Genomic DNA, 57,671 nt, shown 5'->3' with positions numbered 1-57,671 from the left:
GCGAGCCTGCCTACATGGCCGGCTGCGCGTCCGCCGCAATTTTTCGCACCACGTATCCCATCGGCACCCAGCGGTTCTTGTTCGCCACCATCGATACGGTCTCGGTCGCGGGCATGTTGCGGAACTGGGTGGTGAAAATGACGTTCACGTATTGCCCTTGCGGCAGATCCACCGGGTCTGTCACGCGCACCACCTGCACCCATTCGCGCCCGGCGTAGCGGCCGACTTCGGTGCGCAACTGGCTCAGATAATCAGACCAGCCCTGTTTGTCCACGCGCTGCTTCATGATGTCGCTACTGGCGCCCCACATCTTGTCCGTGGAACCGGCGTCCGACATCGACACCCATTGCTTGGCGGCCGACACCGCGCTGTCCAGCGACGGGTCCGCGGCCAGCGCCGGCGCGGCCAAGGCCATGGCGCTGCACAACACGCTGGCGCGCACGCCACGAGAGATCAGGTTCGTCTGTTGCATAAGTCCTCGCTATGAAAAGAAAAGCACCGCACTGACAGGTTCACCCCGGCTGGCAAAGGCAATGCCTTGCCAGCCGGCGCACCTTCACCACTGAAAACCTGCGCCTACCACTGCGCCAAACGTGCCGCGCGTGTTCGTGGAACCCGACATCTTGTAGACCCACTTGCCGTTGCCCGACACCGTTGACAAGCCCATCGCAAAGCCTTGCTGGCCGTCATACGTGCTGCCCGCGACAGAGAACATGCCCCGGCCCGGCAGATAAGCCTGCGCCAACCCCGCCACCGCCATCGCCGTGGCGGTGCCGCCCGACGCGTCGCGCCGGTAGCGGTCCATATCGTTGCGCAGGTTCTGGAACTTGCCGTCGGTGTAAGCGTTGGACTGCTGCACCGCGCCGCCCAAGCCCGCGTTCAGTTGCTGCACGTTGACGGCGTCGTTGTCCTGCACCCCGTCGGCCACATTGCTCAACGTGACCGGGCCGCCCCCATTGCCCAGCGTGATCCGGGAATAATCCACCGCCTTCGTGCCCGGTGTGGTGGCGTACTGCACCGTGCCCTGCTTGGAGGCATTCAACTGCTGCACGTTGACGGCATCCGTCTCTGCCGTGCCCGCGGCGACGTTGGTCACCTGCCGTTCCTGGCCCGCCGCGCCGACCGACACCACGTTCTCGCGGCCCCCGTCCGAGCTGCCCGCGCCCAGCGCCACGGAATTGGCGCCTCGGGACTGCGCGCCATTGCCCAGCGCCGTGCTGCCTGCCGCCGATGCCACCGCCCCCGCGCCGCCTGCGGTAGACTCTGCGCCCGTTGCCGTGGGCGCCGGCGTGGGGCTGGTCTGATTGACCTGGAACATGCCGCTGCCGCCTTGCGTCAATCCGCTATTGACCGTGGCAATCTGCTGGTCGGTATAGAGATTGGCCTGCGTCAGCGCGCCGTCCAATTGGCGCAGGTTCACGGCGTCCGTCGCGTTCTGCGCATCGGCAACGTGGCTGACGGTGCGTTCGGCCCCCGTGGCGCCCACCGACACCGTGCCCGCAATCGTGTTGGACACGCCTGAGTATTTGCCGGTATAGATCGGTGCTGCCCCCATGTTGGCCACCGCCCCGGCGCCCAACGCCACATCGCCCGCCTGCTGGGCCTGTGCGCCTGCACCCAGCGCCAGGCTCTTGTCGCCGGTGGCGGCAGCGGTGGAACCCAGCGCGACGCTGTTGTCGCCACTGGCCCCCGCACTTGCCCCCAGCGCCATCGACTGCGCCCCATTGGCCAACGCCGACGTGCCCAAGGCAATGGCGGACCCCTGGGCCGAGCGGGCGGACGAGCCGATCGCGATGCCGTTGGGCGCCGTGCTGTCCACTTCCGCGGCCAGCCCCATCCCGATGCCGGCGTCACCATTGACGATGGCCTCCGGCCCCACCGCGATGGCATCCGCCCCCACCGCCAACGCATCGGCCTTGGTGCTGTCAACGTGGAAGTACTTGATAGGCGTCACGGTGACCGCCGCGATTGCGCCCTGCAACTGGCGCACCGTCACAGCGTCTTGCGCCTGCGTGCCGTCCGCCACGTTGATGACCTGGCGCAGCATGCCCGGCGCACCCACCGAGAATGCCCCCGGCGTAACGGCCCGGGTAAGGGTCCGCGTAACGGACGCCCGGTCAGAGATAGACCCTTGCCCGATGGCGATGCCGCCATCCACGGTGGCTTGCGTATTCGCACCCAGGGCCAGACTGCCCGCGCCGCTTGCCTGTGCGTTATAGCCAATGGCGGTCGCACCTTGTCCCGTTGCGTACGCATCCATCTGCATCAGGCCAGTGTCGTTGGTGCGCTCGTATCGAACCCCTTGCCCATTGACGGCCGGGTCAGTCTTGCCGGCAAAGCTGTTCACCGTTGACACAAGCTGGGTCACGGTCTGGTTGGTGGCGTACAACTGCGATCCGTTCACGGCGTCCCAGCTGCTGGCGGCCAGCACGCCCGGCGCAACCCGCGTGATGATGCTGGGGCCGCCAATGCTTCCGTGTGCGGCGGAGTACGCGCCGACGCCGCTGTTGGCCGTGGGGTCCCACATCAAGGCATCCGTGCCGACCTGTCCGATTCGCGTGCTCACCTGCGTCAGTTGCCGCACGTTGACCGCATCCGTCAGATCGCTGCCCGGCGCCACGTTCGTTACTTTGCGCAGATTGCCCGCGGACCCTACCGACACTTCGCCAGCCGAGCTGATGGTGCCGGCCAAACCGAAGGCCACGTAGCCAGTCTGCGCCCCCACCGCGACGACGGACCCTTGGCCCAACGCCACGTTGGCGCCCGTCAGCCCGGCCGTGATCTTGGCGCCCTGACCCAGCGTCGTGGAATTCGCCACGCCGTTGTCGCTGGCTTGGTTACCCAGCGAGAGCGAGCCCGCCCCCGTCGCCAACGCGCCAAAGCCGCCGGCCGCACTGTTCGCGCCCGATGCCAGGGGTTGTGCGGACGTCACTGCGGCGTCGGCCACGAAGGGCCCCGCCCGGCCGCTGCTGATATTGGAAACCAGCGTATCCAGCCCGCCAATCGCCGTGCCCAGACTGCTGTAGGTGTTGCCCTGCACGGTATAGCTGGGCGCCGACACGGTACCCGTGGCCGGGCTATACACCGCGCCGCCTCCCAGACTGGACGCAACGCTAGCACCCAAAAGCGCCGCCGAGCCCTTCAGTTGGCCGACGTTGACCGCATCGGTTGAGCCACTGCCCGCCGCCACATTGGTGAGCTTGCGTTCCGCGCCCGCCACGCCCAGCGACACCTCGCCTTCCGAGCTTTGCACGGCGCTCAGGCCGAAGGCGGCGTAATTGCTCTCTGCGCCAATGGCCGACACCGCGCCTTGCCCCAACGCCACGTTCGCCCCGGCCAGGCCGGCAGTTATGCTTGCGCCTTGGCCAAGCACCGTCGAGTTGGCGACGCTGTTGTCCGTGGCTTGATTGCCCACGACGGTGGACGCCGCCCCGGTTGCCGACGCCCCAAAACCCCCCGCCGCGCTATCCGCGCCAGCGGCCAGCGCCTGTATCGTGTTGACGCTGTCGTCCGACACAAACGGGCCGCCCTTGCCGCTGCTGATGGTGGTCACGGCGCTGCTGATGCTGGTCACGGCATTGTTGACGCTGGTGACCGCATTGTTGACGCTCGTCACTGCCGTGTCCAAACCGCCGATGGCGCTACCCAAGTTCGAGTAGGTGTTGCCTTGCACGCCATAGCTGGGTGCGGTGATGGAACCGGTTGTCGGATCGAAGGTCGATCCCCCGCCCAAGTTGGATGCCACGCTTGAACCCAAGGTGCTCAGGCCGGTCGTTGCGGCGTTGGCGACGCCCGTCAGTTGGCTGACGTTGACTGCGTCCGTTCCTGCGCTGCCCGCTGCCAGATTCGTGAGCTTGCGTTCGGAACCTGCCGACCCGATCGATACTTCCCCGCTGGAGCTTTGCGCTGCGGACAAGCCGATCGCGGTGTAGCCCGTCTCTGATCCGACAGCTGCGGTCGACGCTTGACCCAACGCGACGTTCGAACCGCTCAAGCCGGCAGTGATCGTTGCGCCTTGACCCAGCACCGTCGAGTTCGCAACGCTGTTATCGGTGGATTGGTTACCGACGACGGTAGACGCCGCACCTGTCGCCGACGCGCCGAAGCCGCCTGCGGACGCATCTGCACCCGACGCAATGGCTTGCGCCGTCGTCACGCTGTTGTCGGAGACGAACGGCCCGGTCTTGCCACTGCTGATGTTCGCCACTGCATTGTTGACGCTGGTCACGGCGTTGTTGACGCTAGTCACCGCCGTGTCCAAGCCGCCGATGGCGCCACCCAAGTTCGAGTAGGTATTGCCTTGCACGCCATAGCTGGGTGCGGTGATGGAACCGGTTGTCGGATCGAAGGTCGATCCCCCGCCCAAGTTGGATGCCATGCTTGAACCCAAGGTGCTCAGCCCGGTCGTCGCGGTATTAGCGACGCCCGTCAGTTGGCTGACGTTGACGGCGTCCGTTCCTGCGCTGCCCGCCGCCAGGTTCGTGAGCTTGCGTTCCAAACCTGCGGACCCGATGGAGACTTCGCCGCTGGAGCTTTGCGCTGCGGACAAGCCGATCGCGGTGTAGCCGGTCTCTGATCCAACTGCTGCGGTCGAAGCTTGACCCAACGCTACGTTCGAACCCGTCAAACCAGCCGTGATCGTCGCACCTTGACCCAGCACCGTCGAATTCGCAACGCTGTTGTCGGTGGCTTGGTTACCGACAACCGTCGACGCCGCGCCCGTCGCCGACGCGCCGAAGCCGCCTGCGGACGCATCTGCACCCGACGCAATGGCTTGCGCCGTCGTCACGCTGTTGTCGGAGACGAACGGCCCGGTCTTGCCACTGCTGATGTTCGCCACTGCATTGTTGACGCTGGTCACGGCGTTGTTGACGCTAGTCACCGCCGTATCCAAACCGCCGATGGCGCCGCCAACATTCGAGTATGTCGACCCTTGCACGCCATACGTCGGCGCAGTGACTGTCTGGCCGACCGGGTCGTAGGTCGACCCCCCGCCCAAGTTCGATGCCACGCTTGAACCCAAGGTGCTCAAGCCCGTCGTTGCAGCGTTGGCGACGCCCGTCAGTTGGCCCACGTTCACGGCATCCGTAGACGCGCTGCCCGCTGCCAGGTTCGTAAGCTTGCGTTCCGAACCTGCCGACCCGATCGATACTTCCCCGCTGGAGTTTTGCGCTGCGGACAAGCCGATCGCGGTGTAGCCGGTCTCTGATCCAACTGCTGCGGTTGACGCTTGACCCAACCCGACGTTCGAACCGGTCAGGCCGGCAGTGATCGTCGCACCTTGACCCAGCACCGTCGAATTCGCAACGCTGTTATCGGTGGCTTGGTTACCGACAACGGTAGACGCCGCGCCCGTCGCCGACGCGCCGAAGCCACCCGCCGACGCATCAGCACCCGACGCAATGGCTTGCGCCGTCGTCACGCTGTTGTCGGAGACGAACGGCCCGGTCTTGCCACTGCTGATGTTCGCCACTGCATTGTTGACGCTGGTCACGGCGTTGTTGACGCTAGTCACCGCCGTGTCCAAGCCGCCAATGGCGCTACCCAAGTTCGAATAGGTGCTGCCTTGGACACCATAGCTGGGTGCGGTGACTGCGCCGGTTGCCGGGTCGAAGGTCGATCCCCCGCCCAAGTTGGATGCCACGCTTGAACCCAAGGTGCTCAGGCCGGTCGTTGCGGCGTCAGCGACGCCCGTCAGTTGGCTGACGTTTACACCGTCTGTCCCTACACTTCCCGCTGCCAGGTTCGTGAGTTTGCGTTCCGAACCTACCGACCCGATGGATACTTCGCCGCTGGAATTTTGCGCTGCGGACAAGCCGATCGCGGTGTAACCGGTCTCTGATCCGACTGCTACTGTGGAGCCTTGACCCAACGCTACGTTCGAACCCGTCAAACCAGCCGTGATCGTCGCACCTTGACCCAGCACCGTCGAATTCGCAACGCTGTTGTCGGTGGCTTGGTTACCGACAACCGTCGACGCCGCGCCCGTCGCCGACGCGCCGAAGCCACCTGCGGACGCATCTGCACCCGACGCAATGGCTTGCGCCGTCGTCACGCTGTTGTCAGAGACGAACGGCCCGGTCTTGCCACTGGTGATGTTCGTCACTGCGTTGTTGACGCTAGTCACTGCATTGTTGACGTTGGTCACGGCGTTGTTGACGCTGGTCACGGCGTTGCTGACGCTAGTCACCGCCGTGTCCAAGCTGCCGATGGCGCTACCCAAGTTCGAACAGGTATTGCCTTGCACGCCATAGCTGGGTGCGGTGACCGCGCCAGTTGCTGGGTCGAAGGTCGATCCCCCGCCCAGGTTCGACGCCACGCTTGCACCCAAGGTGCTCAAGCCCGTCCTCGCCGCGTTAGCGACGCCCGTCAGTTGCCCCACGTTCACCGCATCCGTCGACGCACTGCCCGCCGCCAAATTCGTGACCTTGCGTTCGACGCCTGCGGAGCCCAGCGACACCTCACCGCTGGAGCTTTGCGCCGCCGCCAATCCGATGGCCGTGTAGCCGGTCTCTGCGCCCACGGTCGCCGCTGAGCCTTGACCCAATGCCACGTTCTCGCCCGTCAGGCCCGCCGCGATCATTGCGCCTTCGCCCAGCACGACCGAGTTCAGCACGCCGTTGTCGGACGCCAGGTTGCCCACGACGGTTGAACCATCACCCGTTGCCGACGCGCCAAAACCGCCTGCCGCCGTGTTGATGCCCGACGCAACCGGCTGCGTGGCCGTGACATTGCTGTCCGCCACAAAGGGGCCTGCCTTGCCGGTGCTGATGCCTGCCACGGCGGAATCCAGCTGGCTCAGCGCGCTGCCGACGCTGCTGTAGGCGCCGCCTTGAATGCTGTAGCTGGGGGCTCCGACTTGGCCGGTGCCCGCGTTGTAGCTTGCGCCACCGCCCAGACTGTTGGCCAGACTGGTGCCCAGGTTGGACGCCGCGCCGCGCAATTGTGCGACGTTGACCGCATCCGACAACGCGCTGCCGGCCGCCACGTTGGTGATCTTGCGGCGGCTGGCCGCCGTGCCGACCGACACTTCGCCGCCAGAGGTTTGCGCGGCCGACAAGCCAAAGCCGCTGTAGCCCGTCTCGGCTCCCACCAGGGCGGCTGAGTCTTGTCCCAACACGACGTTGGAACCCGACAATCCTGCCGCGACCGATGCGCCGCGCCCCAAAATCGACGAGCCCGCCACGCCGTTGTCGGTAGCCAGGTTGCCTATCACCGTCGCGTCCGCGCCAGTGGCCGACGCGCCAAAGCCGCCCGCGCTCGCGTTCGCACCGGATGCCACCGCCTGCGTCGCGGTGACGCTGTTATCCGACACAAATGGCCCGGCATCACCCGACATCAAATTGGTCAGAGCGGTGTTCGCGCCGCCCAACGCCGCGCCGACATTGGCGTACGCAGTGCCTTGGATCGTGTAGCTGGGCGCGCTGACCGTGCCAGCCGCCGCACTGTAGGCCGCGCCGCCGCCCAGGTTCGTAGCGATGCTCGAACCCAGGTTCGACGCCGCGCCGCTCAACTGCGCAACGTTGACCGCATCGGTCAACGCGCTGCCGGCCGCCACGTTGGTGATTTTGCGGCGGCTGGCCGCGGTGCCAACGGACACCTCGCCCGCCGAGTTCTGCGCCACGCCCAGTCCGAAAGCGGTGTAGCCGGTCTGAGACCCCGAGGCCGCCAACGCCCCTTGGCCCAGCGCCACGTTGGCGCCCGACAAGCCTGCGGCAATCGATGCGCCCTGGCCCAACACCGTCGAATTCGCGACCCCGTTGTCCGTGGCTTGATTGCCGACTACGGTCGATGCCGCGCCGGTGGCCGACGCGCCAAAGCCGCCCGCACTTGCGTTTGCGCCGGATGCCACCGCCTGCGTTGCGGTGACGCTGTTGTCCGACACAAAGGGCCCAGCATCGCCCGACATCAAATTAGTGATGGCGGTGTTCGCGCCGCCCAAGGCCGCGCCGACGTTGGCGTACGCCGTGCCTTGGATCGTGTAGCTGGGCGCGCTGACCGTGCCAGCCGCCGCACTGTAGGCGGCCCCGCCGCCCAGATTGGTGGCGATGCTCGCACCCAGGTTCGACGCCGCGCCACTCAACTGCGCGACGTTGACCGCATCAGTCAACGCGCTGCCGGCCGCCACGTTGGTGATCTTGCGCAGTCGCACGCCCGAACCCACTGACACTTCGCCTCCGGACGTCTGCGCGGCCGACAGGCCAAACGCGGTATAGCCCGTTTGCGAACCTATTGCGGCCGACGACCCTTGGCCCAACGCCACGTTCGCGCCTGCCACCCCCGCGGCAACGGAGGCTCCCTGCCCCAACACCGTCGAATTGGCGATGCCGTTGTCCGTGGCCAGGTTGCCCACCACCGTCGACGCCACGCCAGTGGCCGACGCGCCAAAACCGCCCGCGCTGGCGTTTGCGCCAGACGCGACCGCCTGCGCCGCGGTGACGCTGTTGTCTGACACAAAGGGGCCGGCGTCACCCGACACCAAATTGGTGATGGCCGTGTTCGCGCCGCCCAGGGCCGCCCCCACGTTGGAATACGCCGTGCCTTGAATCGTGTAGGCGGGTGCGCCGACCGTGCCGGCTAAGGCGCTATACGTCGCGCCGCCGCCCAGGTTGGTGGCGATGCTGGTTCCCAGGTTGGACGCCGCGCCCGTCAACTGCGCGACGTTCACCGCGTCCGTCAACGCACTGCCGGCCGCCACGTTGGTGATCTTGCGGCGGCTGGCCGCCGTACCCACCGACACCTCGCCCGCTGAGTTTTGCGCTGCCGCCAAACCGAATCCCGTATAGCCAGCCTGCGACCCCACCGTTGCCGCGGAAGCACGTCCCAAGACGACGTTGGACCCGGTTAGCCCGACCGTCACCGACGCGCCTTGGCCCAGAATCGTGGAGTTGGCGACCGCGTTATCCGTGGACTGGTTGCCCACGACCGTGGACGCCACCCCCGTGGCCGACGCGCCAAAGCCTCCCGCCGCTGCGTTTGCCCCCGACGACACGGCTTGCACCGTTGTCACGCTGTTGTCCGACACAAAGGGGCCGATCTTGCCCGTCACCAGATTGGTCAGCGCCGTGTTGGCGCCGGTCAATGCCGTGCCGACGTTGGTGTAGGTCGTGCCTTGAATGGTGTAGCTGGGCGCGCTGACCGAGCCCGTGGCGCTGCTGTAGGCCGCCCCGCTGCCCAGGTTGCTGGCCATGCTGGTACCCAGATTGTTGATGCCCGAGTTCGCGGCGCTGGCCACGGCCGTCATCTGCTGCACCGTCACCACGTCGTTCGAATCCGAGCCGTCGGCAACGTTCTTGATCTGGCGCTTGGCCGCGGGCGTTCCTACCGAGACGGCCCCCGCGGCCATGTTCGCAGTGTTGTTGAAGGCGATACCGGTGACGGGGCCTGCCGTGCTGGGCGAGACCACGCCGCTTGTCACCACGTTGGCCAAGCCCGTTGCGCCCGCCCCCAAGGCGATGGCGCCCGCCACACCCGATGTCGCGCCGTTGCCCAACGCGATGGCGTTGGCGGCCGAGGCTTGCGTGGCCGCGCCCAAAGCGATGCCGCCGCCACCCGTGGCCGCCGCCGTTCTGCCGATGGCGGTGTCGTTGATACCCGTGGCGCTGGCGCTACCGCCGATGGCGATGGCGTCGGTGCCTGTTGAACCCGAGTTGGCCCGGGTGTTGCTGCCCACGCCCGTGACGGTGGAGTTGGCGTTGAAGTAGTTGGTCGGCGTGGACGCCGACGCCGACACTTGCTGCGCCACTGCGAACAGCTGAGACCCGTTGACGGCGTCCGTGCTGGTGGAACTGAGCAGGCCGGTCGCCACGCCCTGTATCCGGCGAGCCGTGCCCAGGCTCCCCACACTGACCACGCCCGTCGGCGTCACCTGCCCGCCCAGGAAATTGTAGGTATTGCCGTTGATGGTGCTGCTGCTGTAGGCGGTTGTACCGGCGGTAATGGCAGACGGGCTGGCTGTCGTGATGGCGTTGCTACCCAGTGCCACCGAGTTCGCGATGCTTGCTGTAGCCAAATATCCGAATGCAACCGTGCCGTCCACCGTCACGTTGTTGCCGGCCAGATAGCCGCCCGCGACGTTGAAGTTGCCGCTGACGTTCTGGCCCGAGCTTCGGCCAATGGCCGTGTTGAAAGACCCCGAGGCTGCCATGCCTGATTGCGCGCCGATTGCGGTATTGCTGCCGATGCTCGCGTTGAGGCCGCCACCCGCCAGATACCCGATGAACGTGTCCTGCGCCGCCATCGCCACCGACTGATCGCCGATCGCGATCGTCGAGGCCCCCACGGTTTTGGCTTGCGGCCCCACCGCCACCGAGCTCGCCCCCCCGGCATTGCCCAGATAACCCAGCATGACCGAATTGGCGCCGCTGGCAGCGCCTTGGTAGCCAATGGCGATGGCTTGTCCTGCGGTCGCGCTGGCTTGATAACCCAACGCGATGGTGCTGCCTGCCGTTGCGGAAGAACCGGAACCCATCGCAATCGACGCTAAGCCCGTCGCCGTGTTCAAGTCGCCGATGGCGACGGCGCCTTGCCCGGTTGCCGGGTTGGTATTGCCAATCGCCACCGCGCCGCGCCCTGCCGCCGTCGACGACAAGCCTGCGCCAAACGCGCCGCTGCCCCCGTTCGCCTGTGACGATGATCCCAGCGCAATCGCCCCGGTGGTCGATGCCGAGTTGCCGCTGCCGACCGCCAGTGCGCCCGTCGCCGTCGCGCTGTTGTTTGCGCCCACGGCGACCGCGCCCGTACCCGTCGCCGTGTTGGGGTCGCCGATGGCGACCGCGCCATCCCCCGACGCGATTTGTTGGCGGCCAATCGCAACCGCTGCGCCCAGCGCCGTCGCGCTGTTGGCCGATGTGTTTGACGAGCCTATTGCCACGTTCTGGCCGGTTCCGTTTGACGAGACCCCATCGCCCACAGCAATGCCAAACACGCCCGTTGCCTGCGCGCCCCGCCCGATAGCGATACCGGACGTCGCTGCGATGCTTACCGACGACTGTCCGCCGATGGCAATGGCATTGGTGGCCGCCGCGTTGGCGCCGCTGCTCGTGTTGCCGCCCAGCGCGACCGCGCCCAGCGCCGTGGCGCGCGCGTTATTGCCCACCGCCAGCGAGCTGCTTCCGGTGGCCTGCGCGCTATTGCCCAAGGCCGTGTCATTGATCGGCGAACCTATTGACGCCCCCGCGATGGCGTTGGCGCCCAACGCCAAGGCGTTCTGGTTGTAGGCCTGCGCGTTGACGCCGCCCGCAAAGGCGGACGCGCCCAGCGCATCCGCAGAGGTCCCCAACGCCACGGCACCCGTTGCGGTAGCCGTGCTGGAAACCCCGATGGAAATCGTCGTGTTGGCCGATGCGACTGCGCTCTGACCCAGCGCCACGGCACTGGTACCCGCCGATGACGCGCCCGTGCCAAGCGCCACCGAACCGCTACCGCCCGCCGTCGCTCCTTGCCCCAGCGCCGTGGCGCTGGTGTTGGACGCGATGGCCCCCGCGCCGACCGCCACCGAGTTGTTGCCGGTGCCGCTGGCCCCCGCCCCGAAGGCCGTGGCGCTGGTGCCGCTGGCCACGACCAGCGCCCCCACGCCCGTCGCCGTGCTGCCCGTGACGTTGGCCAGACGCCCCACCGCAACCGAGTTCGAGCCTGTCGCGATGGACGCATCGCCCACCGCGACACTGACGTTCATGGCCGTAGCGCCGAACCCGCCGCCGATCGCGATGGAGTTGGCATCCACCGTGGCCGGTGTCAGCCCGCCAGTCGTAATGGGGCTGATCACCATGCCTTGAATGGCCGTACCCGCCCAGACGGGCCCGGCTATTGCCGCCACCACCATCCATGGCGCCGCCCTCTTTCCTGCACGGCGGATGGCTGCCAGACGCGCGCCGCGGTTAGCTTTCCCCCGGGTCTTCGTCAATTCGGAGACGGCAACCCAAGCACCAGCAATCTCGCTCCACACAAGGCTATAGATCTTGTTCACGGCCACTCTCCATTGACGAATTGCGCCATCCGCAGGCAGTCATTCAAAGCCGATTCAATTAGTAAGAATCAGAGTTTTTTCTCAAACAAATTTCCAGATTGATGGGCGGAATCCTAGTGAGCGCACCGATGCCGACTTGTGTTGTCTAGCAATCACCTGAAACCCGATATAAATATCGTTTGATTAATCAGATAACTGAATTGAATCCATAGGGATGTAGTGCAGTGGCCAGCGCGCAGGCGAACGCAGCCGCCACGCCAAGCATCAGCACAGTGAACACGGTGGAAAGGGTGATGGGGACGGGGTTTGACGCGTCAACGCCCATCAATCAGAACGCGTTTATTGATGGGCGTGAGGTAGATGCCTAAAAGGCGTTGATGCTTACAGGCGATAAAACAAGGAATATCAGAAATGACAGAATTCAGACGACCATTATTGAATGTTCGATCGTAATAATCGCAATATTTGTCTTAGTCGATATCTGTCGGAACGGTCATCATCTGATGCGCCGCAGCGCTATTCCTCAGAATGCAAGCCGTGCTCCACGGCATACACCGCCACCTGCACGCGGCTGGTCAGATTGAGCTTTTTCAGCACGTTCTGCACGTGAATCTTTACCGTGCTTTCGCTGACGTCGAGTTCTCGCGCAATGACCTTATTGCTGGCGCCGCGCGCCAGGCATTGAACGATCTGCGTTTCGCGTGCGGTCAGCCGGTGGCGTTCGGCATGCCCCGGCGCCTGCGCCGCCAGCGTGGCCTGGCCTCGGAATTGCTCCACCAGTTTGGCCGTCATGCTTTCGGCGATGACGGATTCCCCGGCCGCGGCGCGGCGGATGGCGGACGTCAGCACGTCGGCATCAATGTTCTTGACCAGGTAGCCGCGCGCGCCATCACGCAGGGCCTGGCCCAGCTCGTCGGCCTCTTCCGAGACCGTCAGGATGATGACGGCGCACGACGGCAAGTCCTGCGTCAGCAATTGCAGCGACTCCAGTCCCGACAAGCCGGGCAGGTTCAAGTCCAGCAGCACAACATCAGGCTTGAGTTCCTTGGCGCGCTTGATGCCTTCCACGCCATCCCCCGCTTCGGCCACCACCTCGAAATCGGGCTGGCGTTGCAGCAGGAGCCGCACGCCGGAGCGAAACAGCGTGTGGTCGTCGATAAGCAGAATACGGATGGGCATGGTCGTTCGGGTCAGGCGGCCTGGCGTTCACTGCCGGGCAAGGTCAGCGCGACGCGGGTGCCCGCGCCGGGTTGTGATTCGATTTTTATCACGGCGCGCATGCGGGCGGCACGTTCGTGCATGATGTGCAGGCCGACGTGCGCTTCGCCCCGGGCGGCGACGTCGGCGGGGTCGTAACCCTGGCCGTTGTCGGTGATCAGCAAGGTGAAGTCGCGGTCATTGCCAACCGCTACCTGTACGCGGCTGGCTTCGGAGTGCTTGCGCACGTTGGACAGCGCCTCTTGCAGGATGAACAGCACTTGCAGTTGCTGCTCGGGCGGCAATGGCGCGCCTTGGCCGTGGCCGAAATGCAATTCGGTATCGATGCCGGTCTGCCGGCGGAAGCGGTCAACGGTGCTTTCAATGGCGGCTTGCAGATCCCCCTGGCCCAGCTTGCTGCGGAAGTTCGTCAGCAGTTCGCGCACGTCTTGATAGCTTTCGTCGACACCCGTGCGCAGCAGCGGCAGAATCTCGGTGACCTCGGCGTCGTCGCCACGCTTGACGGCCGCGTCCAGCATTTGCAATTGCAGGTTCAGGAAGTTCAGGCCCTGCGCCAGGCTATCGTGCAGCCCTTGCGCCACCAGCCCGCGTTCCTGCACCACGGCCAGTTGGCGGGCCTGGGCGCTCAGGCGCCGGTTGTCCAGCGCCACGCCCAGATGCTGGCCCAGTGTTTCCAGCAACTGCGAATCAGACGGGGCCAAGCGGCGTTGCTGGCGGAAATGCAGCGAGTACGACCCCAGCACTTCGTCGCGCGTCACGATACGGAACACGGCCACGCTGGCGAACCCGTCGCGCACGCAGTTCAAGTCCATGTCCGGCGGCGTATGCCGGAAGTCCTGAATGACGATGACGCCCGCCTGGCGCGTGGCGACGCCGCAATAGCAGTCGTCCACCTTCATGCAGTGCTCGGATTCAACCAGTTCGTCTGACAAGCCCACCGACACCACCAGATTGAGCTTTTCATTGTCCGGGTCCAGCGCGCGGATGCTGCCGCCTTCGGCGTCGAATTGCAGCATGACGCGGCGCAGGAAGCCATCGCACAGCGCTTCAATATCGTTAGGCTGATTCAGAAACGCCGCCATGTCGTACAGCGCGCCGATGTCGCGGTTCTGCGCGGCCAGTTGCGCCGTCTTCTGCTCTACCCGCTGCTCCAGGCTGGTGTACAGGTCTTGCAGTTCGTCGGCCATGCGGTTGTAGCCACGCGCCAGCACGCCGAATTCATCCTGGCTATCAACCGGCAGCCGCGTGCTGAAGTCGCGGTCGCCCATCCGTTGCAGGCCATCGCGCAGGCGCAGCACGGGCGCGATGATCCACAGGTACAGCAGATAGATCATCGCCAGCGTGCCCGCGCTGGCAATCGCGGCCAGCACGCCTTGCGACAGGCGCAGCATGGTGGTCTTGCCGGCATTGTCTTGTTCGATCATCCGCACCAGCGTGTCCGCCCGCGACACGAATTCAGGCAGGGTCTGAAGATACGTGGCGGCGTCCGGCTGCGCCAGCGCGGCTTGCGCCGCCGGCTTCATGATGTCGTGCCAGTAAGTGGCCACGTCGCGCCATTGCGCGCGGATCGTGTCGTCGTTGGGTATGAACAGCGGACGGGCGGGATTGCCGCGCGCCAGACGGGAGATGGTCTCGTCCATGACGGCGACCTGTTCGTTCGTGCGCACCGCGCGGCCCGCTTGCGGACGCATCAGTTCAACGGCCACCCGGTTGGCGCGCATGCGCAGGCTGCCGGTGTCGTTGATGGCGGCGCCCGCGCCTTCCAATTGCCACGACAGCCAAAGCGTCCAACTGATCATCGACAGCACGACAACCAGCGCCGCCAGAGAGCTGGCGATGATGCGCGTGGACAGGCGGTGCCAGGGAGATGGCAGGCCGTCGTCGGCGGGGCGGGTTGATGAGGACGTCATGACGATCAATGCTTACGGTGCGATGCGATGCGATGCGATGCGGCTGCTAGTGTATTCGGCTTCAGTGCGCGGGCTGGCCGGACCCGGCCGCCCCACCTTTCCCCAATCCCTGGCCCAACCCCTGCCCCAACCCCAGCGTGCGGCACACGAAGTCCGCGACTTGTGCGGGGTCGTTCAGCGGCAGGCAGGGTAAAGCGGTGTCCAGCGCCGCGTCGGTCACCACCGCCAGGAAACTGCCGTCTTCCGTATGCAGAGGGGGTTTGCCCAGCGCCGGGCGGTAAACCTCGATGCGCGGGATGGCGGCCTGCTTGAAGCCTTCCACCAGCACCAGATCGGCCGGCGACAACCGCGCCACCTGTTCGGCGAGCGTGGGTTCTGGCGCATTGCGCAATTCATGCACAATCGCATACCGGTACGGCGACGCCACCATCACTTCCTGCGCGCCTGCCAGCCGAAAGCGCGCGCTGTCCTTGCCGGGCGGCTCCATCTGGAAATCGTGGTGGCTGTGCTTGATGATGCTTACGCGCAGGCCGCGCGCGGCCAGCAGAGGCAGCATGGCCTCGATCAAGGTGGTTTTGCCGCTGCCGGACCGGCCGGCGATACCGAACACTGCGCTCATGCATGCTCCGAAAACAAGGGACAGACGATGGGCAAGAACGCGTCCGCCCGCGGTGAGTATGCCAGCAATGCGCCTGCCACCAAGTCGAAATACCAACCGTGCAAGGTCAGGCTGCCCGCCTGCACCGCACGGCGCACGAAAGGCAGCTCGTCCAGATTGCGCAGCGATATCAGGATGGATGCCTGCTCGCAGGCCCGGCGGCGTTCGGCATCGGTGGCGTCGGGCATTTGACTCAGCACGCGCTGACGGGCGGGTTCGGCGATGTCCATCCAGCGTTCCAGGTAATCGGTTTCGCCGTCGCTGCGGGTGCGGTGCTCCATCAGCGCGCGAATACCGCCGCAGTGCGCATGGCCCAGCACGATGATGCGGCTGACCTGCAATTGCTCCACGGCGAATTGAATGGCCGCCAACACGCCTTGCAGGCCCCGGTCGGCACGAGCCGGCGGCACCAGGTTGGCCACGTTGCGCACGGCGAAGATGTCGCCGGGGTCGCAGCCCAGCAGCATCGCCGGGTCCACGCGGGAATCGCAGCAGCCGATCAGCAAGGTGCTGGGGTGCTGGCCGTCGCGCAGGTTGCGGTACAGCGCGGGCGCGGATTCGTAGTACTGCTGCTGAAAGCGCTGGAAGCCGTCGACGAAGCGTTCGATGTCTCGCATCTCAGCCTCCCGTTTGCGCCATGAAACGCACAATGCGCTCGGGTTGGCTGACGAAATCGTGCCGTTCGGGTTTGGCGGCGATGCCAGTCTGGATGGCTCGGGTCAGCGCCGCGTCGCTCGCGCCGGCGCGCAGCATGCGGCCCAGCGGCACCTGGTCTTCCTGGCCCAGGCACAGGTACAAGGTGCCATCCACGCCCAGCCGCACCCGATTGCAAGCGGCGCAGAAATGGCGCGACATGGGCGTGATGACGCCCAGCACCGGTGCGCCGTGCCCAGTGGTCCAGTAGCGGGCGGGGCCGGAGCCGGGGGTTGATCGGGCCATGGAACCCGCCCCAGCGCCCGCGCCCAATGCCGCCCCCGATCCCACCGCCGAGCCCACAGCCGATCCCGCCCCCGGCATCGCCGGCACCAATCCCGCTTCGGCCGCCAGCACCGCGCCCAGCGCGTTCAAGTCCGTATGCCGCATGCCCTGGCCACAGCTGCCCATGGGCATGGGTTCGATCAGGCGCAGCACGAAGCCCTGCGCGATCGCGTAGTCCAGCAGGCGGCGCACCTGTGCGCGCGGCGACGCGGCGTGCACCACGCTGTTGAGCTTGATGGGCGCAAAGCCAGCGTCCCGCGCGGCCGCCAGCCCAGCCAGCACATCGGCCAGGCAATCGCGCCCGGTGATCTCGCTGAAGGCGTCGGCGTCCAGCGTGTCCAGGCTGATGTTCAAGCGCGTCACGCCCGCCGCCCGCAGCGCGCCCGCATGGCGCGCCAGCTGCGTGCCGTTGGTGGATACCGACAGGTCCGTTACCCCCGGCATCGTGGCAATGGCCCCTGCCAGCTCGGGCAGGCCCCGGCGCAGCAAGGGTTCACCGCCGGTCAGTCGCACCTTGCTGACGCCCAAACCGACGAACAGGCCGATCACGCGCGCCATCTCGGCGTGCGAGAGCCAGTTGGCGGGCGTTTCGAAGCCCTTGAAGTCCTTCGGCATGCAGTAGGTGCAGCGCAGGTCGCAGCGGTCGGTGACCGACACGCGCAGGTAGTCGATGCGGCGGCCGAACCCGTCTGTCAGCGATCTTGGCGCAGGCCCGTCCATCACGCTGCCCTCCCGCCCACGACGCGATCCGCTTCGCTGCTTTCCAGGTCGATGCCCTGCACGTCAGCCTGTTCGACCAGCAGCTTGGTGTACTGGCGCCACGCGGTGTCGCGGCTCATGTTGGACAGCGCCGCCGCGATCTGTTGGGCCACGTGTTCGTAAGGCAGCATGCGCCCCTCGATGCGGCGCGTCACCCGCACAATGTGCAGGCCGTGCCGCGTTTGCAGCAACTGCGGCAGCAGGCCCCCCGAGGGCAGCGCGAACACCGCGCGTTCGAATTCGGGCACGGTATCGCCCCGGCCCAATTGGCCCAGGCTGCCGCCCACCGCCGCCGACGGGCAGTTGGATTGTTCGCGCGCCACCTGGGCGAAGCGCGACGGATCGGCCAGCAGGTCTTGCAGCACGGTGTTGGCATGCGCGCGCAACCTATCCAGGTTGACGTCGGGCGTCACCTGGAAAAGGATGTGATCGGCTTCAACCAGTTCACCCACCAAGAAGCGCTGCGGGTTGGCGTGATAGAAGCGGCGGCAGGCGGCGTCATCCGCCACGGGCGCGGCGGCCTGGCGCGCCAGCAAGGCGGTGATGATCGCGTCTTCGTTGTCCCCGACCTCGTTCGCGTCCTGCGCGCCCTGCTCGTCGTTCGGTGACGCCGGCTGCACCTGAAGCCGGCGCGCTTCGTCCAGCAGCACCCGGCGCAGCACCAGCGCGGTGATGGCGTGGCGCATTGGGTTGCTGGCGTCCGCGTGCAGCGGCAGTTCACGTTCCAGATCGGCGTCGTTCAGTTCGATGCCATTGACAATGACAGGCATGTTCGTCTCCCGGTGTACAGGTTTCAGCGCGGACGCACGAGTTGCCAGGCACGGCCCAGATACGCCACCGAGGCGAATCCGCTCCACACGTGCACCAGCCGCGTAAACGGGAAGATCACGAAGAGCGTCAGCCCCATGAACAGGTGCGCCTTGAACAGCAGCGGCACGTCGGCGATGTGGCTGGCCGCGTCGCCCTGGAACGTCACGATGTGCTGCGCCCACGTCATCAGGCGCACCATCATTTCGCCATCCATGTGGCCGGCCGACAGCACGATGGTGGACAGGCCCAGCAGCAAGGTGATCAAGATCCACAACAGCAGCAGCTTGTCGCCCGGGCGCGTGCTGCGGGCAATGCGGGGGTCGGACAAACGGCGGTGGATCAGGATCAGCAGGCCCACCAGGCAGATGCCGCCCATGACGCCGCCCGCCACCATGGCGACCGTTTGCTTGAGCGTGTGCGAGACGCCCAGCGTGTCCCACACCACCACGGGCGTCAGCAGCCCGGCCAGGTGGCCGAAGAACAAACCCAGGATGCCGATGTGGAACAGGATATTGCCCAGCCGCAACTGGCCGCGATGCAGCAGCTGCGAGCTGTCGGTCTTCCAGGTGTATTGCTCGCGCTCAAAGCGCGCCAGGCTGCCCAGCAGGAAAACCGTCAACGCAATATAGGGATAGATGCCGAAAAGGAACTGATTCAGGGAGTTCATGATGCGTCGTCCTGAGCACTAAAGGTTAGCGGCGTTGGGATTGGCGGGCGCCCGAGGGTAGAAGCGCACCGCCTGCGCGCCATCGCCCGCGAACGGGCGCAGCAGCGGTTCCACGCCGTCGGCGCTGACGCCGAAGGTGTCCATGGCCTCGTCCATGTCGCGCACGGGGGCTTCGGTTTGTTCGCGCGGCGTCACCCGCGACTGCGCGCGCAACACCGCGAAGATGGCGGCGTAAGGGCTGTCGCCCCGCGCCAGGCGCGAGCCAATCGCGGCCAGCACATGGATGGCCTCGTCCAGCAGGTCCTGCGCCTGGGCGGGTTCAATCACGCCCAGGAACTCCAGGAACAGCGGCACGTGGTCGGGCAGCTCTGACACAACCGGTTCGAAGCCGTGCTGCCGGTAGGTGTCCAGCAGGTCGACCATGGCCTGGCCGCGGTCGCGGCTTTCGCCATGCACGTGTTCAAACAGGTGCAGCGAATGCGAGCGGTTGCGGTCAAAGGTGGCGACGTAGTTTTCCTGCACGGTAATCAGGTCGTTCGTGGCCAGGTAGGCAACGAGCGGTTGCAGGGTTTCCTCGGCGTCCGGGTGGGCGGCCAAGGCGGCCTCGACGTCGCTCAGCGCGTCCAGCAATTCTGGCTCGGGGTAGCTCAACAAGGCGGAAAGCAAGCGGTACAGCATCATGGAGTTCTCCTCTTCTAGCGGGCCAGCTCGGCCTTTTTGCGGGACTTCGGCATCTCGATGAAGATCTCGCTGCCCTGAGGCTTGCGGCCGAACAAGGTGCCTTCGGACACGCCGCCCGAGCAGCCGTTGCCAAAGGTGAAGCCGCAGCTGCCCTTCTCGTTGAAGCTGTCTTCCACGATTTCCTTGTGGCTGCTGGGCACCACAAAGCGGTCTTCGTAGTTGGCGATGGCCATGATCTTGTACATGTCCTGCACCGTCTCTTCAGACAGCCCCACTTGCTTGAGCAGTTCGGTGTCGCGTTCGCCGTGCACGGTTTCCGACCGCTTGTAAGCGCGCATGGCCAGCATGCGTTCCAGCGCTTGCAGCACGGGCGCTTCCTTGCCCGCCGTGAGCAGGTTGGCCAAGTAGCGCACGGGAATGCGCAGGCTGGACACGTCTGGAATCATGGCGCTTTTGCCCACGGTGCGTTGCGGCATCTGGCCGGCCTCGGCGGCGGTTTGAATGGGCGACAGCGGCGGGATGTACCAGACCATCGGCAAGGTGCGGTATTCCGGGTGCAGCGGGAACGCCACGCGCCATTGCACGGCCATCTTGTAAACGGGCGACTGGCGCGCCGCTTCCAGCCACGACTCGGGAATGCCCTGTTCGCGCGCAGCGGCGATCACCTCGGGCGAATGCGGGTCCAGGAACAGGTCCAGCTGCGATTCGTACAGGTCCTGCTCGCTGGCGACGGCGGCGGCGCGTTCAATCTGGTCGGCGTCGTACAGCATGACGCCCAGATAGCGGATGCGGCCCACGCAGGTTTCCGAGCACACGGTAGGCTGGCCGGCTTCAATGCGCGGATAGCAGAAGGTGCACTTCTCGGCTTTGCCGCTGCTCCAGTTGTAGTAGATCTTCTTGTACGGGCAACCCGAAATGCACATGCGCCAGCCGCGGCATTTGTCCTGGTCGACCAGCACAATGCCATCGTCTTCGCGCTTGTAGATGGAGCCCGACGGGCAGCTGGCGACACAGGCCGGGTTCAGGCAGTGTTCGCACAGGCGCGGCAGGTACATCATGAAGGTGTTCTCGAACGTCGAGTACATCTCTTTCTGTACGCCCTCAAACAGCGCGTCGCGGCTGCGGGCGCTGAATTCCCCGCCCAGGTCGTCTTCCCAGTTCGGGCCCCAATGGATCTTGTCCATCTTCTTGCCGGTCAGCACCGACACCGGGCGCGCGGTGGGCGGCGTTTGCGACAACGGCGCGTTCTGCAGGTGCTCGTAGTCGAAGGTGAAGGGTTCGTAGTAGTCGTCGATGGCCGGCAGGTTCGGGTTGGCGAACAGGTTGGCCAGGATGCGCAGCTTGCCGCCCTGGCGCGGTTCCAGCTTGCCGGCGGCGGTGCGCTTCCAGCCGCCCTTCCACTTGTCCTGGTTCTCCCATTCCTTGGGGTAACCGATGCCGGGCTTGGTTTCCACATTGTTGAACCAGGCGTATTCAACGCCATCGCGGCTGGTCCAGACGTTCTTGCAGGTAACCGAACATGTGTGGCAGCCGATGCACTTGTCCAGGTTCAGCACCATGCCGATTTGGGCGCGTATCCTCATGATTGCTTCTCTTCTTGTTGCGTTGCGTCTTCAGCCGGGTCTTCGACCAGCGGGCCTTCCAGCCAGTCCACCTTGTTCATCTTGCGCAGCACCACGAATTCGTCGCGGTTGGCGCCGACGGTGCCGTAGTAGTTAAAGCCGTAAGCCTGCTGCGCATAGCCGCCGATCATGTGCGTGGGTTTGAGCACGGTGCGCGTGACCGAGTTATGGATGCCGCCGCGCTTGCCGCTGGTTTCGGCGCCCGGCACGTTCACGATCTTTTCCTGCGCGTGGTACATCAGGCACATGCCGACTGGCACGCGCTGGCTGACGACCACCCGCGCGGTCAGCGTGCCGTTCACGTTGAAGACTTCGACCCAGTCGTTGTCGACCAGCCCCGCTTGCTTGGCCTCGGTTTCCGACACCCACACGTGGGGGCCGCCCCGGCTTAACGTCAGCATGCGCAGGTTGTCCGAGTAGGTGCTGTGGATGCCCCACTTCTGATGCGGCGTCAGCCAGTTCAGCACCAGTTCCTTCTCGCCATTGGGATACTTGCCCAGCATGGGCGCCACCGTCTTGGTGTCGATGGCGGGCTTGTACACGCAGGAGCCTTCACCAAAATCCAGCATCCAGCGGTGGTCCTGGTAGAACTGCTGGCGGCCGGTCAGCGTGCGCCATGGGATCAGTTCGTGCACGTTGGTATAGCCGGCGCTGTAGCTGACCTCTTCGCTTTCCAGGCCCGACCACGTGGGCGCTGAAATGATCTTGCGCGGCTGCGCCTGGATGTCGCGAAAGCGGATCTTGTCGTGCTCGCGGCCCACGGCCAGATGGGTGTGGTCGCGCCCGGTGATCTTGCCCAGCGCTTCCCACGCCTTGACCGACACATGGCCGTTGGTCTCGGGCGCAAAGGTCAGGATCATCTCGGCCGCGTCGATGGCGGTGTCCAGGCGCGGGCGGCCTTGGCTGACGCCCGCTTCCCCGACGCTTTCGTTGATGCCGGCCAGCTCATGCACTTCGTGCTCGGTGTTCCAGTTGATGCCCTTGCCGCCGTTGCCCAGCTTGTCCAGCAAGGGGCCAACAGAGGTGAACTTGCGGTAGATGTCGTTGTAGTCGCGCTCAACCACCGTCATCGACGGCGCGGTCTTGCCCGGCACCAGATCGCATTCGCCCAGCTTCCAGTCGCGCGGCTCGAACGCCTGGCCCAGTTCCCCGGGGGTGTCGTGCATCAGCGGCGTCAGCACCAGATCCCGGCGCTTGCCCAGATAGGGGCCGCCGATCTCGCTGAACTTCTTGGCCAGCAGCTTGTAGATTTCCCAGTCGGTCTTGCTTTCCCACAACGGTTGCACGGCTTCGCTCAGCGGGTGAATGAAGGGGTGCATGTCGGACGTGTTCAGGTCGTCTTTTTCGTACCAGGTGGCGGTCGGCAGCACGATGTCGCCGTACAGGCACGTGGTGCTCATGCGGAAGTCCAGCACGGTCAGCAAGTCGAGTTTTCCTTCGGCGGCGTCTTCCTGATACGTCACTTCCGTGGGCTTGATGGCCGCCGCTTCGTCGCCGAACACGGCGTTCTGCGTGCCCAGCAGGTACTTCAGGAAGTATTCGTGGCCCTTGCCGCTGGAACCCAGGATGTTCGAGCGCCACACAAACATGTTGCGCGGGAAGTTGGCGGGGTCGTCCGGGTCTTCGCAAGACATCTTCAGCGCGCCGGACTTGAGCTGTTCAACCGCATGCGCGATGGGGTCCTTGCCCGCGGCATCGGCCTGGGCAACGAGATCCAGCGGATTGGTGCGCAGTTGCGGGGCAGACGGCAGCCAGCCCATGCGTTCGGCGCGCGCGTTCAGGTCGATCATGCTCAAGTCGCCGTACTTGGCGCGATCGGCCGTGGGCCCAAGCACCTCCTGCACGTTCAGCTTTTCGTGACGCCACTGGCTCGTGTGCGCGTAGAAGAAAGATGTGCCGTTCATCTGGCGCGGCGGGCGCACCCAGTCTGACGCAAACGCCAGCGGCGCCCAGCCGAACTGCGGACGCAGCTTTTCCTGGCCCACGTAATGCGCCCAGCCGCCGCCGCTTTTGCCCACGCAGCCGCACATCATCAGCATGTTGATGATGCCGCGGTAGATCATGTCCATGTGATACCAGTGATTCAGGCCCGCGCCCACGATCACCATCGACTTGCCTTCGGTGTCGTGCGCGTTCTGCGCGAACTCGCGCGCCACCTGGATCACCTGCGCGCGCGGCACGCCGGTGTGCTTTTCCTGCCAGGCCGGCGTGTAAGGCACGTCGTCGTCAAACGACGTCGCGACGTTGCCGCCGCCCAGGCCCCGATCCAGCCCGTAGTTGGCCATTTGCAGGTCATACACGGTGGCGACCAGCGCCTCCGAACCGTCAGCCAGGCGGATGCGGCGGGCCGGCACGTTGCGCACCAGCAGCTCGTCGTGTTCGCTGCCGAAGTACGGAAAGCCGACGGCGACCGTTTCACTGTTCTGGCCGAGCAGGCTGAGCGTGGGCCCGATCTCGCGGCCATCACCGCCGTTCTTGGATTCCAGGTTCCAGCGGCCGACCTTCTCGCCGCCATTGACCGCGCCCTCGCCCCAGCGAAAGCCGATGCTGCCGTTGGGCGCCACAAAGTCGCCGGTATGGGCGTCCATCACCAGCGTCTTCCAGTCGGGGTTGTTCTGCTCGCCTAAAGCGCCGTCCAGGTGCGAGGCGCGCAGGAAGTGGTCTGGCGCATGGAAGCCGTCGCGCGCTTTCAGCAAGACCAGCATCGGCATGTCGGTGTAGCGCCGCACGTAGTCCTGGAAGTACGGCGACGGGTTGGCCGACAGGTGGAATTCTTTCAGGATCACATGGCCCATTGCCATGGCCAGCGCGGCGTCCGTGCCCTGCTTGGGCGCCAGCCAGATGTCGCCGAACTTGACCATTTCGCCGAAGTCGCTGGAAACGGCGACGGTTTTCGTGCCCTTGTAGCGGACCTCGGTATAGAAGTGCGCGTCGGGCGTGCGGGTCTGCGGCACGTTCGAGCCCCACACCATCAGATAGGTCGAGTTGTACCAGTCGGCCGATTCCGGCACGTCGGTTTGCTCGCCCCAGATTTGCGGGCTGGCCGGCGGCAGGTCGCAATACCAGTCATAGAAACTCAGGCAGGCACCGCCCAGCAAGCTCAGGTAGCGCGCGCCGGCGGCGTAGCTGACCATGGACATGGCCGGAATCGGCGAGAAGCCGATCACGCGGTCGGGGCCGAATTTCTTGATGGTCAGCGCGTTGGCGGCGGCGATGATTTCGGTAGCCGTGTCCCAGTCGGCGCGGACGAAGCCGCCCAGGCCGCGCACGGACTTGTAGCGCTTGGCGCGCGCGGGGTTCTGGCTGATCCATTCCCAGGCGGCGATGGGGTCCATGGTTTTGCGGGCGTCGCGCCACATTTCCATCAGACGGCCGCGGATCATCGGGTACTTCACGCGTTGCGCCGAATACACGTACCAGCTGTATGACGCGCCACGCGGACAGCCGCGCGGCTCGTGGTTGGGCAGATCGGGCCGCGTGCGCGGGTAGTCGGTCTGCTGCGTTTCCCACGTGATCAAGCCGTTCTTGACGTAAACCTTCCACGAGCACGACCCGGTGCAGTTCACGCCGTGGGTCGACCGCACCACCTTGTCGTGCTGCCAGCGCGAGCGATAGGCGTTTTCCCACTTGCGGTCTTCGTTGACCGTTTCGCCATGGCCATCGGCAAAGGTGGATTTCACCCGCGACATGAACTTCAGCCGGTCCAGAAAATGACTCATTGTGTTTCTCCAAGAACGCCGGTTTGAACGGCGCGTACTGCGATCAATGCGTTGAAACCACTGTAGGCGTTGGTCCGTCCCCCGGCCATTCGCCGGTGGGACAGCCCGAGCTCGGCAGAGTGACTAGTCACTGCAAGCGTGATGGGTTGCGCGCGCGCCATCAGCACGGCACCGGTGCGTTGCGGCGCGCGTAGTACCACCACGTAATCAGCATGCAGCTCGCGTAAAACCCGATGAAGCAATACAGCGCGGCTTGCACGCCGCCCGTCATCTCCAGCGACGTGCCGAAGCTGCGCGGAATGAAGAAGCCGCCATACGCGCCAATCGCGCCCGAAAAGCCCAGCACCGCCGCCGATTCCTTGGCCGCTTCGCTCATGGCCTGCTTCTGGCCCGCCGCGCCCTTGCCTTGCGCGGCCTGCGTGCGTTCGCGCAGGAAGATCACGGGGATCATGCGGAACGTGGAGCCGTTGCCCAGGCCGGTCAACGCGAACAGCACGATGAACATCGCCAGAAAGCCGTTGAAGTCACCGCCCTGGCCCGCCACGGGCAGGAACGTCACCACGCCCAGCACCGCGGCGATCATGCCGGCGAAGGTGAACAGCGTGACGCGCGCGCCGCCCAGCTTGTCGGACACCCAGCCGCCTAGCGGACGGGTCAGCGAGCCCACCAGCGGCCCCAGAAACGCGTACGTCATCGGGTCCACCTGCGGAAACAGCGTCTTCGTCAACATGGCGAAACCCGCCGAAAAGCCGATGAACGACCCGAACGTGCCCACATACAGCCAGCACATCAACCAGTTGTGCTTGCGCTTGAAGATCACCGCCTGGTCCGCGAACGATGCGCGCGCATCGGCGATATCGTTCATGCCGAACCACGCGGCGATGGCCGCGATGGCGATGGGAATCACCCAGATGAAGCCCGCGTTCTGCAGCCACAGGTTCTGCTGCGCGCCGTTGACGGTGATTGCCTGCGGCGCGCCACCGGCCACGCCGAACACCCCGACCGAGATCACGACCGGCACCACGAACTGCGCCAGCGACACCCCCAGATTGCCGATGCCCGCATTCAGCCCCGTCGCCAAGCCCTTCTTTTCCTTAGGAAAAAAGAAGCTGATGTTGGCCATGCTGGAACTGAAGTTGCCGCCGCCCAAGCCGCACAGCAAGGCCAGGATCAGCAGGGTCGGAAACGACGTAGTGGGGTCACGCAAGGCAAAACCCATGCCAAGCGCCGGGATCAGCAGCGAGGCCGTGGAAATGGCCGTCCACTTGCGCCCGCCAAACACCGGCACCAGAAAAGAATAGAAGATGCGCAAGGTCGCGCCCGACAGCGCGGGCAACGCCGTCAGCCAGAACAGCTGATTCTTCGACAGCATGAAACCGGCGCGGTCCAGGTTCACGACGACCACGCTCCACAGCATCCAGATGCTGAACGCCAGCATCAAGGCGGGTATCGAAATCCAGAGATTGCGGTTGGCGATGCGCGCGCCGGTCTGCTTCCAGAAGCCGGGGTTTTCCGGCTCCCAACGGGATAGAACTTGAGTGGACATGAGAGGCTCTTTGCGGAAAATGAGAGATCAGGCGGCCTGCTTGCGGGCGTTGGCGGCGATGGCGGCGGCCGCACTGGCCTGGCCACGCGCCGTGCTTTCCGGCCGGAAACTGAAGTGCATGAAGATCAGCGACACGCAGACCGTGCCGTACAGCAACATGAAGGCGCTGGAGCGCACGCCGGTCAGGTCCAGCAGCACGCCGAACAGAATGGGCAGCACGAATCCGCCCAACCCACCCGCCAACCCCACGATGCCGGACACGGCGCCGATGTTGTCGCTGAACTCGTCCGAGATGAACTTGAAGACGGAGGCCTTGCCGATGGCCATCGCGATGCCGACCACAAACAGCAGCACGGTGAACGTGACCGGGCCCAGCGCGATGCCAAAGCTTTTTGCGCCATTGGCCGTCATGACGGTGAATTCCGTTTGCGGGTAGCTCAACAGGAAGAACGCCACCCAGCACACCCACATCACCCACCACGTGGTCTTGTAGGCGCCATAGCGGTCCGAGATCCAGCCGCCCAGGGCGCGCAACACGCCGCCCGGCAACGAGAAGCAGGCGGCCAGCAGTGCGGCCAGCTTCATGTCGAAACCGTATTCGCCGATGTAGTACTTGGTCATCCACAGCGCCAGCGCCACGTAGCCGCCGAACACCACCGAGTAGTACTGGCAGTAGCGCCAGACGCGCGGGTCTTTCAGCATGGCGAACTGCGCCGACAAGGTTGCGCGTTGCGTGACGCGGTGCGCGGGGTCGGACGCCGAGAACATCCAGAACAGCACGGCGGTGACGAGCAGCGCTACGGCATACACCTGCGGCACGATGACCCACGCGCCGCCGGCAGCCGCCATCAAGGCCGGCGCCACGAACTTGGTGATGGCTGACCCCGAGTTGCCGGCGCCGAACACGCCCATGGCCAAGCCCTGCTTGTTGCGCGGGAACCAGCGCGCCACGTAGGGCGTGCCGACCGAGAACGAGCCGCCCGTCAGCCCAACGAACAGCGCCAACACCAGAAACTGCCAGTACTCGGTGGCATAAGACAGCAGCCAGATCGGCACCACCGCCAACAGCATCAGAATGAAGAACACCGGGCGGCCGCCGTAGCGGTCGGTCCAGATGCCCAGCGGCACCCGCACCAGCGAACCCGTCAGCACCGGCATGGCGGCCAACAGGCCGAACTGCGTTTCGGACAAGCCAAGCTGCGCTTTGATGGGGATGCCCAGCACCGCGAAGATCATCCACACGGCGAAACAGATGGTGAAGGCGAACGTGCTGGAAATCAGAACCCGCATCGGCCTGCCGGACGGGGATGTTGCTGCTGTCATGGTTACTCTCGCTTTGCTCACGAAGACATGTGGCTAGCCTAGGCACGCCGCCCCGCCGCGGCCATTCGCCAGCTGACCATCCGGCCCCTGCCAATGTGTCTAGTCACCCCGGCATCCCGCCTGCGTTTGCGCGGGATCAAGCTTTTTCACTGGCCGCGCGCCGCTGAGCGCATTAATATGCATTTCAAATACACCTTTAAAGGCGAGACACCGCCATGCCCCCGCTACTCACTCTGGAAGAACCCGGATCGCCCGCCGGCCGCCCCCGTCCGCAATGGGCGGCCTTTACCGAAATGGGGTTTCGCCCCCTGTATCTCGCCGGCTGCTTCTGGGCGCTGGTATCCGTCTGGCTATGGGTGCATGCGCCCGGCCGTATCACCGGCCTGCTGGGCGGCGTGTTCTGGCATGCGCACGAAATGTTGTGGGGCTTTGTCGCCACCATCGCCGTGGGCTTTTTGCTGACGGCGGGCGCCAACTGGACGGGCAAGAACCCCTTGCGCGGCAATGCGCTGGCCGGGCTGTGCGGATTGTGGGTCGTGGCGCGTGCCGGGTATCTGGTGCCGGGGCGCACGGCTTTTCTGATTGCGGTGGTGGCGGACCTGGCGTTCTTCGTCTGGGGCGCGGCTGCGCTGGGCCGCGCGGTGTGGGTCACGCGCAACCGCCGCAACGCGGGCGTGCCGGTGCTGCTGCTGGGGCTGGCGGCGACCAACGCGCTATATCTTTGGGCCGCCGTCCAGGGCGATTACCTGGCCTTGATGCGCTACTTCAATGCCGGCTTGCTGTGCATGGCGGTGCTGACCTTGCTGATCGCCCGCCGCGTCATTCCGTTTTTCGCCAAGCGCGCGGTGGCCGGGCTGGAAATTCCCCCGCACACGCGTAGCGGCCACTGGCAATTGGGTACGGGCATCGCCGCCATCGTTTGCCTGCTGGCGGGCCAGCCCCGCATTGCCGCGCTGGCGCTGGCCGCCACGGGAGTCATTGCGATGGTGCAATGGCTGTCGTGGAAGCCCTGGGCCGTGCGCGGCGTGCCGCTGCTGTGGATTCTGTATGCCGGTTACGGCGGGCTGGCCATCGGCCTGCTGGTCGGCGCGGCGCACCTGGGCGGCTATGTCAGCCGCGCCGCCTGGCCTGCGCATGCCATCGGCGTCGCAGGCTTTTCGGTATTGATTCTGGGCATGGTGACGCGCACCGCGCTCGGCCATCTGGGCCGGCCCTTGCGCACCGACCGCAGCATGGTCGCCAGCTACGTCCTGATGCTGCTGGCCGCCGCACTGCGTTTGGCCGCCCTGCTGCCTACCGTGGCAAGCATCGGCTTGCTGCACGCGTCAACCGCCGCCTGGGTGCTGGCGCTGGGCCTGTACCTGTGGCGCTTCTTTCCGCTGATGATCCGCCCACGTGCAGACGCCGCCCCTGCGGCGGCGTCTGGGTTGCGGGTCGTGCCGGTTGCCAGGCAGACCTGAGCGGCGCGCACCCAGTCGCGCGGGGCGAGGCGCGGGAATTACCCTTCGCGGCCTTCGCGGCGTTCAATCGCCGCGATTTCGCGCTTCATCGCCTTCAGCCAGCCCTTGAGCAGCGCCTGGTCTGAAAACTGCATCACCTCGTGTTCCAGTTCGCGGATGTATTCCTGGATGTCTTCGATATCGGCGTCCAGGTCTTCCAGCACCGTGTCCGGGTCGAACGACGCGAACGGGTCCAGGTCGTAACGCAGTTTGAAGCCCTCTTCCGCGTAGCTGGCTTGATGCAGCACTTCGTCCAGCTGGGCTTGCAGCGTGGCGTTGGCCTTGGCCAGACCGTCGTCGGCCACCTCGCCCACCGGCGTCAGATCCGCTGTGCCCTGCTGGCGGCGCGCCGCTTCTTCGTCTTGCATCGCTTGCCACACCACCGCGTTGGGCGTCGTGCTGCGCGTGGCGGCGCGCGCCACGGCCAAGAGTTCCTCGGCGTCCTCGTCGTCCTCGGCTTGATCCTGGATGATGCGCAGCAATTGCGCGGGCGTGAACGTGGACAGGTCGGTGTCCCGGTCCAGCTCCAGCGCTTCGATCAGTTCGGCCTTCGCGACTTCGGTTTCTTCGACGGCGGCCACATCGTAGTCAGCGCCGCTGTGCTTCTTGTACAGCGTCTTCAGACGCTCGGCGTCGCAGCCAGCTGGCAACTCGCCCTTCTCGGCCAGCAACAGCAATTCTTCCGAGAACTCGGTGACGAGCTCCGACACGAATTCGCGTTCGGCCTTGGACAAGCCCATGTTCTTGTGCGCGTGATCAAAGCACAGCACGAGCTTCATGCGCAGTTCCTGCAACTGGGTTTCCAGCGGCACCAGGCCTTCGGTGTACTTGCGCTGGTACTCGGCTTCCACCGCGCCCCACTGCTGCAACCGGGCGTTTTCCGTCTCAAGCCGGGCCTGAAGACGTTCGAAATATTGACGCGGACTTTCTAGGGAATGTTCGCCCATGGACCTGCTCCTTGCTGACCGGGTATAGAAATTAGCCGCCACTCTAAACGATTCGTGCAAACCCCTCTTGAAAATCTTCATCAATAACGCTAATCATTATTATTAATATAGAATCACGGCTGTCCGCAACACCCTGGAATGGCAGCCTAGATGTCTCTGCCCCCGTTTCACCCCACCTTTGCGGGCCACACTCCTAGACGCAAGCGCTTGTTCCTGATCACCGCCGCTCTGTTGCTGGCTGTGCTGATCGGGGCCGCGTACTGGCTGACAAGAGAAAAAGGCCCGGCAGCTCCCCGCCCCCCCGAATACGGGCAAATTCCCGTGGCGGTCAGCGTGGCGACGGCGCGCGTCGGCCCGCTGCAACGCGATCTGCATGCGCTAGGCACCATCACGCCGCTGTCGCACGTCGTGTTGCGCAGCCAGGTGGATGGCGAATTGATGCGGCTGCACTTCACAGAAGGCCAGGCAGTCACGCGCGGCCAGTTGCTGGCCGAGATCGACGCCCGCCCCTATCAAACCGCGCTGGCCGCCGCCGAAGGCGAGCTGGCGCGCACGCAAGCACTGCTGGACAACGCCCAAGCCGACCTTCAACGCTACCGCAAGCTGGCGCGCCAGGAAGCCGTGGCCGGGCAGCAACTGGACACCGCCGAAGCCCAAGTGCGCGCCTACCTCGCGCAACGCCAATTGAACCGCGCCCAAGTGGCCGACGCGCAGCGCCTGCTTGACCACACCCGTATCGTGGCGCCGCAGGACGGCCGCATCGGGCTGCGCCGCGTCGACGCCGGTAACCATGTACGGGCGAGCGACACCGACGGGCTGACGACGGTGGTGCAGACGATGCCCATTTCCGCGATCTTCAGCATTTCGGAAACGCGGCTCGACATTCTGCGCCGGGCGCAAGCCAAGACCGCCGTGTTGCGCGTAGAAGCCTGGGACGCCGACGACCGCCGCGTGCTGGCCGAAGGCACGCTGGAAGCGCTGGACAATCGCATTCAAACCACCAGCGGCACCGTGCGCCTGCGCGCCCGCTTCGACAACGCCGACGAATCGCTGTTTCCGAATCAGTTCGTGAACATCCGGCTGGCGGTGGTGCAGCAAGACAACGCCGTCACCATTCCGTCGGCCGCCGTGCAGTACGGCTCGGAAGGCGCGTTCGTATTCGTCATTGGCGAGGACACCCGCGCCACCCGCCGCGTGCTGCAACTTGGCCCCGCCAACGCCGGCCGCGTCGTCGTGGAAGCGGGGCTCGCCCCCACCGAACGCGTCGTGGTCGAAGGCGTGGACCGTCTGCATGACGGCCGCGGCGTCCAGATCGTTGAATCCCTAACCTGATTGTTGACCCTGACCCGCGCATGAGCCTGTCACGCCCCTTCATCCTGCGCCCCGTGGCGACGTCCTTCCTGATGATCGCCCTGCTGCTGTCGGGCATTCTGGCCTGGCGCATGCTGCCGGTGGCCGCGCTGCCGCAGGTCGATTACCCCATCATCCAGGTCACGACCCCGTATCCGGGCGCGAGTCCCAACGTGACGGCGCGCGCGGTGACGGCGCCGCTGGAACGGCGCTTCGGGCAGATACCGGGCTTGAAGCAGATGTCGTCCACCAGCGGCAGCGGCATCTCGGTCATCACGCTGCAATTTTCATTGGACGTATCGCTGGGCGTGGCCGAACAGGAAGTGCAGGCCGCCATCAGCGCCAGCGGCTCGCTGCTGCCCAACGACTTGCCAACGCCGCCCGTCTACCGCAAGGTCAACCCCGCCGACGTGCCGATCCTGACGCTGGCGGTAACGTCCGATTCCCTGCCGCTGCCCAAAGTCTATGACCTGGTCGACACGCGCATGACGCAACGCCTGTCGCAGCTGTCTGGCGTGGGCATGGTGAGCCTGGCTGGCGGCCAGCGGCCCGCCGTGCGCGTGCAGGTCAACCCGATGGCGTTGGCCGCGCGCGGGCTGCAACTGTCTGACGTGCAGGAAGCCATCAGCAAGGCCAATTCCAATCAGCCCAAGGGCAGCTTCGACGGCCCGGTGCGCTCGGTCATCATGGACGCGAACGACCAGCTGCAAAGCGCCGACGAATACCGCGAACTGATCGTGGCCTGGAAGAACGGCGCGCCGGTGCGGCTGGGCCAGGTCGCCACCGTCGAGGACGGCGCTGAAGACCGCTACCTGGCGGCCTGGGTCGACAAACAACCCGCCGTGCTCGTCAACATCCAGCGCCAGCCGGGCGCAAACGTCATCGCCGTGGCCGACCAGGTCAAGGCGCTGCTGCCGCAACTGACCGCCAGCCTGCCGGCCGCCGCCCAGGTCCGCATTCTGACCGACCGTACCGAGAGCATTCGCGCATCAGTACGCGGCGTGCAATGGGAACTGGTCTTCGCCGTGGGCTTGGTTGTGCTGGTGACGTTTCTGTTCCTGCGCAACCTGCCCGCCACGCTGATCCCCAGCCTGGCCGTGCCGCTGTCCTTGATCGGCACGTTCGGCTTCATGCACCTGGCTGGCTTTTCCACCAATAACCTGACGCTGATGGCGCTGACCATCGGCGCGGGTTTCGTCGTGGACGACGCCATCGTCATGCTGGAGAACATTGCCCGTTACCGCGAACAAGGCCATAGCCCGATGTCGGCAGCGTTAAAGGGCGCGGGGCAGATCGGCTTCACGCTGGTGTCGCTGACGCTGTCGCTCATCGCCGTGCTGATTCCGCTGCTGTTCATGGAAGACGTGGTCGGCCGGCTGTTCCGGGAATTTGCTATCACGCTGGCCGTGGCCATCCTGATTTCTCTGGCGGTGTCGCTGACGCTCACGCCGATGATGTGCGCGCGCCTGTTGCCCGCGCATGTGGAATCCCGCCCCGGTCTGCTGGACCGCATCCAGGCGCGCTATGCCGGCTGGCTGGACGTCACGCTGCGCCATCAGCGCCTGACGCTGCTGGTAATGGTGGGTACGGTGGTGCTGACCGGCCTGCTCTATCTGGCCGTACCTAAAGGGTTTTTCCCGGTGCAGGACGGCGGCGTGCTGCAAGGCGTGACGCAGTCGTCCCAGAGCACGTCGTTTGACGCAATGTCGCGCCGCCAGCAAGCGGTGGCCGCCAGCCTCTTGGCCGACCCCGACGTGGAAAGCCTGTCGTCCTTCATTGGCATCGACGGCATGAACACGACGCTGAACACCGGCCGCCTGCTGATCAACCTGAAGCCCTGGGGCGAACGCAGCGCGCCGCTGGCGGACGTGATGGCGCGGCTGGATGCGCGTGCCCGCGAGGTTCACGGCATTTCGCTCTTTCTGCAACCCGTGCAGGAACTGAACATCGAAGACCGCGTCAGCCGTGGCCAGTTCCAGTTCACCCTGACGTCGCCCGACAGCGCCTTGTTGACGCAATGGAGCCACGCGCTGACGCAGCGCCTGGCCGAGTCGCCCGCGCTGGCCGATGTGTCGTCCGACCTGCAAGGCGACGGCCGCCAAGCCTATTTGCAAGTGTCCCGCGACACCGCCGCCCGCCTGGGCGTGACGATGGACGACGTGGTGCAGACGCTATACAACGCCTTCGGCCAACGCCAGGTGGCGACGCTGTTCACGCAGTCGAACCAATATCGTGTGGTGTTGGAAGTGGACCGTTCCATGGCCGTAAGCCCCGACGCGCTGGAACGCATCCACCTGCAAACCGAAGACGGCCAGGCGATTCCGCTGTCGGCGCTGGCCACCGTCAGCGAACGCGCCGTGCCGCTGGCGGTGAACCACCTGTCGCAATTTCCGGCGGTGAACCTGTCGTTCAACCTGCCGCCGGGCGGTTCGCTGGGCGAAGCCATCGCCGCCATTGAAGCCGCCAAGCAAGACATCGCCATGCCGCCCAGCGTGGAACTGCGCCTGCAAGGCGCGGCGTCGGCGTTCCAGGCGTCGTTGTCGAACACGCTGTGGCTGATGCTGGCCGCTGTCGTCACCATGTATCTGGTGCTGGGCATGCTGTATGAAAGCGCCATCCACCCCATCACCATTCTGTCGACGCTGCCGTCAGCCACCGTGGGTGCGTTGCTGGCGTTGCTGATCACGGGCCGGCCGCTGGATCTGATTGCCGTGATCGGCATCATTTTGCTGATCGGCCTGGTGAAAAAGAACGGCATCATGATGGTGGACTTCGCGCTGGAAGCCGAACGCACGCGCGGGCTGGCGCCGCACGCCGCCATCCGCGAAGCGGCGCTGCTGCGCCTGCGCCCCATTCTGATGACCACGCTGGCCGCCTTGTTCGGCGCGTTGCCGCTGATGCTGGCCACCGGCTCCGGCGCGGAACTGCGCCAGCCGCTGGGCTGGGTCATGGTGGGCGGGCTGCTGGTCAGCCAGGTGCTGACGCTGTTCACGACGCCGGCCGTGTATCTGTTCTTTCACCGGCTGGGGCAACGGCGCGGTGTTCCCAACAACCCCACCACCCCCGCCACGCCAACCGCCCGCGCTGACGGGTCCGACGCATGATCCGGGCCTTGCTGCACCGCCCGGTCGCCTGCATCTTCCTGGCGATCGCATTGACGTTGCTGGGCGCCGTCGCGTGGCGGCTGCTGCCCGTGTCGCCGCTGCCCCAAGTCGACTTCCCCACCATTGAAGTGCGCGCCGAGTTACCCGGCGCCAGCCCCGAAAGCATGGCCAGCACCGTGGCCGCGCCGCTGGAACGGGCGCTGGGCAGCATCGCGGGCGTCAGCGCCATGACCTCGTCCAGCAACCAGGGCGCCACCCGCGTGCAGTTGCAGTTCGACCTGGACCGCGACATCAACGAAGCCGCCCGCGACGTGCAAGCCGCCATCAACGCGGCGCGCGCCGAGCTTCCGGCCGGCATGCCGGGCAACCCCACGTACCGCAAGGTCAACCCGTCGCAAGCGCCCATCATGGCGCTGGCGCTCAGTTCCGCCACCCGCCCCGCCGGCCAGCTGTATGACCTGGGTTCGACGGTGTTGGCGCAAAAGCTGTCGCAAATCAATGGCGTAGGCGAAGTGACCATGGGCGGCAGCTCGCTGCCCGCCGTGCGTGTGCAGGTCAACCCCAACGCGCTGGCCCATTACGGCGTGGCGCTGGACGACGTGCGCCAAGCCATCTCAAACGCCGCGCCGATGCGCCCACTGGGCCAGCTGGATTCGGCCGGCCAGCGCTGGGAAGTCGGCACGCCCGAGCAGCCCCGCACCGCGCATGACTACAACAGCCTGATCGTGCGCCACGAAGACGGCGCGGTGATCCGGCTATCGCAAGTGGCCAAGGTCAGTGATTCCGTCGAAAACCGCTATAGCAGCGGCTTTCACAACCACAACCCGGCCGTGGTGCTGACGATCAGCCGCCAGACCGGCGCCAACATCATTGAAACCATCGGCGCCATCAACGACGCCTTGCCCGGCTTGCGCGCGCTGATGCCCGCCGACGTGGACCTGACCGTGGCGCTGGACCGCTCACCCGGCATCAACGCCACGCTGCGCGAAGCCCACATCACGCTGGCGCTGGCGACGGCGCTGGTCATCCTGGTGGTGTGGCTGTTCCTGGGCAATGCGCGCGCGGCAGCGATTCCCAGCGTAGCGATTCCGGTGTGCCTGATCGCCACCTTCGCCGTCATGTACCTGTTTGGCTTTTCGCTGAACAACCTGTCGCTGATGGCGCTGATCGTGGCCGCCGGCCTGGTGGTGGATGACGCCATCGTGGTGCTGGAAAATATCTCGCGCCACATCGAACGTGGCCTGTCTCCCCGCCAGGCCGCCCTGCGCGGCGTGCGCGAAGTGGGCTTCACGCTGGTCGCCATGACGCTGGCGCTAAGCGTCGTGTTCGTGTCCATCCTGTTCATGGGCGGCCTGGTCGAACGGCTGTTCCGCGAATTTTCGATCACGCTGGTGGCCGCCACGGTGATTTCGCTGGTGGTCTCGGTGGCGATCATTCCCGCGCTCTGCGCCCGCTGGCTCAAACCGGGGGAGCATCCGGCCACGCCTGCGACGGGCGCCGGCCACGTGCCCCGCCCTCTCCACCCGCCCCGCCCGTCCCGCATGCAAGCCGCCTTCGGCCGCGCACACGCCTGGTACGGCAAGTCCCTCACGCGCGTGCTGGGCCATGCGCGCCTGACCTTGTTGCTGCTGGCTGGCGTCGTTGGCTTGAACGTCTACCTCTATATAGAAGCGCCCAAGGGCTTCCTGCCGGTGCAAGACACCGGGCAGCTGATGGGTTTCGTACGCGGCGATGACGGTTTCTCTTTCCAGGTCATGCAGCCCAAGATTGATCAATACCGCCAACTGGTGCTGAAGCACCCGGCCGTGCAAGACGTCATCGGCTACAACGGCGGCGGCCTGGGCATCAGCAATTCACTGTTCCTGATCCGGCTCAAGCCCGTGGCCGAACGCGGTGAACCATCCACCGCCGTCATCAACTGGCTGCGCACGAATGCGCCCGCCGTGCCGGGCGGCATGTTCTTTTTGAACGTAGACCAGGACTTGCGGATGCCCGGCGGGTTCGGCAATTCCGGCGACCACGAACTGGCCATCATGGCCAGCGACGTGCCGGCGCTGCGGCAATGGTCGCGCAAGATTTCCAAGGCCATGCAAGACATCCCCGAACTGCGCGATGTGGACGCCGAAGGCGACGGCGCCACGCAGCAGGTCGTGATCAACATCGACCGCAGCGCAGCGCAACGGCTGGGCGTGGACATGAACACGATCAGCAGCGTGCTCAGCAACTCATTCAGCCAGCGCCAGGTCGCCACGTTGTACGACGCCATGAACCAGTACCGCGTGGTGCTGGAGCTGGACCCCCGCTACACGGAAGACCCCGAGGTGCTGGAACAGGTGTACGTCGTGGCTGCCGACGGCACACGCGTGCCGCTGACCGCATTCGCCACGTATGACAACGGGCTGGTCAATGACCGCGTCTTCCACGACGGGCTGTTCGCCGCCGTGGGGGTGGGTTTCTCGCTGGCGCCGGGCGTGTCGCTGGAGCAAGGGTTGGCCGCCATCGACGCCACCCTGGCCAAGCTGATGGTGCCCTCCACAATCCAGACGCGGCTGGGCGGCGACGCCCGCAACTTCCAGCAAAGCCTGCAAGACCAGCCCTGGCTGATCCTGGCGGTGCTGGTCGCCATCTATCTGGTGCTGGGCATCTTGTATGAAAGCCCGCTGCATCCGCTGACGATTTTGTCGACATTGCCCTCGGCGGGCGTCGGCGCGCTGCTGGCGTTGCGCCTTGCCAACATCGAGTTCACCCTGATTGCGCTGCTAGGCCTGTTCCTGCTTGTCGGCATCGTCATGAAGAACGCCATTTTGATGATTGACTTTGCGCTCAGCCTGGAACGGCGTGAAGGGCTGACGCCCGAACAGGCGATTCACCGCGCCGCCATGCTGCGCCTGCGCCCCATAGTGATGACCAATTTGGCGGGACTTCTAGGCGCTTTGCCTCTGGTATTGGGCATGGGCGAAGGGTCCGAGCTGCGACGCCCGCTGGGCATCGCCATCGTCGGCGGATTAATGATCAGCCAGTTCCTGACGCTCTATACGACACCCATTGTTTATTTGGGGCTGGAGCGATTACGGCTGAAATGGCGCGGCGCACGCAACGGTGCAACCGCATAAACCGCGGCCTATTCCGATAGGCTGATCGTACTAGGTCAGCCGCACGCAACCTGCGCCCCAATTTACGGAGCAGCCATGGTAATGTCGCTGCGTGTATTCCGACATTGAACGCAATAAAAAGGAATATGCACGCGCCGCGCTGTCAGCCCTTTCTTTGAGACCATTGAACAGCGCGTTGTTTCACCGACCCAGATTCACCGATGCCTAATACGCTGTTTGCCTGGTCCACAAGGCCAAAGAGACCATGATTCTCCAGACGGAATTTCCCATTGTGGGTATTGGCGCATCCGCCGGCGGTATCGAAGCGCTTGAAGGGTTCTTCCGCGGCGTGCCTCCCGAGCCCGGGCTGGCTTTTGTGGTGCTGACCCACCTGAGTCCCACGCGCGAAAGCCATCTGCCGGAAGTCATTCAGCGATACACGGCAATGACCGTGCAAACCGCCGAGCAAGACATGCCGGTGATGGTCAATAACGTGTACGTGCTGCCCGCCGATGCCGTCATGTCGATTCATGAAGGCCGCCTGCGGCTGCGCAAACGCATGCCCGAGCAACGTGGCCCCCGCCCGATCGACCTGTTTTTTTCATCGCTGGCGCTGGACATCGGCGACTTCGCCGCAGGCGTCGTCCTCTCGGGCGGCGATTCGGACGGCACCCTTGGCATCAAGACGATCAAGGAACACGGCGGCCTGACGCTCGCGCAAGCGCCCGACGGCTTCGGCCCCAGCAGCCCGGAAATGCCTGGCAGCGCCATTGCATCGGGCATGGTGGACTTCATCGTTCCCGCCGATCAAATGGGCGCCAAGCTGATCACCTTCGCGGCAGGCTTGAGTCATCTGGACGACCTGAACGGCGATGACGCCCAAGGCCAGGAGCGCGTGCAGCTCGAAGCCGCCAAGAACGAAATCTATGGCTTGTTGCGCACGCGCATCGGCCACGATTTCAGCGGCTACAAGAGCAAGACGTTCATGCGCCGGGTGCAACGACGCATGAACGTCAATCAGGTGCCGACGATCAGCGCGTATATCGATTTCCTGAAGCAAGAACCGCAAGAATCGGGCGCCCTGTTTCGCGACTTGCTGATCAGCGTGACCAACTTCTTTCGCGATGCCGACGCCTTCAATGCGTTGCAGAATCTGGTCATTCCTCAGTTGCTAGAGGGCCGGGGCGCTACGGAAACGGTGCGCGTCTGGGTGCCGGGTTGCGCGACGGGCGAAGAGGTCTATTCCCTGGCCATCTTGTTGCGCGAGCACATGGACACCCTGGCCGTCGTGCCGCGCGTGCAGCTCTTTGCCACGGATATTGACGACCGGGCGCTGGCCGTTGCCCGCGCCGCGCGCTACCCCGGGGCGCTGCTTGAAGACGTATCGCCTGAACGGCGCCGCCGCTTTTTCATCGCCGACGGCGACTCATTCGTCGTCAGCAAGCAAATACGCGATCTCTGCATTTTTTCGCCGCATAACGTGCTGCGCGATCCGCCCTTTTCCCGCATCGACCTGGTGTCGTGCCGCAACCTGCTGATCTATTTCGGCGCGGGCATTCAAAAGCAGGTCATTCCGACATTCCATTATTCCCTGCGTCCGGGCGGTTATTTATTCCTGGGCATGTCGGAAAATGTCACGCAATTCAGCGACCTGTTCTCACCCGCAGACAAGAAGCACCGGATTTTTCAGCGCCGACCCGATATCGGCGCTCCGCCCCGACCTTTTATGGCGCTGCCCTCCATGCATAAATCGGACCCGCCTCCAGCTGGCCACCGCCGCACGTCGACGGCAGCATCCGCGTTGCGCCACTCGGTGGACAGCCAGGTGCTGGCGCGGCATGCCCCGCCGCATGTTCTGGTGGATAGCAGCGGTGACATCGTTTATTACTCAGGGCGCACCGGCAAATACCTTGAGGCGGCGGCCGGCGTGCCCACGCGCCAGGTGCTGACTTTGGCGCGCAAGGGGCTGCGTCTGGACCTGCGCACACTATTGACTGAAGCCGCCGACTCCGGCTTGACGGCGATTCGTGAAAACGTTTCCGTCGAGGGCGAAGACGGCCGCGTCCAGCAGGTGACGTTGACCGTGGAGCCGCTGGCCGACCACAAGGAAGGCGAATCGCTCTTCCTGATTCTGTTTACCGATCAGGGGCCGTCGCTGCCCCCCGACGCCGCCGCTGCGCAGACCCAATTCACGCAGGAAGGCGCGGCCAAGCAGATTGAGCTGGAACTGCGCGACACCCGCGAACGGTTGCAGTCCATGATCGAAGAGTACGAAACCGCGCTTGAGGAATTGAAGTCGTCCAACGAAGAGCTGGTGTCCGTGAACGAGGAATTCCAGTCCACCAATGAAGAACTGGAAGCCTCCAAGGAAGAACTGGTATCGCTCAATGAAGAGTTGCACACGGTCAACGCCGAGCTGCACGGCAAGGTCGACGAACTGGACCGCAGCAACAGCGACCTGCACAACCTGTTTGAAAGCACCGCCATCGCCACCCTGTTCCTGGACCGCGACCTGATCATCCGTAGTTTCACGCCGGCCATGGGCGATGTCTTCAACATCCTGCCCACCGACTGCGGCCGCCCGATCACCGACCTGGCCAGCCGCTTTGACCTGCCTTCGTTCGCCAACGATATCGCCCAGGTTTACACCCACTACAAGCCCATCGAACGCCGCATCGCCGGCACCCTGGACGGCAAACACTATCTGCTGCGCCTGGTGCCGTACCGCAGCAGCGACAGCCAGGTCGACGGCGTGGTCGTGACCTTTATCGACATCACCCTCATCACCCGGGCCGAACGACGCCACCGCGTACTGATCTCGGAACTTCAACACCGCACGCGCAATCTGCTGGCGCTGGTGCAAAGCGTGGCGCGGCGCACGCTGGGCGAAGGCGAACCCTTCCAGCGATTCGACACCCGGCTGGCGGCGCTTGGCCGCGTGCAGGGCCTGCTCAGCGAATCCAATGGCGAAAAGATCGAGTTCGGCGGTGTGTTGCGCCGCGAACTTGATGCGCTGGGCAACGAACGTCAGATCACGACGAGCGGGCCCGCGGTGCATATCAGCCCTGAACGTATCCAGACCCTGGCGCTGGCCGTGCACGAGCTGGCCACCAACGCCATCAAATACGGCGCGCTGCGCTATGAGTCGGGCAAGCTGGACGTCAAATGGCGCACCGAGCACGGCGACAAGGATAAAGATCACCTGATTCTTGTGTGGACGGAATCCGGTTTGCCCGAGCCCCCCGACGCCACCCGCCGCGGATATGGCCGCGAGCTCATCGAACAGGCACTGGCGTTTACGCTGCGCGCCAAAACCTCAATGGAATTCCGGCAGGATGGCATCACTTGCCAGATCGACATGCCGCTGGAAGCCTGTGATGATGCCGCTGATCACGCCCAGCCCTGAGCGTCGGCCACCTCGGGCGAGCGGGGCGCCGCCGTCAGGCGCTCCGCCATGAAGGCCATGAACTCCCGCGCCAGCGTGGGCAATGTTCTGCCCTGCAAGGTCAGCATCTGAATGCTACGCTGCCGCATCTCTGGGTTTGTGAACGGCACGCCTGCGAGCTTTTCTCCGCCGCCGTGACCCAGCAGCGTCAGGTAGCCCGATAGCGCCACGATCCGGCTGCCCGGCAGCATCGGCAGAAACGCGGCCGAATGGTTCGACACATACGCGGGTTCGATATGCAGGCCCGCGTTCGCACAGGCCGAATCGAAAAGCTGGCGCACCGTCGTGCCGTGGTCGCCCACCGACAAAGGGTATTCCGACAGCTCGCGCATGTTGATGCTGCGCCGGCCCGCCAAGGGATGGTTGCGGCACATGACCGCGTAGACGGGTGCGCGCGTCAGCAGCTCGGTTTTCAGGCGGTCGTCTTGCGCCGTGGTGTAGCGCAACGCGATCTGCGACAGGCCTTCCAGGATGTGCCGCGTCACCTCTTCCGGGCGGTCCACATGTAAATGAAAGCGCGCCTCGGGCCGCACGCGCTTGAATTCCGCCATGCTCAGCGGCAGAAAGCGGTGGGCGAACCCTTCCGTGCAGGCCAGCCGGATGGTGACGTCGCCCAGATGTCCGCGCTGCCGGATCTGCGTGGTGACGCGGTCGGCCTCCAGCGCCGCCGCGTTCGCGTAGGCAGCCAATTGCCTGCCGGCTTCGCTGAGTTCCATGCCGCGCGCCTGGCGTTCAAACAGCACGATGCCCAGGCTGTCTTCCAGCTTGGCGATCTGCCGGCTGACGGCGGACGCCGCCACGTGCTGCGCGCTGGCCGCGCCCGCGATGGAGCCGCTGCGCGCTACCTCCAGGAAGTACCTCAAGGCCAAAGAAATCATCACGCCTCCTAAAGACATGCCTAAAAGGCAATGCAAAGATGCTAATTATCTAATTGTGGCATGTCGTGAAGCGTAATAACTTTGTGCATCTTTTGTTATCCAGAGAGCCGCAGTGAATCGCGAACAAGCCGTCCTTCAAGCCGTACAAGCCTATGACAACGGCGCGTTGCTCGCCGCGCTGACGCGACGGGTGGCTTACGCCACGGAAAGCGAAGTGCCCGAACAGGCCCCGGCGCAGCATGCCTATCTGAATGAAGACCTGATCCCGCTTCTGACCGAACTGGGCTTTTCCTGTGAGGTGCATGCCAACCCTGCGGGCGTTGACTTGCCCATCCTGGTGGCGCGCCGCGTTGAGGCCGCCGGCCTGCCGACCATGCTGATGTACGGCCACGGCGACGTCGTGCGCGGCAACGCCGCCAAATGGGAAGCGGGGCGCGACCCGTGGCGCTTGCAAGTCGAAGGCGACCGCTGGTACGGCCGCGGTACGGCCGACAACAAGGGCCAGCACACGATCAACCTGGAAGCCATGCGCCAAGTGATTGCGGCGCGCGACGGCAAGCTGGGCTTTAACACCACGTGGCTGATTGAAACCGGAGAAGAAGCCGGCTCGCCGGGCCTTGCCGCCTTTTGCGAGGCGCAGCGCGACGCCCTGGCCGCCGATGTGTTCATTGCCAGCGACGGCCCGCGCCTGAACGCCGAACGCCCCACCCTGTTCATGGGGTCACGCGGTGCGGTGAATTTTGAATTGAAGCTGCGTGCGCGAGAACGCGGCTATCACTCCGGCAACTGGGGCGGCCTGCTGGCCAACCCGGCCATCATCCTGATGCACGCCATCGGCACCTTGGTGGACGCGAATGGCCGGATCACCGTTCCCGGCTTGCGCCCGCCCCCCATTCCCGGCGCCGTTGCCGGCGCGCTGGCCGACCTGGAAGTGGGCGGCGGCGCGGACGACCCCGAGATCAATGCGTGGTGGGGCGAGCCGGGCCTGTCCGCACCCGAAAAAGTTTTCGGCTGGAACAGCCTGGACGTGCTGACTTTCGGCGCGGGCGACCCCGCCAAACCCGTCAACGCCATTCCGCCCGAAGCCGTGGCCTGGTGCCAACTGCGCTTTGTGGTCGGCACCGACTGGCGCGCGCTGGAAACCCATGTGCGCGAACACCTGCGCCAAGGCGGCTTTGAAGACGTGCAAGTGCGCATCGGCATGCAGGCGGGCGCGACCCGCCTGTCGCCCGACAACGCCTGGGTGCGCTGGGCGGCAACGTCGCTGGAACGCACAACCGGCAAACGGCCCGCGCTGCTGCCGAACTTGGGCGGCTCGCTGCCCAACGATATTTTTGCCGACCAGCTGGGCTTGCCCACCTTGTGGGTGCCGCATTCGTACCCGGCCTGCGCACAGCATGCGCCCAACGAACATTTGCTGGGCAGCGTGGCGCGTGAAGGGCTGGCCATCATGGCCGGCTTGTTCTGGGACTTGGGCGAGCAGGGCTCCACCCTGTGCGCATCCGCCCAGCCTGCCCGCGCTGCCGCCTGAATTGCTTGATCCGATTTCCCCTGACTGACCGAGAGCGTTGCAATGACCGCTAGATTTTGTGCCGCCGTGATGGCGTTCAACCTTGCCGTTGCCGCGTATGCGGGCGATGCGCACGCCGCCTACCCTGAACAGCCGATCAAGATCGTTGTGCCGTTCACCCCGGGCGGCGCGACCGACGCCGTGGCCCGCTTGCTGGCCAACAAGCTGTCGGGCAGCCTGGGGCAATCGGTCATCGTCGAGAACCGCCCGGGAGCGTCTACCGTGATCGGCGCGGATGCCGTCGCGCGCGCCCAGCCTGATGGCTACACGCTGCTGCTGTCGGGCAGCACCACGTACACCGTGCTGCCAGCGCTGAAGGCGTCCCTGCCCTACGACCCGATGCACAGCTACGAACACATCGCCATCGTCGCCATGGCGCCCGTGGTGCTGCTGGCGCAGAACGGCCTGGCGGCCACCACCGTGCAGCAAGCCGCCACGCTGGCCAAACAGCAAAGCGACAAGGGCGGGCTGATGTACGGCACGTTTGGCCCGGGCTCCGCGCCGCACCTGGCGGGTGAAATGTTTGCCGAAGCCGTGGGCGCGAAGATGATGCCGGTGCCTTACAAGGGCAGCGCGCAGCTCATCACCGCGATGATCGGCGGCGAGGTGGCGCTGGGCGTCGACACCGTATCGTCCGCCGCGCCGCAAGTGCGCGCCGGCAAGGTGCGCGCGCTGGCCGTTACGGGCGAGCATCGCGTGCCGCAACTGCCCGACGTGCCGACCTTTGCCGAAGCCGGCATTCCCGAAGTGTCTTTCGTGGGCTGGTACGCGCTGGCGGCACCTGCCCGCACGCCCGCGCCGGTCGTTGACACGCTGAACCGCGCGGTCGAAAAAATCATGCAAGACCCGCAAGTGCGCAAGGCGGTCACCGACCTGGCGCTGGAGCCCGTGTTCCTGCCGGGCCAGGCGTTCCAGGCGCAGATCGCAAAAGAACTGCGCACCTTCGGCGACGTGGCCAAGCGGGCCGACATCAAGCTGGATTGAAGCTAAGTTCGATTCAACCGCCGGGGCGGCGTCCGCCCCGGCGTTTTGCCGATCAATACTTGTAGCTCACGCCCAGCATGGCGGAGAACGGCGCGCCGTAGTAATTGCTGTAGACGTTCGTGCTGGCGTAGTACTTCTTGTCCAGCACGTTGTTCAGGTTCAGCGTGGCCGACCATTGGCGGTTGAACTGGTAGCGCGCCATCAGGTCCACCAGCGCATAGCTGCTTTGCGACGATTCATACATCACCCGGCCCGGCCCGCGCGCGGCATAGCTGCTGCCGCTTTCCCAGCGCACGCCGCCGCCCACGGTCAGCGCGCTCAGGTCGCCCGGCAGCCGGTACGTGGTGTAGAGCTTCACGCCATGGCGCGGCAAACCCACTTGCGTGATGAAGCCTTGGGGCAGGCGGCGGTCCACATACGCGTAGGACAGCTGCATTTGCCAGCCCGGCGTCAGCTCGCCGCTGAGCTCGGCTTCCACGCCGCGCATCTCGGCGCCGTCCGCCGCCACGTAGGCGTTGTCGCCATTGGGCGCCAGCATGTCGCCGTCCAGCATGGCGTAGTTGTCTTGACGCGTGCGGAACAAGGCCAGCGAGCCATTCAAGCGGCCATCCATGAAGGCCGACTTCACCCCGACTTCCACCGTGTTGCCCTTGATGGGCGCCAGCACGCTGCCTGACACGGTCTGCGCCTGTTGCGGCTGGAAGATGCTGGTGTAGCTGGCGTAGACGGACACGTCGCGGCTCAGGTCATAGACCACGCCGGCGTACGGCGTATAGACGCCTTGTTCGCGCATGTCGTCCGGGTAAGACGAGCCGTCGTTATAGGCGTAGGACGCTTGCTGGTCCCACCAGGTGACGCGCGAGCCCAGCACCAGCGACAAGGCATCCGTCGGGCGCAGGCGCAGCGCGCCGTAAATCGACGACTGCTTCTCGGTGTAGTAGCGCTTGCCGGTAGTTTGCCAATCGGGTTCGGGCATGTCGCCGTTCCACTGGCGGATATCGGGAATGGCCGGGTTGTAGCCCGGCGCCGTCCACAAGGGGTACATGTCGTAGTCGCCCCGGGTGCGCGACGCGTTCACGCCCACCACCAGATCGTGCTGACGGCCAAAGGCGTCGAATGCGCCCGTCAAACTCGCGTCCACGGCGTTCTGGGTTTTGGGGATGGGCCACTTGGCCACCCACACGGATGCGCCCTGCCCTGTTTCCGGGTTGGCCCAGCCGTTGCTGCTGAACCAGCCGTAAGTGCGGTCGTTGTCGTCGCTGGTGCGCGACACGGTCAGCGAGCCCTTCCACAGCGGCGCAAATTCATGGTCCAGCGTGGCGAACACGTTGTAGCGCGTGCGTTCCTGGCGGCTCCAGTTGGTGGCCGAATTGAAGCGCTGCGGGAAATCGGTTTCGGTGCCATCGGCGTAGACGCTGGGAAAGCCGAAGTACGAGCACGCCGTGCACTTCTTGCGCTGGTATTCCGCGCCCAGTGTCAGCATGGTGCGTTCGGCCAGATCCGCTTCGACCACCCCGTACAGCATTTGCGAGTCTTGCTTCACGCGGTCGATGAACGAACCGCCTTCCTGCCACGCGCCGACCAGCCGGCCGCGCAACTTGCCCGACTCGTCCAGCGGGCTGCCCAGATCGAACTCGGTGCGTTTGTAGTCCCAAGAGCCCACGGCAACGCCCACACCGGCCTCGAATTCTCGCGTGGGCCGCTTGCGCACCAGGTTGATCGACGCCGCCGGATTGCCCGCGCCGCTTAGCAGGCCGGTCGAGCCGCGCACGACTTCAATGCGGTCATACAGCGCGGTGTCCAGGCCCAGAGCATTGAAGTCCTTATGGGTAGGCACGCCGTCCACCTGCATGTTGGTGACTTCCATGCCGCGCGCGTACAAGCCCTTTTCGTTGTCGTCGGCCGAGCCTTTCTTCTTGAACGTCAGACCAGGCGTGTTGGCGATAACGTCTTCCAGCGTATTCAGCCCTTGGTCCGTAATGCGCTGTCGCGTCATCACCGATACCGATTGCGGCGTCTCGCGCAGCGTCATCGGCAGCTTGGTGGCCGTGGTCGACAAGCCCACCGTATACGAGTCCGTGCCTTCGCTGGGGCCGGGTTCGCGCGAGCCCAGCACTTCAACCGGCGCCAGCGTCTGCGCGCCCGCAACGCGCAAGCCGTAGTTGTTGCCGCCCTGGCTGACGGCTTCCAGGCCCGTGCCAGACAGCATCGCCGCCAGACCCGAGGCCACGCCGTAATCACCTTGCAGGCCGGGGCTTTGCTTGCCCTGCGTGAGTTGCGCGTCAAACGACAGCACCACGCCGGCCTGCGCCGCAAAGCGGCTAAGCGCCAGGCCCAGCGGGCCGGCCGGCACTTCAAAGCGACGCGCGGCGTCTGCCGCGGGCGCGGGTTGCGCGGGTTGCGCGGGTTGCGCAAGCGCCTGCGGCGCGGCGGACAGCGCCATCAGCGCAACGAACACGGCGCGCGCAATCGGCGCCAACGCGCCCGGAGGGCAATGGGAGTGTGGGGTGAAAGGCATAAGTGCTCAGGTTTTCCGTGAATCAAATCCGACGTATTCCCTGCTAAGTCGGACGAGATCGGAAAAAGGACAATGCCTGAAGAAAAAAAATGAAAATCAATTAGCCACCGCGCGCCACGACCCGCGTGTAGTAGCGGGTGAAGCGCGATACGCGCACCGGCAGCGCGCGTTCGACGGCGGCCAGGGCATGGTCGGTGTCATCAATGGGAAAGGCGCCCGACACGCGCAGCGCTGCGACCGCGGCATCACAGCTCAAACGGCCGGGGCGGTAGCGGTCAAGATGACTGATGAAGTCGTCCAGGCGCCAGTTGTCGACGATGAGCAGGCCGCGCGTCCAGGCGTCGGGTTCGCCGGTGATGGCGCCCGCAAAGTGGGCACCTGCCGGTTCCAGCAGGCCTTGTTCGCCCGCGTTCAACGTCAGCGGCGCGCCGCCTGCGGCGGGTTCCAGCACCACGGCGTGTCGCAGCACCGCAACGTGCGTCGCGGCGTCCTGGCGGTTGACGGTGAAGCGGGTGCCCAACGGGCGTACCGTGCCGTGCAACGTAGTCACCCGCAGCGGCGGCAAGCCGCGCGCGGCGTGTTCGGTATCGATCAAAATTTCGCCCGCGTGAACGGTAATGTGCCGGCCGCGCGCGTCGATGGCCACGTCCACCGCGCTGGCGCTGTCCAGCCACAACTGCGTGCCATCGGCCAGCAACAGTTCGCGGCGCTCGCCTGCGCCCATGCGGTAGTCGGCCAAGTAGTTGGCCCATAGCCGCTCGACGGGCATCGTGCGCCACGCCAGCACGCCGCCCGCGCCCAGCAGCGCCACCGCGCCCAAGCCCTTGCGCAATGCCGCGCGGCGGTGGGCAAAATGGCGGTCAGCGCGGCTTAGGGTATCGGCCGCCAGCCGCGCAGGCGCCGCGCCCAGCGTGCCGCGCAGATGCTCAACCTGGCGCCAGACGCGCGCGTGTTCGGGGTCGGCGGCCAGCCAACGGCGGTGCGCCGCCACATCGGCCGCGCTGACGTCGTCTGCGCACAGGCGCGCATACCATTGCGCGGCGGCGGAGATTGCCGGGTTCGCCATAGCCGCCTAGTGCCTTTCCAACGCGTAGACGAGGCAGTGCTCCGTCGCGCGCGCCATGTATTTTTTAACGGAGCTGACCGTCACGCCTAGTTGGGCGGCGATGTCGGCATAGCTTGCCCCTTCCAACTGAGACATCAGGAACGCGCGCCGCACCTTGTCGCCCAGCCCATGCAGCATGGCGTCTATTTCGCGGATGGTTTCCAGCAGAATGGCCTGCGTCTCGGGCGACATGGCGGTGGCTTCAGGCTGCTGGGCCAGCGTTTCCAGCCACGCGCGCTCAAGCACCTGACGGCGGATGTGATCCACCAGCGTGCGTTGCGCCACCGTCGCCAGAAAACTGCGCGGCTGGCGCACGCCTTGCAGCTGCGCCAGCGACGCAGGCGATGCCAGCAGGCGCAGAAACGTGTCTTGCGCCAAGTCAGCCGCTTCGGCCGGCACGCTCAGGCGACGCAGCAGCCAGCCGCGCAGCCAGCCATGATGGTCGCGATAGAGCAAACCGAGCTCCCGGTGCTCCAGGGATTCCGATGACGACATGGACGTAGCGCGACCGCTTTCTGAATTTTGGAAATGGGAATTGTAATCATTATTGATGATGACGGGCAATGGAGAATCACCTCCGCCCGCCATCTCCCTTTCCCGCCCGTACGCCTGGCGTACCGACTCATAACGGGCGTTTGCCGTGGCAGCCGATACCGCGGGTGCCGTGGCGCCCGCCACGGCACGCCGGCGTTGCGCCCTATACCGCGGGCGGCGTCGTCTCGCGTTCAGGATGCCGGTGCTTGGCCAGCGCCTCGATGAACGCCGCCGCGCTCTTTGCCGGCGCGCCGCCTCCCATCAACAGGCCGCCATCGCCTTCGTCCGGGGCAATGCCTGCCGCCCCGAACACCTGCGCACCCTGCCCCAGGCCCAACAAGGTCTTGCCATGGCGGAAGGCATCGCGCAGGAACTCCAGCGCACGGCCGTCGGCCTGCAAACGCTTCGCTGCCGCGTCGCCCCCCGGCACCACCGCGCCGTCGAACAGGCCCGACGGGTGATTGTCCAGCGAAGCATCGGCGTCCAGCGCGCTGCCGTCTTCGGCTTGCAGCGGCCCGATACGCTGACCCACCAGACGCACCACCACGCCCGCCTTGATCAGCGTTTGCGCCACGGCCGACACCGCCTGCCCATCCACGCCTTCGGCCACCAGGATGGCGACCTTGCGCGTGGCCACGCCGCCGTCCCCCGGCCTGGCCGTCAGCGATAACGTCGGGGACGTTTCCACTTCGGGCTTGGGCGGCTTTGGCATCGCACGGGGCAAGGGCTCGGGCAAAGGCATGCCCAACTGGTCGGCCACGGCCTGCGCCAAGTCGTCCGACACGTTGCGCAGCGACGCCACCATGCGCTGCCGGATGGCCGGCACCGTCAGCTTGCTCAATTCAAAAGCAAACGCGTTGATGATGTGGCGCTGTTCCCAGTCCGTCTGGCTGTTGAAGAACAGCGTGGCCTGGTTGTAATGCTCGGCGAATTTCTCGGGATGGCCGCGCAGCTCGTCGCCGGTTTCAGGTTCGGGGAACGAGACAAAGCCGTCCATGCCCGCCTGGAACGGGCAGCCGCCCCCCAGCGAATTGGGCTCATATGACACGCGGCCACGGTGGATGGCCTGGCGATGCATGCCGTCGCGCTGGTTGTTGTGCACCGGCGCCAGCGGCGCGTTGATGGGAATCTCGTGAAAATTCGGGCCGCCCAGCCGCGAAATCTGCGTGTCCACATACGAATGGATGCGCCCGGCCAGCAGCGGGTCGTTCGTGAAGTCCAGGCCCGGCACGACGTGCGCGGTACAGAACGCCACCTGCTCGGTCTCGGCGAAGAAATTGTCGGGGTTGCGGTCCAGCACCATGCGGCCGATGGGCCGCACCGGCACCAGCTCTTCAGGCACGATCTTGGTGGCGTCCAGCACGTCGAAGCTGAATTTCGCCGCCTCTTCCTCGGTGAAGACCTGCACGCCCAGCTCCCATTCGGGGCCGTTGCCGCCGTCGATGGCTTCCCAGAGGTCGCGGCGGTGGAAGTCGGGGTCGGCCCCCGACACCTTGACGGCCTCGTCCCACACTTGCGAATGCGTGCCCAGCACCGGGTTCCAATGGAACTTCACCAGCCGCGATTCGCCCTGCGCGTTGACGAAGCGGAAGGTATGGACCCCAAAGCCCTGCATCATGCGGTAGCTGCGCGGAATGCCGCGATCAGACATCACCCACATCAGCATGTGCGTGGATTCCGGCATCAGCGACACGAAGTCCCAGAACGTATCGTGCGCCGACGCCGCCTGCGGCATGCCATGGTGCGGCTCGGCCTTCACCGCGTGCACCAGGTCGGGAAACTTCATCGCGTCCTGGATGAAGAAGACGGGGATGTTGTTGCCCACCAGATCCCAGTTGCCCTCGTCGGTGTAGAACTTCACGGCAAAGCCGCGCACGTCGCGCGCCGTGTCCTTCGACCCGCGTTCGCCTGCCACCGTTGAGAAGCGGACGAAAACCGGCGTGCGCTTGCCCTTCTCGGCAAAGAGCGAGGCGGCGGTCAGGTCGGTCAGCGGTTCGTAGCATTCGAAATAGCCATGCGCGGCAGAACCCCGCGCGTGCACGATGCGCTCGGGAATGCGCTCGTGGTCGAAGTGCGTAATCTTTTCCCGCAGGATGAAATCTTTCAGCAGCGCCGGCCCGCGCAACCCCGCCTTGAGCGAGTGCTGGTTATCGCTGATGGGTACGCCCTGGTTGGTGGTCAGCCGTTGGTCGCTGGCGTCCGACCGCACGCGCGACAAGCGGCCGTCTACGGCGTTGACGCCGGGCGCCGCCGCATCAACGGTTTTGCCGGACGCCTCGCTTTCCGACAAGGAACTGGCGCCCACGGAAGCGTCAGCAGCCGGCACGTGCGTACCGGTGTAGGGGCAACGCGCGGCCTCGTCGCCGTATTCGGCGGCCTTGTTGGCGTTGTGCGGGATGGCGCCTGCGGTGGCGCCCACGGCGGCCGCGCGTTTCAACGCGGGGTGGCTGGGCTTGCCAGCCGGGCCGGCAGCGGGGCCGCTGTCGCTATTCATATAGGCGGTATCCAGCGCGCCAGCTGCGCCTTTGCCTGCCGCGCCTTTGTTCTCGGGTTTCTTGCTTGCCATGGAGATCTCCTAGTGGTTCAACATTTTTTCGCGCGATTGCTCGGCTCGCGATGCACCGATGGCGCTCTCCACCTGCTTCACCTCTTCGGGCGGTGGCAGCACGGCGGGCAGGCCCAGCGACTCAATCCATAGTTCACGCGACCAGCCCTGCGTGTGATACAGGTGGTGGTCTTCATCGACGGCAACGGCGTCATAGGCCTGCTTCAAAATCTTGGCTTCACGGCCCGTTTGCTGATCGGCAATCAGCCCGATCAGCGCCCAGTTGGCGTGGTCCTTGGTTTCGGCCAGCACCACGCATTCGGTCGCGACCAGCTGCGCGGCGTCGGCGTCGCCTGCGTGAATCGCCATCTTCATGGCCTTGACCAGCGAATCGCCCAGGTGACGCACCACGTCCCTGCCCGGCGACGCCGCCGCGGGGTCAAGTCCCAGTTGTTCAAATACGGTCAAAAGCACACGGTGGTGCGTGCGCGTTTCTTCCAGGTATTCCTTCCACTCTTGCTTCAAGTCCGCGTTGACCGCACAGGACAACGCGGTTTCGTAGATCGACAGGCCACCGATCTCGGTCTCGATCGCCTGATAGAGCAGTTCGTGGATCTGCTTGGATTTTCCGGCTTTGGATTTCATGGGGGCTCCTCGTTCTATCGCGTGCTCCACTGCCGCCGCGCTGCGTGGGCAGCCGCTCGGTAGAACCCGCCACCCCAGCAATCGCCATGCCCAGCCGCGCCACGGGCCGCCGGATTTACGCCGCACGACGATGCTTAGCATCGCAACGCTGACCCCATTTCGACTAGAATCGGAACCATTCTCAATAAAAACTCAACGCTGACCGGCTCGCGGCGGCGCCAACAAAAGAGGCCTTTTCTGAAATCCGGTTTCCGCCTATCCATGGCCTGGTTGCACACCTGGGCCGGCCTGTGGTTTTCCTGGCTGCTGTACACGGTGTTCCTCACGGGGTCGCTGGCGATCTTCGCTGAACCCATCACCCACTGGATGACGCCCGAGCACCACGCGGCCGAAGCCTTGGCCGCGCAACAGGAAAGCGCGCCCGTGGACCGCGCGCGCCGCCTGGACCTTGCCGTCGATTACATGCAGCGCCACCACGCGGGCGCCGGCATGTGGGAGGTCTGGCCCGTCAATCGTGGGCACGACAACGGCTTGTCGGTGTATTGGTTCGACAAAAACGGCATGTACGCCGACGCCGAGCTGGACCCGGTCACGGGCGCGGAGCTTGACGATCATCACGACGACGAAGCCCGCGCCACGATGGGCGGCACGCACTTCGTGAACTTCCACTACATGCTGCACGAAAGCCGCTATGGCTTGTGGATCGTGGCGTTCGCCACGATGGCGATGCTGGTGGCGCTGATCTCGGGCATCGTCACCCACAAGCGCATCTTCAAGGACTTCTTCACCTTTCGCGCGAAGAAGGGCCAGCGGTCTTGGCTGGACGCGCACAATGCGGTGGCCGTGTTGACGCTGCCCTTTCAGTTCATGATTGCGTACACCGGCATCGTGATCTCCAGCGCCCAGCTGATGCCCGCCCCTGTGGTGGCGAACTACGGCGGCGGCATGGAGGCCACCCGCCTGTACCTGGCCGAAATGCAGGGAGAGGAAAAGCCCGCCCGCACCGGCCAGCCGCTGGCGGTGCCTGCGCTGGAACCCCTCGTGGCCCAGGCCGAAAAAATGATCGGCCAAACCGCGCGCGCCATCGTCATCAACAACCCCGAAGACGCCGCCATGCGCATCGCCGTCTATGGCTGGAACGAAGACCAAGACACCTTTCACAACATCAGCGCCACAACTGGCATGGCCGAATTTTCGGCCGCCACGGGCGAGCTGATTCGCATGCGCCCGCCGGGCGGCGTCAATGGCGGCGCAGCCACCTTGACGCGCCAGGTGATGGGCGACCTGCACATGGCGCAGTTCGGCGGCTTCGGCGTCAAGTGGCTGTACTTCCTGTGCGGGCTGGCGGGCGCGGCGATGATGGGCACGGGCGCGGTGCTGTTCATGGTGAAGCGGCGCGCCAAGCTGGGCCATGAATTCGGCGCAGCCACGGCGCGCATGTACCGCTTGTTTGAAGGCTTGAACGTGGCGGGGCTGGCCGGTCTGGCGGTGGCCTGCATCGGTTTCTTCTGGGCCAACCGGCTGCTGCCGGTAGCGTTGGAAAACCGCGCGCTCTGGGAATTGCGTTGCTTCTTTGGCTTGTGGGCGTTGATGCTGGCGCACGCCTGGCTGTGCCGCCCGCGCGTGGCCTGGATCACGCAACTGGGCCTGTTGGCCGCGCTGTGTCTGCTGCTGCCGGTGCTGTCCTTGGTGACGCTGGGCGATCACCCCTTTGCGCAGATCGCGCGTGGCGATTGGGAAAGCGCGGGCGTCGAATTGACCGCTGTCGCCTTTGGCGTACTATCCGCCTGGGCGGCGATCCGTTTGTGGAAGAAGCCTCAGTCCGCGCCCGCCCAGCGCACCCCCCGCGCGAACCAAGAGGCAGCGGCATGACCATGAACGACGTATTCGCCATTGTGATGGCATTGCTGCTGACCTACTCCGGCATGGCCTGCCTGAGCCTGGCCATGCCGCGCCATTACGACCAGGTCTGGGGCCGCGACCCCTCCGCCGGCCACACGCGCGTGCTGCGCGGGGCCGGCGTGCTGCTGCTGGCGCTGGCGCTTCTGCCTTGCGTGGGCCTGTGGGGCAACACGGTAGGCGTTGTGGCGTGGCTGGGATGGCTGTCGGCTGGCGCGCTGATGTGGGTGGGCATGTTGTCGTGGGCGCCCCGCCCCGCCGCCGGCACCGCTGCCTTGGCGGTAGCGATCTCGCTGGCCGGCGTCACCATCGGATTCTGATCGGGCGGGGCGACGCGCCCTGAACCCGGTTTTGCGCAGGCCGGCTCAGCCGGTTTGACCCGCATCAAACTCGGCTGATATCGCGTGCCACCGGCACGCTAACAGCACCATATGTGGTGGTAGAGTTTTCACACCCCACAACATATGGTGTCGACATGTCTATCCCACACATCCTCAACCGCTCACTGCCCCACACACTGGTGGACGTGGAAAGCGCCATGGAGGAATACCTGGACCAGCGCGACTGGCGCGTCAACGCCAACGCGAATCAGGGCTACAGCCTGGGCGGCCTGATCCTGAACGTGGCGGGCAAAGTCACTGCGAACTACTGGCTGTCGAACGTCTTCACGCCCGAAGCGGGCCAGGCGCACCGCGACGGCGACATCCACATCCATGACCTGGACATGCTCAGCGGCTACTGCGCCGGCTGGTCGTTGCGCCAACTGCTCACCGAAGGCTTCAACGGCATTCCCGGCAAGGTGGAATCCACGCCGCCCAAACACATGTCGTCGGCCATTGGCCAGATCGTCAACTTCCTGGGCACGCTGCAAAACGAATGGGCGGGCGCGCAAGCCTTCAGCTCGTTCGACACCTACATGGCGCCCTTCATCCGCCGCGACGCCATGACGTACGCGGACGTGAAGCAGGCCATGCAGGAACTGATCTTCAACCTGAACGTGCCCAGCCGCTGGGGCACGCAAACGCCCTTCACCAACCTGACGTTCGACTGGACCTGCCCGGCTGACTTGAAGGAACAGGTGCCTTATGTGGGCGGCGAAGAAATGCCGTTTGCCTACGGCGACCTGCAAGCCGAAATGGACATGATCAACCGGGCCTACATTGAAGTGATGATGGCCGGCGACGCCAAAGGGCGTGTGTTCACCTTCCCCATTCCCACCTACAACATCACGCCGGATTTCAATTGGGACCATCCCAACACCGACCGCCTGTTCGAGATGACGGCGCGCTACGGCCTGCCCTACTTTCAGAACTTCCTGAATTCGGATCTGGAACCGCACATGGTGCGTTCCATGTGCTGCCGCCTGCAACTGGACCTGCGCGAACTGCTCAAGCGCGGCAACGGGCTGTTCGGGTCGGCCGAGCAGACCGGGTCGGTCGGTGTGGTCACGGTGAACTGCGCGCGGCTGGGCTACACGTGCCAAGGGGATGAAGCCCGGCTGATGGCGCGTCTTGACACGCTGTTGGGGCTGGGCCGCGACGTGCTCGAAACCAAACGCCAGGTGGTGCAGCGCTACATCGACCAGGGCCTCTACCCCTACACGCGCCGCTATCTGGGCACGCTGCGCAATCACTTCAGCACGCTGGGCGTGAACGGCATCAACGAGATGATCCGCAACTTCACCCACGATGCCGACGACGTCACCACGCCCGCCGGCCATGCGCTGGCCGTGCGGCTGCTGGACCGCGTGCGCGACCGCATGACGGAATTCCAGGAGCAGACGGGCCACCTCTACAACCTGGAAGCCACGCCCGCCGAAGGCACCACGTACCGTTTCGCGCGCGAAGACCGAAAGCGCTTTCCCGGCATTCTGCAAGCGGGCAGCGACGCGCAGCCCTACTACACGAATTCCAGCCAGTTGCCGGTGGGCCATACCGACGACCCCTTCCATGCGCTGGCATTGCAGGAAACGCTGCAAAGCAAATACACGGGCGGCACCGTGCTGCATCTGTACATGAACGAAGCCGTGTCATCAGCCGACGCGTGCAAGCAGCTGGTGCGGCGCGCCCTGACGAACTTCCGGCTGCCCTACATCACGGTCACGCCCACGTTTTCGATCTGCCCGAACCACGGCTATCTGGCCGGGCACCACGAGTTCTGCCCCAAATGCGACGCCGAACTTTTGGCCAAGCAAACCGCGTGCTGCGCCACGGCCTAGCGCGCGCCCACCGCCGGGCACAAGCCCGGCCTTTTCAGGAGCCACTCCATGCAAACCTTGACGGACCCCGTCGCGGCCATCGCCGCCCCCGCCCCGCAACTAGACGACAGCCAGCGCGTGCGCTGCGAAGTCTGGACCCGCGTGATGGGTTACCACCGCCCCGTTTCTTCCTTCAACACCGGTAAACAAGGCGAATTCAATGAACGCCGCTTCTTCGTCGAGCAGCGCGCCTGAGGGCGCACCCCTGCACGCAAATGCTGAAGCCGGGACGCGCAGGCTGGCCGCAAGGCCGGCCTGCGCCGCGCCGCCCCAGCCTGTTGCCCAGCCCCTGCCCCGGCATTCGCCGGCCATCGGCGGGCTGGTTCCTTTTTCCACGGTGGACTGGCCCGGCCAGTTAGCCGCCGTCGTCTTCATCTCTGGCTGCCCGTGGCGATGCCACTACTGCCACAACACCGAACTGCAAACGCGCACCGCCCGCTACGACTGGCGCGAGACCCGGGCCTTTCTGGAGACACGGCGCGGCTTGCTGGATGCCGTGGTGTTCTCGGGCGGTGAGCCGCTGAGCGAGCCGCGCCTGCCGTCACTGATCCGTGATGTGCGGCGCATGGGCTATCGGGTCGGGCTGCACACGGCGGGCATTTATCCGCTGCGGCTGGCCGACGTGCTGCGCCATCTGGATTGGGTGGGGCTGGACATCAAGGCCGATGCAGAAGGCTATGACGACATCACGGGGCGCCGGGATTCCCAACGCCCCGCGCTCGCCTGCCTGACGCAGCTGCTGTCGGCCGGTACGGATTTCGAATGCCGCATCACCTGGCATCCAGACTGGTTGAGCGAAACGCGGCTGCTGGGCTTGGCCCGCGAACTCGCGCGCCGTGGCGTCAAGCGCTTTGCCGTGCAAGGCGCGCGCAGCTCACCCGGCACGCCGCCAGGCCGCGCGCTTGGCACCCAGGCGCAAGCGCAGATGGCGCAGTGGTTCAAGGAGTTTGCGTATCGCTAGCGCGCCCTGATGGTTACTTCAACGCCGCTTCACTGTGCCGCTTCAATGTGCCGCTTCATCGCCGTGCCAGGGCCGCTTCCAGCGTCTCCTTGAAACGCGGCGACCCGATCGCCCCCACGTTGCAGCGCGACCAGGGCGACACGGCGGTCGGGTCCACGCTGAACACGCGGCCCGGCGCCATGATGACCTTCTTCGGCATCAGGTCGGCTGCCAGCGTCAGCGAATCGGGTACGCCCGGAAACGCCGTCCACAGGTACATCGAACTGGTCGGCCGCGCGAACACCTCGGCGCCCAGCGCGTCCAGCACCTGCAAGGCGTGGCCCGTGGCGGATTCCAGGCGTTGGCGCAGCCGCGCCAGATGACGCTCGTAATGGCCGTCGCGCAGCATCACGTCCACCATGCGTTCGCAATATTCCGAACTGCTGACGTGCACCAACGCCTTCAAGTCGGCCAGGTCACTGGCCAACGCGGCGTTGCAC

The 57,671-nt window shown here is 65.3% G+C and carries 33 protein-coding genes and 1 pseudogene (1 of these 34 running past the window's edge); 12 read left to right on the top strand and 22 right to left on the bottom strand.

Annotated features, from left to right (window positions below; translation table 11 throughout):
- Window positions 1–10: 10 nt before the first annotated feature.
- From HV765_RS01755 to HV765_RS01690, 14 genes are all read right to left on the bottom strand, one after another.
- Entirely contained in the window at window positions 11–472 is a 462-nt protein-coding gene (locus HV765_RS01755; protein ID WP_175168564.1) for a DUF4019 domain-containing protein, read from the bottom strand.
- A gap of 84 nt (window positions 473–556) precedes the next feature.
- A complete protein-coding gene (locus tag HV765_RS01750) occupies window positions 557–11,968 on the bottom strand; it encodes an ESPR-type extended signal peptide-containing protein (RefSeq protein ID WP_175168563.1) in 11,412 nt (3,803 codons plus the stop codon).
- Window positions 11,969–12,484: 516 nt separating this feature from the next.
- Window positions 12,485–13,147 (bottom strand): response regulator, encoded by a 663-nt coding sequence (locus tag HV765_RS01745; RefSeq protein ID WP_054427743.1) that lies wholly within the window; start codon window positions 13,145–13,147, stop codon window positions 12,485–12,487.
- An 11-nt stretch (window positions 13,148–13,158) separates the two neighbouring features.
- Window positions 13,159–15,096, bottom strand: a complete 1,938-nt coding sequence (locus HV765_RS01740; RefSeq protein WP_054427745.1) for a type IV pili methyl-accepting chemotaxis transducer N-terminal domain-containing protein — start codon at window positions 15,094–15,096, stop codon at window positions 13,159–13,161.
- Between the two features lie 61 nt (window positions 15,097–15,157).
- Window positions 15,158–15,715 (bottom strand): molybdopterin-guanine dinucleotide biosynthesis protein B, encoded by a 558-nt coding sequence (gene mobB, locus HV765_RS01735; protein ID WP_175168562.1) that lies wholly within the window; start codon window positions 15,713–15,715, stop codon window positions 15,158–15,160.
- Window positions 15,712–16,371 carry a carbonic anhydrase gene (locus tag HV765_RS01730; protein WP_175168561.1) on the bottom strand — a complete coding sequence of 220 codons (660 nt, stop codon included), beginning with the start codon at window positions 16,369–16,371 and terminating at the stop codon, window positions 15,712–15,714. The genes mobB and HV765_RS01730 overlap by 4 nt, the downstream gene beginning before the upstream one ends.
- 1 nt (window position 16,372) lies before the next feature.
- A complete protein-coding gene (locus HV765_RS01725) occupies window positions 16,373–17,452 on the bottom strand; it encodes a GTP 3',8-cyclase MoaA (RefSeq protein WP_175169456.1) in 1,080 nt (359 codons plus the stop codon).
- On the bottom strand, window positions 17,452–18,261 hold the full coding sequence (locus tag HV765_RS01720) for a peptidylprolyl isomerase (protein ID WP_175168560.1): 810 nt from the start codon (window positions 18,259–18,261) through the stop codon (window positions 17,452–17,454). Before HV765_RS01720 ends, HV765_RS01725 begins: the two co-directional genes overlap by 1 nt.
- A gap of 23 nt (window positions 18,262–18,284) precedes the next feature.
- On the bottom strand, window positions 18,285–18,968 hold the full coding sequence (narI, locus tag HV765_RS01715; protein ID WP_054427758.1) for a respiratory nitrate reductase subunit gamma: 684 nt from the start codon (window positions 18,966–18,968) through the stop codon (window positions 18,285–18,287).
- A gap of 18 nt (window positions 18,969–18,986) precedes the next feature.
- Window positions 18,987–19,649: a nitrate reductase molybdenum cofactor assembly chaperone gene (narJ, locus tag HV765_RS01710; protein ID WP_054427760.1), complete on the bottom strand. Its 663-nt coding sequence runs from the start codon at window positions 19,647–19,649 to the stop codon at window positions 18,987–18,989.
- A gap of 14 nt (window positions 19,650–19,663) precedes the next feature.
- Complete coding sequence (narH, locus tag HV765_RS01705; protein ID WP_054427762.1) at window positions 19,664–21,232, bottom strand: nitrate reductase subunit beta; 1,569 nt, start codon at window positions 21,230–21,232, stop codon at window positions 19,664–19,666.
- Complete coding sequence (locus HV765_RS01700) at window positions 21,229–24,990, bottom strand: nitrate reductase subunit alpha (RefSeq protein ID WP_175168559.1); 3,762 nt, start codon at window positions 24,988–24,990, stop codon at window positions 21,229–21,231. Before HV765_RS01700 ends, narH begins: the two co-directional genes overlap by 4 nt.
- A gap of 160 nt (window positions 24,991–25,150) precedes the next feature.
- Window positions 25,151–26,536 (bottom strand): NarK family nitrate/nitrite MFS transporter, encoded by a 1,386-nt coding sequence (locus tag HV765_RS01695; protein ID WP_175168558.1) that lies wholly within the window; start codon window positions 26,534–26,536, stop codon window positions 25,151–25,153.
- 27 nt (window positions 26,537–26,563) lie between these two features.
- Window positions 26,564–27,826, bottom strand: coding sequence for an MFS transporter (locus tag HV765_RS01690; protein ID WP_175168557.1), 1,263 nt, complete (start codon window positions 27,824–27,826; stop codon window positions 26,564–26,566).
- Between the two features lie 248 nt (window positions 27,827–28,074).
- Here HV765_RS01690 and HV765_RS01685 point away from each other — a divergent pair, with 248 nt between their 5' ends.
- Entirely contained in the window at window positions 28,075–29,319 is a 1,245-nt protein-coding gene (locus HV765_RS01685) for an NnrS family protein (protein ID WP_175168556.1), read from the top strand.
- A gap of 38 nt (window positions 29,320–29,357) precedes the next feature.
- Here the strand turns inward: HV765_RS01685 and HV765_RS01680 are convergent, their stop codons facing one another.
- Window positions 29,358–30,305 (bottom strand): molecular chaperone DnaJ, encoded by a 948-nt coding sequence (locus HV765_RS01680; protein WP_175168555.1) that lies wholly within the window; start codon window positions 30,303–30,305, stop codon window positions 29,358–29,360.
- A gap of 150 nt (window positions 30,306–30,455) precedes the next feature.
- Between HV765_RS01680 and HV765_RS01675 the strand changes: the two genes are divergently transcribed.
- From HV765_RS01675 to HV765_RS01660, 4 genes are all read left to right on the top strand, one after another.
- Window positions 30,456–31,637 (top strand): efflux RND transporter periplasmic adaptor subunit, encoded by a 1,182-nt coding sequence (locus HV765_RS01675; protein ID WP_175168554.1) that lies wholly within the window; start codon window positions 30,456–30,458, stop codon window positions 31,635–31,637.
- Between the two features lie 20 nt (window positions 31,638–31,657).
- Complete coding sequence (locus tag HV765_RS01670; RefSeq protein WP_175168553.1) at window positions 31,658–34,759, top strand: multidrug efflux RND transporter permease subunit; 3,102 nt, start codon at window positions 31,658–31,660, stop codon at window positions 34,757–34,759.
- Entirely contained in the window at window positions 34,756–37,872 is a 3,117-nt protein-coding gene (locus HV765_RS01665) for an efflux RND transporter permease subunit (protein ID WP_175168552.1), read from the top strand. The genes HV765_RS01670 and HV765_RS01665 overlap by 4 nt, the downstream gene beginning before the upstream one ends.
- 244 nt (window positions 37,873–38,116) lie before the next feature.
- The gene (locus HV765_RS01660; RefSeq protein WP_175168551.1) at window positions 38,117–41,257 is read left to right on the top strand and encodes a CheR family methyltransferase; all 3,141 of its coding nucleotides are present in this window, start codon (window positions 38,117–38,119) and stop codon (window positions 41,255–41,257) included.
- Here the strand turns inward: HV765_RS01660 and HV765_RS01655 are convergent.
- Window positions 41,242–42,174: a LysR family transcriptional regulator gene (locus HV765_RS01655; RefSeq protein ID WP_175168550.1), complete on the bottom strand. Its 933-nt coding sequence runs from the start codon at window positions 42,172–42,174 to the stop codon at window positions 41,242–41,244. The two genes, HV765_RS01660 and HV765_RS01655, sit on opposite strands and share 16 nt — an antisense overlap.
- A gap of 112 nt (window positions 42,175–42,286) precedes the next feature.
- On the opposite strand from HV765_RS01655, the gene HV765_RS01650 reads away from it, so the two are divergent.
- Entirely contained in the window at window positions 42,287–43,705 is a 1,419-nt protein-coding gene (locus HV765_RS01650; RefSeq protein ID WP_175168549.1) for a M20 family metallopeptidase, read from the top strand.
- Between the two features lie 42 nt (window positions 43,706–43,747).
- On the top strand, window positions 43,748–44,728 hold the full coding sequence (locus HV765_RS01645; RefSeq protein ID WP_175168548.1) for a Bug family tripartite tricarboxylate transporter substrate binding protein: 981 nt from the start codon (window positions 43,748–43,750) through the stop codon (window positions 44,726–44,728).
- A gap of 52 nt (window positions 44,729–44,780) precedes the next feature.
- On the opposite strand, the gene HV765_RS01640 is transcribed toward HV765_RS01645, so the two are convergent.
- From HV765_RS01640 to HV765_RS01620, 5 genes are all read right to left on the bottom strand, one after another.
- A complete protein-coding gene (locus HV765_RS01640; RefSeq protein ID WP_054427976.1) occupies window positions 44,781–47,246 on the bottom strand; it encodes a TonB-dependent siderophore receptor in 2,466 nt (821 codons plus the stop codon).
- A 100-nt stretch (window positions 47,247–47,346) separates the two neighbouring features.
- Window positions 47,347–48,312 carry a FecR domain-containing protein gene (locus HV765_RS01635; protein ID WP_175168547.1) on the bottom strand — a complete coding sequence of 322 codons (966 nt, stop codon included), beginning with the start codon at window positions 48,310–48,312 and terminating at the stop codon, window positions 47,347–47,349.
- 6 nt (window positions 48,313–48,318) lie between these two features.
- Entirely contained in the window at window positions 48,319–48,846 is a 528-nt protein-coding gene (locus tag HV765_RS01630) for a sigma-70 family RNA polymerase sigma factor (protein WP_054428058.1), read from the bottom strand.
- A 202-nt stretch (window positions 48,847–49,048) separates the two neighbouring features.
- Window positions 49,049–51,451: a catalase gene (locus tag HV765_RS01625; protein ID WP_175168546.1), complete on the bottom strand. Its 2,403-nt coding sequence runs from the start codon at window positions 51,449–51,451 to the stop codon at window positions 49,049–49,051.
- A gap of 9 nt (window positions 51,452–51,460) precedes the next feature.
- Window positions 51,461–52,075 carry a ferritin family protein gene (locus HV765_RS01620; RefSeq protein ID WP_054427979.1) on the bottom strand — a complete coding sequence of 205 codons (615 nt, stop codon included), beginning with the start codon at window positions 52,073–52,075 and terminating at the stop codon, window positions 51,461–51,463.
- Between the two features lie 261 nt (window positions 52,076–52,336).
- On the opposite strand from HV765_RS01620, the gene HV765_RS01615 reads away from it, so the two are divergent.
- From HV765_RS01615 to HV765_RS01595, 5 genes and pseudogenes are all read left to right on the top strand, one after another.
- Window positions 52,337–53,947: a PepSY-associated TM helix domain-containing protein gene (locus HV765_RS01615; protein WP_082387321.1), complete on the top strand. Its 1,611-nt coding sequence runs from the start codon at window positions 52,337–52,339 to the stop codon at window positions 53,945–53,947.
- Complete coding sequence (locus HV765_RS01610; RefSeq protein WP_054427981.1) at window positions 53,944–54,294, top strand: DUF3325 domain-containing protein; 351 nt, start codon at window positions 53,944–53,946, stop codon at window positions 54,292–54,294. The genes HV765_RS01615 and HV765_RS01610 overlap by 4 nt, the downstream gene beginning before the upstream one ends.
- 167 nt (window positions 54,295–54,461) lie before the next feature.
- Window positions 54,462–56,192, top strand: a pseudogene (locus HV765_RS01605) (ribonucleoside triphosphate reductase); the annotation flags it as partial.
- Between the two features lie 48 nt (window positions 56,193–56,240).
- Window positions 56,241–56,426 (top strand): anaerobic ribonucleoside-triphosphate reductase, encoded by a 186-nt coding sequence (gene nrdD, locus HV765_RS01600; protein WP_054427983.1) that lies wholly within the window; start codon window positions 56,241–56,243, stop codon window positions 56,424–56,426.
- The gene (locus tag HV765_RS01595; protein ID WP_175168545.1) at window positions 56,392–57,192 is read left to right on the top strand and encodes an anaerobic ribonucleoside-triphosphate reductase activating protein; all 801 of its coding nucleotides are present in this window, start codon (window positions 56,392–56,394) and stop codon (window positions 57,190–57,192) included. Before nrdD ends, HV765_RS01595 begins: the two co-directional genes overlap by 35 nt.
- A 55-nt stretch (window positions 57,193–57,247) precedes the next feature.
- On the opposite strand, the gene HV765_RS01590 is transcribed toward HV765_RS01595, so the two are convergent.
- A protein-coding gene (locus HV765_RS01590) for an aminotransferase-like domain-containing protein (RefSeq protein WP_175168544.1) crosses the window boundary here: on the bottom strand, window positions 57,248–57,671 show its end. Its footprint extends 1,004 nt past the window's final position; only the last 424 of its 1,428 coding nucleotides appear in the window; the start codon falls outside the window, past its right edge; the stop codon is at window positions 57,248–57,250.

Source organism: Achromobacter kerstersii, from assembly GCF_902859595.1.
Lineage (GTDB): Bacteria > Pseudomonadota > Gammaproteobacteria > Burkholderiales > Burkholderiaceae_B > Achromobacter > Achromobacter kerstersii.
The sequence above is the reverse complement of the archived record's forward strand: the minus strand, read 5'-3'. Positions and strand labels throughout refer to the sequence as shown.

Bases quoted from the DNA above. Each gene is read 5' to 3' on its own strand.
- HV765_RS01595 (WP_175168545.1), top strand. From the start codon at position 56,392: ATGAACGCCGCTTCTTCGTCGAGCAGCGCGCCTGAGGGCGCACCCCTG.
- HV765_RS01685 (WP_175168556.1), top strand. From the start codon at position 28,075: ATGCCCCCGCTACTCACTCTGGAAGAACCCGGATCGCCCGCCGGCCGC.
- HV765_RS01740 (WP_054427745.1), bottom strand. From the start codon at position 15,096: ATGACGTCCTCATCAACCCGCCCCGCCGACGACGGCCTGCCATCTCCC.
- HV765_RS01700 (WP_175168559.1), bottom strand. From the start codon at position 24,990: ATGAGTCATTTTCTGGACCGGCTGAAGTTCATGTCGCGGGTGAAATCC.
- HV765_RS01680 (WP_175168555.1), bottom strand. From the start codon at position 30,305: ATGGGCGAACATTCCCTAGAAAGTCCGCGTCAATATTTCGAACGTCTT.
- nrdD (WP_054427983.1), top strand. From the start codon at position 56,241: ATGCAAACCTTGACGGACCCCGTCGCGGCCATCGCCGCCCCCGCCCCG.
- mobB (WP_175168562.1), bottom strand. From the start codon at position 15,715: ATGAGCGCAGTGTTCGGTATCGCCGGCCGGTCCGGCAGCGGCAAAACC.
- HV765_RS01620 (WP_054427979.1), bottom strand. From the start codon at position 52,075: ATGAAATCCAAAGCCGGAAAATCCAAGCAGATCCACGAACTGCTCTAT.
- HV765_RS01670 (WP_175168553.1), top strand. From the start codon at position 31,658: ATGAGCCTGTCACGCCCCTTCATCCTGCGCCCCGTGGCGACGTCCTTC.
- HV765_RS01610 (WP_054427981.1), top strand. From the start codon at position 53,944: ATGACCATGAACGACGTATTCGCCATTGTGATGGCATTGCTGCTGACC.
- narH (WP_054427762.1), bottom strand. From the start codon at position 21,232: ATGAGGATACGCGCCCAAATCGGCATGGTGCTGAACCTGGACAAGTGC.
- narJ (WP_054427760.1), bottom strand. From the start codon at position 19,649: ATGATGCTGTACCGCTTGCTTTCCGCCTTGTTGAGCTACCCCGAGCCA.
- HV765_RS01645 (WP_175168548.1), top strand. From the start codon at position 43,748: ATGACCGCTAGATTTTGTGCCGCCGTGATGGCGTTCAACCTTGCCGTT.
- HV765_RS01720 (WP_175168560.1), bottom strand. From the start codon at position 18,261: ATGCCTGTCATTGTCAATGGCATCGAACTGAACGACGCCGATCTGGAA.
- HV765_RS01630 (WP_054428058.1), bottom strand. From the start codon at position 48,846: ATGTCGTCATCGGAATCCCTGGAGCACCGGGAGCTCGGTTTGCTCTAT.
- HV765_RS01635 (WP_175168547.1), bottom strand. From the start codon at position 48,312: ATGGCGAACCCGGCAATCTCCGCCGCCGCGCAATGGTATGCGCGCCTG.
- HV765_RS01640 (WP_054427976.1), bottom strand. From the start codon at position 47,246: ATGCCTTTCACCCCACACTCCCATTGCCCTCCGGGCGCGTTGGCGCCG.
- HV765_RS01660 (WP_175168551.1), top strand. From the start codon at position 38,117: ATGATTCTCCAGACGGAATTTCCCATTGTGGGTATTGGCGCATCCGCC.
- HV765_RS01615 (WP_082387321.1), top strand. From the start codon at position 52,337: ATGGCCTGGTTGCACACCTGGGCCGGCCTGTGGTTTTCCTGGCTGCTG.
- HV765_RS01675 (WP_175168554.1), top strand. From the start codon at position 30,456: ATGTCTCTGCCCCCGTTTCACCCCACCTTTGCGGGCCACACTCCTAGA.
- narI (WP_054427758.1), bottom strand. From the start codon at position 18,968: ATGAACTCCCTGAATCAGTTCCTTTTCGGCATCTATCCCTATATTGCG.
- HV765_RS01655 (WP_175168550.1), bottom strand. From the start codon at position 42,174: ATGATTTCTTTGGCCTTGAGGTACTTCCTGGAGGTAGCGCGCAGCGGC.
- HV765_RS01695 (WP_175168558.1), bottom strand. From the start codon at position 26,536: ATGTCCACTCAAGTTCTATCCCGTTGGGAGCCGGAAAACCCCGGCTTC.
- HV765_RS01730 (WP_175168561.1), bottom strand. From the start codon at position 16,371: ATGCGAGACATCGAACGCTTCGTCGACGGCTTCCAGCGCTTTCAGCAG.
- HV765_RS01745 (WP_054427743.1), bottom strand. From the start codon at position 13,147: ATGCCCATCCGTATTCTGCTTATCGACGACCACACGCTGTTTCGCTCC.
- HV765_RS01690 (WP_175168557.1), bottom strand. From the start codon at position 27,826: ATGCGGGTTCTGATTTCCAGCACGTTCGCCTTCACCATCTGTTTCGCC.
- HV765_RS01725 (WP_175169456.1), bottom strand. From the start codon at position 17,452: ATGGACGGGCCTGCGCCAAGATCGCTGACAGACGGGTTCGGCCGCCGC.
- HV765_RS01625 (WP_175168546.1), bottom strand. From the start codon at position 51,451: ATGGCAAGCAAGAAACCCGAGAACAAAGGCGCGGCAGGCAAAGGCGCA.
- HV765_RS01755 (WP_175168564.1), bottom strand. From the start codon at position 472: ATGCAACAGACGAACCTGATCTCTCGTGGCGTGCGCGCCAGCGTGTTG.
- HV765_RS01665 (WP_175168552.1), top strand. From the start codon at position 34,756: ATGATCCGGGCCTTGCTGCACCGCCCGGTCGCCTGCATCTTCCTGGCG.